This is a genomic window from Candidatus Bathyarchaeia archaeon, from assembly GCA_038882715.1.
GTDB lineage: Archaea > Thermoproteota > Bathyarchaeia > Bathyarchaeales > DTEX01 > DTEX01.
On the sequence record JAVZNR010000003.1, the window covers coordinates 1 to 55,246 of the forward strand.

69 protein-coding genes and 1 pseudogene (1 of these 70 cut by a window edge) are annotated in these 55,246 nt (G+C 48.0%); 25 read left to right on the forward strand and 45 right to left on the reverse strand.

The genetic code is table 11. The features are described from left to right. Nucleotides 1-149: 149 nt before the first annotated feature. Nucleotides 150-767 carry a hypothetical protein gene (locus QXR61_02375; protein MEM3756796.1) on the forward strand — a complete coding sequence of 206 codons (618 nt, stop codon included), beginning with the start codon at nt 150-152 and terminating at the stop codon, nt 765-767. Between the two features lie 4 nt (nt 768-771). Here QXR61_02375 and QXR61_02380 read toward each other — a convergent pair whose 3' ends face one another. After that, nucleotides 772-1,452 carry a hypothetical protein gene (locus tag QXR61_02380; GenBank protein ID MEM3756797.1) on the reverse strand — a complete coding sequence of 227 codons (681 nt, stop codon included), beginning with the start codon at nt 1,450-1,452 and terminating at the stop codon, nt 772-774. 203 nt (nt 1,453-1,655) lie between these two features. On the opposite strand from QXR61_02380, the gene QXR61_02385 reads away from it, so the two are divergent. Next, nucleotides 1,656-2,288 carry a cobalamin-dependent protein gene (locus tag QXR61_02385; GenBank protein MEM3756798.1) on the forward strand — a complete coding sequence of 211 codons (633 nt, stop codon included), beginning with the start codon at nt 1,656-1,658 and terminating at the stop codon, nt 2,286-2,288. A gap of 413 nt (nt 2,289-2,701) precedes the next feature. Further along, a pseudogene (locus QXR61_02390) lies at nt 2,702-3,531 on the forward strand (uroporphyrinogen decarboxylase family protein). A 112-nt stretch (nt 3,532-3,643) separates the two neighbouring features. Here QXR61_02390 and QXR61_02395 read toward each other — a convergent pair. From QXR61_02395 to QXR61_02415, 5 genes are all read right to left on the reverse strand, one after another. Next, nucleotides 3,644-6,160, reverse strand: coding sequence for a glycoside hydrolase family 2 protein (locus QXR61_02395; protein MEM3756799.1), 2,517 nt, complete (start codon nt 6,158-6,160; stop codon nt 3,644-3,646). A 157-nt stretch (nt 6,161-6,317) separates the two neighbouring features. After that, nucleotides 6,318-6,926, reverse strand: coding sequence for a type 1 glutamine amidotransferase domain-containing protein (locus QXR61_02400; protein ID MEM3756800.1), 609 nt, complete (start codon nt 6,924-6,926; stop codon nt 6,318-6,320). Nucleotides 6,927-7,042: 116 nt separating this feature from the next. Beyond that, nucleotides 7,043-7,510 carry a DNA-binding protein gene (locus tag QXR61_02405; GenBank protein ID MEM3756801.1) on the reverse strand — a complete coding sequence of 156 codons (468 nt, stop codon included), beginning with the start codon at nt 7,508-7,510 and terminating at the stop codon, nt 7,043-7,045. Then, the gene (locus QXR61_02410; protein ID MEM3756802.1) at nt 7,507-7,953 is read right to left on the reverse strand and encodes a VOC family protein; all 447 of its coding nucleotides are present in this window, start codon (nt 7,951-7,953) and stop codon (nt 7,507-7,509) included. Before QXR61_02410 ends, QXR61_02405 begins: the two co-directional genes overlap by 4 nt. An 18-nt stretch (nt 7,954-7,971) precedes the next feature. After that, nucleotides 7,972-8,652, reverse strand: a complete 681-nt coding sequence (locus QXR61_02415) for an RraA family protein (GenBank protein MEM3756803.1) — start codon at nt 8,650-8,652, stop codon at nt 7,972-7,974. A gap of 71 nt (nt 8,653-8,723) precedes the next feature. Between QXR61_02415 and QXR61_02420 the strand changes: the two genes are divergently transcribed. Beyond that, nucleotides 8,724-9,632, forward strand: a complete 909-nt coding sequence (locus tag QXR61_02420; GenBank protein ID MEM3756804.1) for a hypothetical protein — start codon at nt 8,724-8,726, stop codon at nt 9,630-9,632. Between the two features lie 76 nt (nt 9,633-9,708). After that, the gene (locus QXR61_02425; protein ID MEM3756805.1) at nt 9,709-10,044 is read left to right on the forward strand and encodes a cupin domain-containing protein; all 336 of its coding nucleotides are present in this window, start codon (nt 9,709-9,711) and stop codon (nt 10,042-10,044) included. 20 nt (nt 10,045-10,064) lie between these two features. Here QXR61_02425 and QXR61_02430 read toward each other — a convergent pair whose 3' ends face one another. From QXR61_02430 to QXR61_02530, 21 genes are all read right to left on the reverse strand, one after another. Next, on the reverse strand, nt 10,065-10,286 hold the full coding sequence (locus QXR61_02430; GenBank protein ID MEM3756806.1) for a 50S ribosomal protein L24e: 222 nt from the start codon (nt 10,284-10,286) through the stop codon (nt 10,065-10,067). Nucleotides 10,287-10,317: 31 nt separating this feature from the next. After that, complete coding sequence (locus QXR61_02435) at nt 10,318-10,563, reverse strand: 30S ribosomal protein S28e (protein ID MEM3756807.1); 246 nt, start codon at nt 10,561-10,563, stop codon at nt 10,318-10,320. Between the two features lie 5 nt (nt 10,564-10,568). Further along, a complete protein-coding gene (rpl7ae, locus tag QXR61_02440) occupies nt 10,569-10,943 on the reverse strand; it encodes a 50S ribosomal protein L7Ae (GenBank protein MEM3756808.1) in 375 nt (124 codons plus the stop codon). A 145-nt stretch (nt 10,944-11,088) separates the two neighbouring features. Next, nucleotides 11,089-12,369, reverse strand: a complete 1,281-nt coding sequence (gene larA / locus QXR61_02445; protein MEM3756809.1) for a nickel-dependent lactate racemase — start codon at nt 12,367-12,369, stop codon at nt 11,089-11,091. Between the two features lie 47 nt (nt 12,370-12,416). Beyond that, on the reverse strand, nt 12,417-12,938 hold the full coding sequence (locus tag QXR61_02450; protein MEM3756810.1) for a cytidylate kinase family protein: 522 nt from the start codon (nt 12,936-12,938) through the stop codon (nt 12,417-12,419). 80 nt (nt 12,939-13,018) lie between these two features. Then, complete coding sequence (locus tag QXR61_02455) at nt 13,019-14,782, reverse strand: glutamate--tRNA ligase (GenBank protein MEM3756811.1); 1,764 nt, start codon at nt 14,780-14,782, stop codon at nt 13,019-13,021. Nucleotides 14,783-14,815: 33 nt separating this feature from the next. Then, a complete protein-coding gene (locus QXR61_02460) occupies nt 14,816-15,898 on the reverse strand; it encodes a polyprenyl synthetase family protein (protein ID MEM3756812.1) in 1,083 nt (360 codons plus the stop codon). A 6-nt stretch (nt 15,899-15,904) separates the two neighbouring features. After that, nucleotides 15,905-17,041 carry a type 2 isopentenyl-diphosphate Delta-isomerase gene (fni, locus tag QXR61_02465; protein MEM3756813.1) on the reverse strand — a complete coding sequence of 379 codons (1,137 nt, stop codon included), beginning with the start codon at nt 17,039-17,041 and terminating at the stop codon, nt 15,905-15,907. Continuing rightward, a complete protein-coding gene (locus QXR61_02470; GenBank protein MEM3756814.1) occupies nt 17,016-17,822 on the reverse strand; it encodes an isopentenyl phosphate kinase in 807 nt (268 codons plus the stop codon). Before QXR61_02470 ends, fni begins: the two co-directional genes overlap by 26 nt. Then, nucleotides 17,812-18,801: a mevalonate kinase gene (gene mvk, locus QXR61_02475; GenBank protein MEM3756815.1), complete on the reverse strand. Its 990-nt coding sequence runs from the start codon at nt 18,799-18,801 to the stop codon at nt 17,812-17,814. The genes QXR61_02470 and mvk overlap by 11 nt, the downstream gene beginning before the upstream one ends. 17 nt (nt 18,802-18,818) lie before the next feature. Beyond that, complete coding sequence (gene amrB, locus QXR61_02480) at nt 18,819-19,703, reverse strand: AmmeMemoRadiSam system protein B (GenBank protein ID MEM3756816.1); 885 nt, start codon at nt 19,701-19,703, stop codon at nt 18,819-18,821. A gap of 56 nt (nt 19,704-19,759) precedes the next feature. Beyond that, nucleotides 19,760-20,431 (reverse strand): 30S ribosomal protein S2, encoded by a 672-nt coding sequence (gene rpsB, locus QXR61_02485; GenBank protein ID MEM3756817.1) that lies wholly within the window; start codon nt 20,429-20,431, stop codon nt 19,760-19,762. Nucleotides 20,432-20,454: 23 nt separating this feature from the next. Continuing rightward, the gene (gene eno / locus QXR61_02490) at nt 20,455-21,705 is read right to left on the reverse strand and encodes a phosphopyruvate hydratase (GenBank protein ID MEM3756818.1); all 1,251 of its coding nucleotides are present in this window, start codon (nt 21,703-21,705) and stop codon (nt 20,455-20,457) included. Between the two features lie 5 nt (nt 21,706-21,710). Next, on the reverse strand, nt 21,711-21,929 hold the full coding sequence (locus QXR61_02495; protein MEM3756819.1) for a DNA-directed RNA polymerase subunit N: 219 nt from the start codon (nt 21,927-21,929) through the stop codon (nt 21,711-21,713). 32 nt (nt 21,930-21,961) lie between these two features. Then, a complete protein-coding gene (locus QXR61_02500; GenBank protein MEM3756820.1) occupies nt 21,962-22,381 on the reverse strand; it encodes a 30S ribosomal protein S9 in 420 nt (139 codons plus the stop codon). Nucleotides 22,382-22,397: 16 nt separating this feature from the next. Further along, nucleotides 22,398-22,832 carry a 50S ribosomal protein L13 gene (locus QXR61_02505; GenBank protein MEM3756821.1) on the reverse strand — a complete coding sequence of 145 codons (435 nt, stop codon included), beginning with the start codon at nt 22,830-22,832 and terminating at the stop codon, nt 22,398-22,400. A gap of 8 nt (nt 22,833-22,840) precedes the next feature. After that, the gene (locus tag QXR61_02510; protein ID MEM3756822.1) at nt 22,841-23,203 is read right to left on the reverse strand and encodes a 50S ribosomal protein L18e; all 363 of its coding nucleotides are present in this window, start codon (nt 23,201-23,203) and stop codon (nt 22,841-22,843) included. Further along, on the reverse strand, nt 23,200-24,015 hold the full coding sequence (locus QXR61_02515) for a DNA-directed RNA polymerase subunit D (protein ID MEM3756823.1): 816 nt from the start codon (nt 24,013-24,015) through the stop codon (nt 23,200-23,202). The genes QXR61_02510 and QXR61_02515 overlap by 4 nt, the downstream gene beginning before the upstream one ends. A 115-nt stretch (nt 24,016-24,130) precedes the next feature. Beyond that, nucleotides 24,131-24,535 (reverse strand): 30S ribosomal protein S11, encoded by a 405-nt coding sequence (locus tag QXR61_02520; protein MEM3756824.1) that lies wholly within the window; start codon nt 24,533-24,535, stop codon nt 24,131-24,133. Next, a complete protein-coding gene (locus QXR61_02525; GenBank protein ID MEM3756825.1) occupies nt 24,532-25,086 on the reverse strand; it encodes a 30S ribosomal protein S4 in 555 nt (184 codons plus the stop codon). The genes QXR61_02520 and QXR61_02525 overlap by 4 nt, the downstream gene beginning before the upstream one ends. Nucleotides 25,087-25,091: 5 nt before the next feature. After that, the gene (locus QXR61_02530; GenBank protein ID MEM3756826.1) at nt 25,092-25,544 is read right to left on the reverse strand and encodes a 30S ribosomal protein S13; all 453 of its coding nucleotides are present in this window, start codon (nt 25,542-25,544) and stop codon (nt 25,092-25,094) included. Between the two features lie 212 nt (nt 25,545-25,756). Between QXR61_02530 and QXR61_02535 the strand changes: the two genes are divergently transcribed. From QXR61_02535 to QXR61_02545, 3 genes are read left to right on the forward strand one after another with little or no spacing between them, the layout of a single operon-like run. After that, a complete protein-coding gene (locus QXR61_02535) occupies nt 25,757-25,987 on the forward strand; it encodes an Lrp/AsnC ligand binding domain-containing protein (protein MEM3756827.1) in 231 nt (76 codons plus the stop codon). Nucleotides 25,988-26,005: 18 nt separating this feature from the next. Further along, the gene (locus QXR61_02540) at nt 26,006-26,230 is read left to right on the forward strand and encodes an Lrp/AsnC ligand binding domain-containing protein (GenBank protein ID MEM3756828.1); all 225 of its coding nucleotides are present in this window, start codon (nt 26,006-26,008) and stop codon (nt 26,228-26,230) included. A 45-nt stretch (nt 26,231-26,275) separates the two neighbouring features. Next, nucleotides 26,276-27,094: a D-aminoacyl-tRNA deacylase gene (locus tag QXR61_02545; GenBank protein MEM3756829.1), complete on the forward strand. Its 819-nt coding sequence runs from the start codon at nt 26,276-26,278 to the stop codon at nt 27,092-27,094. Here the strand turns inward: QXR61_02545 and QXR61_02550 are convergent. Genes QXR61_02550 through QXR61_02570 form a run of 5 tightly spaced genes read right to left on the reverse strand, consistent with a single transcriptional unit; the run spans nt 27,091 to nt 29,858 of the window. Next, complete coding sequence (locus QXR61_02550; GenBank protein MEM3756830.1) at nt 27,091-27,960, reverse strand: 50S ribosomal protein L10; 870 nt, start codon at nt 27,958-27,960, stop codon at nt 27,091-27,093. The two genes, QXR61_02545 and QXR61_02550, sit on opposite strands and share 4 nt — an antisense overlap. Continuing rightward, entirely contained in the window at nt 27,960-28,619 is a 660-nt protein-coding gene (locus QXR61_02555; protein MEM3756831.1) for a 50S ribosomal protein L1, read from the reverse strand. The genes QXR61_02550 and QXR61_02555 overlap by 1 nt, the downstream gene beginning before the upstream one ends. Before the next feature lie 57 nt (nt 28,620-28,676). Then, complete coding sequence (locus tag QXR61_02560) at nt 28,677-29,183, reverse strand: 50S ribosomal protein L11 (protein MEM3756832.1); 507 nt, start codon at nt 29,181-29,183, stop codon at nt 28,677-28,679. A gap of 5 nt (nt 29,184-29,188) precedes the next feature. After that, entirely contained in the window at nt 29,189-29,647 is a 459-nt protein-coding gene (locus QXR61_02565) for a transcription elongation factor Spt5 (protein ID MEM3756833.1), read from the reverse strand. Between the two features lies 1 nt (nt 29,648). Further along, a complete protein-coding gene (locus QXR61_02570; protein MEM3756834.1) occupies nt 29,649-29,858 on the reverse strand; it encodes a protein translocase SEC61 complex subunit gamma in 210 nt (69 codons plus the stop codon). 131 nt (nt 29,859-29,989) lie between these two features. Between QXR61_02570 and QXR61_02575 the strand changes: the two genes are divergently transcribed. Both QXR61_02575 and QXR61_02580 read left to right on the forward strand, forming a co-directional pair. Beyond that, nucleotides 29,990-31,150 (forward strand): TIM barrel protein, encoded by a 1,161-nt coding sequence (locus QXR61_02575; protein MEM3756835.1) that lies wholly within the window; start codon nt 29,990-29,992, stop codon nt 31,148-31,150. 37 nt (nt 31,151-31,187) lie between these two features. Further along, nucleotides 31,188-32,519, forward strand: coding sequence for a hypothetical protein (locus tag QXR61_02580; protein ID MEM3756836.1), 1,332 nt, complete (start codon nt 31,188-31,190; stop codon nt 32,517-32,519). 53 nt (nt 32,520-32,572) lie between these two features. On the opposite strand, the gene QXR61_02585 is transcribed toward QXR61_02580, so the two are convergent. The 4 genes from QXR61_02585 to QXR61_02600 all read right to left on the reverse strand — a co-directional run bounded on the left by QXR61_02585 (nt 32,573) and on the right by QXR61_02600 (nt 35,913). After that, a complete protein-coding gene (locus QXR61_02585) occupies nt 32,573-33,115 on the reverse strand; it encodes a molybdopterin-dependent oxidoreductase (GenBank protein MEM3756837.1) in 543 nt (180 codons plus the stop codon). A gap of 84 nt (nt 33,116-33,199) precedes the next feature. Further along, nucleotides 33,200-34,270 (reverse strand): hypothetical protein, encoded by a 1,071-nt coding sequence (locus tag QXR61_02590; protein ID MEM3756838.1) that lies wholly within the window; start codon nt 34,268-34,270, stop codon nt 33,200-33,202. Nucleotides 34,271-34,296: 26 nt separating this feature from the next. Beyond that, nucleotides 34,297-35,370, reverse strand: a complete 1,074-nt coding sequence (locus QXR61_02595; GenBank protein ID MEM3756839.1) for a uroporphyrinogen decarboxylase family protein — start codon at nt 35,368-35,370, stop codon at nt 34,297-34,299. Nucleotides 35,371-35,523: 153 nt separating this feature from the next. Further along, on the reverse strand, nt 35,524-35,913 hold the full coding sequence (locus QXR61_02600; protein ID MEM3756840.1) for a PRC-barrel domain-containing protein: 390 nt from the start codon (nt 35,911-35,913) through the stop codon (nt 35,524-35,526). A gap of 108 nt (nt 35,914-36,021) precedes the next feature. Here QXR61_02600 and QXR61_02605 point away from each other — a divergent pair, with 108 nt between their 5' ends. Together QXR61_02605 and QXR61_02610 are read left to right on the forward strand one after the other, a co-directional pair. Continuing rightward, on the forward strand, nt 36,022-36,705 hold the full coding sequence (locus QXR61_02605) for a hypothetical protein (GenBank protein ID MEM3756841.1): 684 nt from the start codon (nt 36,022-36,024) through the stop codon (nt 36,703-36,705). 191 nt (nt 36,706-36,896) lie between these two features. Beyond that, nucleotides 36,897-37,493 (forward strand): hypothetical protein, encoded by a 597-nt coding sequence (locus tag QXR61_02610; GenBank protein ID MEM3756842.1) that lies wholly within the window; start codon nt 36,897-36,899, stop codon nt 37,491-37,493. Nucleotides 37,494-37,590: 97 nt separating this feature from the next. Here QXR61_02610 and QXR61_02615 read toward each other — a convergent pair whose 3' ends face one another. The 3 genes from QXR61_02615 to QXR61_02625 are packed head-to-tail and all read right to left on the reverse strand — an operon-like array spanning nt 37,591 to nt 39,524. Next, nucleotides 37,591-38,634: an SPFH domain-containing protein gene (locus QXR61_02615; GenBank protein MEM3756843.1), complete on the reverse strand. Its 1,044-nt coding sequence runs from the start codon at nt 38,632-38,634 to the stop codon at nt 37,591-37,593. Next, complete coding sequence (locus QXR61_02620) at nt 38,635-39,180, reverse strand: hypothetical protein (protein ID MEM3756844.1); 546 nt, start codon at nt 39,178-39,180, stop codon at nt 38,635-38,637. It abuts the gene before it with no gap. Next, nucleotides 39,177-39,524, reverse strand: a complete 348-nt coding sequence (locus QXR61_02625; protein MEM3756845.1) for a hypothetical protein — start codon at nt 39,522-39,524, stop codon at nt 39,177-39,179. Before QXR61_02625 ends, QXR61_02620 begins: the two co-directional genes overlap by 4 nt. Before the next feature lie 226 nt (nt 39,525-39,750). Here QXR61_02625 and QXR61_02630 point away from each other — a divergent pair, with 226 nt between their 5' ends. The 5 genes from QXR61_02630 to QXR61_02650 all read left to right on the forward strand — a co-directional run bounded on the left by QXR61_02630 (nt 39,751) and on the right by QXR61_02650 (nt 43,451). Beyond that, nucleotides 39,751-40,296 (forward strand): hypothetical protein, encoded by a 546-nt coding sequence (locus QXR61_02630; protein MEM3756846.1) that lies wholly within the window; start codon nt 39,751-39,753, stop codon nt 40,294-40,296. Nucleotides 40,297-40,366: 70 nt separating this feature from the next. Continuing rightward, nucleotides 40,367-40,816, forward strand: a complete 450-nt coding sequence (locus tag QXR61_02635; protein MEM3756847.1) for a hypothetical protein — start codon at nt 40,367-40,369, stop codon at nt 40,814-40,816. Nucleotides 40,817-40,903: 87 nt separating this feature from the next. Then, complete coding sequence (locus tag QXR61_02640; protein MEM3756848.1) at nt 40,904-41,791, forward strand: serine/threonine-protein kinase RIO2; 888 nt, start codon at nt 40,904-40,906, stop codon at nt 41,789-41,791. Nucleotides 41,792-41,838: 47 nt separating this feature from the next. Beyond that, nucleotides 41,839-43,128 carry a DUF460 domain-containing protein gene (locus QXR61_02645; protein MEM3756849.1) on the forward strand — a complete coding sequence of 430 codons (1,290 nt, stop codon included), beginning with the start codon at nt 41,839-41,841 and terminating at the stop codon, nt 43,126-43,128. A gap of 53 nt (nt 43,129-43,181) precedes the next feature. Beyond that, complete coding sequence (locus QXR61_02650) at nt 43,182-43,451, forward strand: hypothetical protein (GenBank protein MEM3756850.1); 270 nt, start codon at nt 43,182-43,184, stop codon at nt 43,449-43,451. A 13-nt stretch (nt 43,452-43,464) separates the two neighbouring features. Here QXR61_02650 and QXR61_02655 read toward each other — a convergent pair whose 3' ends face one another. Further along, entirely contained in the window at nt 43,465-43,863 is a 399-nt protein-coding gene (locus QXR61_02655) for a nucleoside 2-deoxyribosyltransferase (GenBank protein MEM3756851.1), read from the reverse strand. An 83-nt stretch (nt 43,864-43,946) separates the two neighbouring features. Between QXR61_02655 and gcvH the strand changes: the two genes are divergently transcribed. Next, nucleotides 43,947-44,363: a glycine cleavage system protein GcvH gene (gene gcvH, locus QXR61_02660; GenBank protein ID MEM3756852.1), complete on the forward strand. Its 417-nt coding sequence runs from the start codon at nt 43,947-43,949 to the stop codon at nt 44,361-44,363. Beyond that, the gene (locus QXR61_02665; GenBank protein MEM3756853.1) at nt 44,317-45,714 is read left to right on the forward strand and encodes an FAD-dependent oxidoreductase; all 1,398 of its coding nucleotides are present in this window, start codon (nt 44,317-44,319) and stop codon (nt 45,712-45,714) included. The genes gcvH and QXR61_02665 overlap by 47 nt, the downstream gene beginning before the upstream one ends. 45 nt (nt 45,715-45,759) lie before the next feature. Here QXR61_02665 and QXR61_02670 read toward each other — a convergent pair whose 3' ends face one another. After that, nucleotides 45,760-47,106, reverse strand: coding sequence for an endonuclease Q family protein (locus QXR61_02670; GenBank protein ID MEM3756854.1), 1,347 nt, complete (start codon nt 47,104-47,106; stop codon nt 45,760-45,762). A 212-nt stretch (nt 47,107-47,318) separates the two neighbouring features. Here QXR61_02670 and QXR61_02675 point away from each other — a divergent pair, with 212 nt between their 5' ends. Continuing rightward, nucleotides 47,319-47,576 carry a hypothetical protein gene (locus QXR61_02675; protein MEM3756855.1) on the forward strand — a complete coding sequence of 86 codons (258 nt, stop codon included), beginning with the start codon at nt 47,319-47,321 and terminating at the stop codon, nt 47,574-47,576. Between the two features lie 45 nt (nt 47,577-47,621). Here the strand turns inward: QXR61_02675 and QXR61_02680 are convergent, their stop codons facing one another. The 4 genes from QXR61_02680 to QXR61_02695 form a co-directional block, all read right to left on the reverse strand. Beyond that, entirely contained in the window at nt 47,622-48,791 is a 1,170-nt protein-coding gene (locus QXR61_02680) for an MFS transporter (protein ID MEM3756856.1), read from the reverse strand. Between the two features lie 170 nt (nt 48,792-48,961). Then, the gene (locus tag QXR61_02685; GenBank protein ID MEM3756857.1) at nt 48,962-49,309 is read right to left on the reverse strand and encodes a hypothetical protein; all 348 of its coding nucleotides are present in this window, start codon (nt 49,307-49,309) and stop codon (nt 48,962-48,964) included. 86 nt (nt 49,310-49,395) lie between these two features. After that, entirely contained in the window at nt 49,396-49,716 is a 321-nt protein-coding gene (locus QXR61_02690; protein MEM3756858.1) for a hypothetical protein, read from the reverse strand. A 54-nt stretch (nt 49,717-49,770) separates the two neighbouring features. Then, on the reverse strand, nt 49,771-50,370 hold the full coding sequence (locus QXR61_02695) for a VTT domain-containing protein (protein MEM3756859.1): 600 nt from the start codon (nt 50,368-50,370) through the stop codon (nt 49,771-49,773). Nucleotides 50,371-50,528: 158 nt separating this feature from the next. Between QXR61_02695 and QXR61_02700 the strand changes: the two genes are divergently transcribed. From QXR61_02700 to QXR61_02720, 5 genes are all read left to right on the forward strand, one after another. Next, nucleotides 50,529-53,231: a DNA-directed DNA polymerase I gene (locus QXR61_02700; GenBank protein MEM3756860.1), complete on the forward strand. Its 2,703-nt coding sequence runs from the start codon at nt 50,529-50,531 to the stop codon at nt 53,229-53,231. 70 nt (nt 53,232-53,301) lie between these two features. After that, entirely contained in the window at nt 53,302-53,460 is a 159-nt protein-coding gene (locus QXR61_02705; GenBank protein ID MEM3756861.1) for a hypothetical protein, read from the forward strand. Between the two features lie 158 nt (nt 53,461-53,618). Further along, complete coding sequence (locus tag QXR61_02710; GenBank protein MEM3756862.1) at nt 53,619-53,984, forward strand: hypothetical protein; 366 nt, start codon at nt 53,619-53,621, stop codon at nt 53,982-53,984. Between the two features lie 110 nt (nt 53,985-54,094). Then, nucleotides 54,095-54,796 carry a triose-phosphate isomerase gene (gene tpiA, locus QXR61_02715; protein MEM3756863.1) on the forward strand — a complete coding sequence of 234 codons (702 nt, stop codon included), beginning with the start codon at nt 54,095-54,097 and terminating at the stop codon, nt 54,794-54,796. A 45-nt stretch (nt 54,797-54,841) separates the two neighbouring features. Beyond that, nucleotides 54,842-55,246, forward strand: the beginning of a protein-coding gene (locus tag QXR61_02720; GenBank protein ID MEM3756864.1) for an ARMT1-like domain-containing protein. Its footprint extends 486 nt past the window's final position; the window shows 405 of its 891 coding nt (coding positions 1-405); the start codon lies at nt 54,842-54,844; its stop codon lies beyond the right edge, outside the window.

Here is a 55,246-nt window from a genome sequence, read left to right on the forward strand (position 1 = left end):
ACGTTAATGTTACTGGCTATGGCCCTCTACACGGCTCTCTTCGCAGCCATACTAATACATGTTTTCTTAAACAGGAACAAGTTTCTATAACGTCCCTACACCAAAACCAATTTATTTTTGAAAAGATAAGATATTTGGGCGAAACATAGTTGTATTCTCTTGGGCTTCCCTCTAAATTTCGCAAAACCGTTAAGGTGCCAGCGGATTGGCTTCATGAGGCTTTACCGCAGTTTCTTACGGAAAGATCTATGGAAGAAGATAGCGAAGGAAGGATGTTTAAGTCTGCTGTCGGCTGGCGGGTCGGCGCCACGCTTAAAATGCGGGTGATCCCTGAAGGAGACGTTAGCTCGCTTGAATTCGAGTTTAGCTATCGTAGGCTTATGCTCACCATCTTGATTGCTCTTATAATTCTCATAGCATTAAGCATAACCCTATCGTCGTTAATCCCGCTTCTTCTACTGTTGGCGGCAATACCCCTACTCGTCTATAAGACGAGCCTAGATATAAATGAATTTTTAAGGAGGGTTGGCGACACTCTTCTAGGCTTAGAGATCGAGTATCAGCGGAGAAGACTCATGGAGGATAGAGCCAGATGGCGGAGCGACAAGAGGAATGTTGAAGACCTTTACAGAAGATTACGCGAAAAACACATTAAGACATGGGGAAGCACCTTCACCCTAGAGTATAAGATAAGGGAGTATGAAAGGCAGGGATTAACTAGGGACGAAGCCATAAGAAAGATTGCTGAAGAGGAAGGAATCTTCTAAACGCTTATCTTTTAGAGGCTTTAGAACAGTATCTGACGTATGCCAGCGCCACGATTGAAGTTAACCATGCAGCGATATTCTGGCATAGCAGATACTTCCACGCGACATTAATGCCCGTTAACGCTTCAACCAGAGGCTGGGAGGCTCTTCTAAACGAGGCGGCTGATGAGCCTATAAAACCTTTCAAGAGCAAATTCATCTGCCCAAACTGTGTAACTAGGCTTCTAAGTAGGCTGCCGCTTAAATATAGGCTTACTGCAAAGTTATAGAGGGCTGAAGGACACAACAGTGTGAACGTTATGATCAGCGAGATGAGGAATAAGGATACTGCGATAAATGCGCCCTCGAAATCTCTGCGGGAAAAAAGGGTGGAAGCTCGGCTTATTAATGATTGCGGTCTGCCATGAGGCTTCGCTGACGCTGTTCTAGGCGATGCTGGCAGATTCCTCATCAAGTAAACTAGGTCAAGCAAAAGTATGAGTATGACGTTTAGTGGAAGCAGGTGGAATAAAATGCTTATACGTAGTTCCGGAAACCCGCTGAAAAGTGTTAAATGTGTTGGGTCAACCAGCCCCTCGGAGATGAAATAGGTTACTAAAAGGTATTGAGATAAGATAGCGGCTACTGTACATAGAATGTAGACGCTGAAACTCTTCAAGCTTAAATTTAGGGGCTTGTGTAGCAAAACGCTTCACTCTTTCTTGCCTTAACAAATCCTTCTCTATATCTAAAGGCGAGGGCCGATAAGCTTTTCGGTGCGCTGGGAACCACTCAATATAAATTATCGTTAATTCGCCAGATTACACGTGCCCAGCCTAGTTTAAGCATGGGGTGAAAAAGTAAGGTTTTAATATGCGGCTTACACTTCTTATTGATGAGTGAGGTCTTTTGTCTTTAGAGGATCTTGTCAACTCATTTGTTAATCTCGACGAGGAGGGGGTTCTCAAGATCGTTGAGATTCTTCTCAGGGAGGGTAAAGATCCATCCGAGATTCTTGAGGCGTGTAGGAGGGCGACAACGCTTATTGGTGAGAGGTTTGAGAGGGGCGAGTACTTTCTCTCGGAGCTTGTTTTCGCAAGCGAAATATTTAATGGCGTTATGAGGCTAATTCTCCCGGAGCTTAAGAGGGAGGTTAAGCCGGCTGGCACGATAGTTTTAGGCACGGTTCAAGGCGACATTCATGACATAGGTAAAAATATTTTTAAGGCTTTTGCGGAGACCGCTGGTTTTAGGGTTATAGATTTAGGAGTTGATATTCCCCCAGAAAGATTTGTTGAGGCTGTTAGGGTTCATAATCCTGATATAGTTGGCATGAGCGGGCTGCTAACTATAAGCTACGAGTCCATGAAGAAGACTGTTGAAGCCCTAAAGGAGGCCGGGTTAAGGGATAGGGTTAAGATTATAATTGGTGGTGGAAGGGTGGACGAGCACGTAAAGCGGTATGCTGGCGCAGATGAATGGGCTGATAACGCTATGCTAGGCGTAAAGAAATGTAGGGAGATGTTAGGTTTAGGGGGTTGAACATTATGGTGAGGGCGGAATTAAAGCCTCCGGAAGAGCTTTTGAAAGAGAGATTCGGAAGAGTCGAGAAGGCTGTAGAGCTAAGTGAGCCTGACAGAGTACCGTTAATAATATTTACTTGCGGAGACATTCTGCGCAAATACGCTACAGGCTACGAATTGTATTTCAACTACGATAAGGCCCGAGAAGTATCGGTTAAATTTGTAACCGAGTACCCGGCAGACGTATTCCTTGCAGCCCTAGCGGCTGAAGGCTTCGTATTCGCCCTAGCCTTCTCAGACTATCCGGATATAGCGCCCTCCATCAGGTTCTGGACTGGACCAATGCATGACACTCTAGGAGACAAGTACACTAAGTGGCCTGGTAGAGAGCTCCCTGAAGACAGCATATTCCAGTTTATCGGCGGACAATTCATGGATGCCAAGGAATACTGTAGGCTGTCCGAGGACCCCGTGGCTTTTGTAAACGAGATTATTTTTCCAAGAGCATGCGTTAATCTTGAGAAGGCCGGGTCTTCTAAGGCTAACGCTGCCTTAATAAGGCTTGGGTTTGAAGCCTCCAGATACCTTAGGTTCCTAGGCGAGTCGGCTGCGGATCTGGCTAAGGTTGGGATACCCTCACTCCCATTAACGTTCGCTTATGCCCCACTAGATTTCATAGGCGACTTCCTCAGGTACCCAACCGGAGCTCTGCTAGACGTCCGCAGGCATCCGGATGAGGTTAAGCGGGCATGCGAGGCATTAGTTGAACCGATAATTAAGGTTGCGTTATCCCTTAAGCCCGCCGGAGCCAAATACGCGTTTATACCATTACATCTCAATGAGTACCTTTCACCTAAATTATACAACGAGTTTTATTGGCCTACGCTCAAAAAGATTATAGTGGAGCTTTATGGGCAGGGGATAAGGTCACTTGTGTTCTTTGAGGGATGGCATGACCCGCACCTAGAAACGATACTGGAGCTGCCTAAAGGTTGGGGCATAGCCTACTTCGAGAAGACCGACGTCAGGAAAGCGAAGAAAATCTTAGGCGGGCACACGTGTATAATGGGGGGATTCCACCATCACTACTGCTAGAAGCCACACCAGACAAAATTAAGGAGTACGTGAAAAGTCTTTTGGGCGAAATGAAGCCCAACGGAGGCTTCATACTATCGCCCGGCGTAGCAGATATCCCGAGGGCGGTTCCACCTGAGAATTTACGGGCGCTGATAGAGGCCGTAGAGGAATATGGAAGATACTGAAGTCTCTCTTAAAATCCCTCATTATTTTTTCTTTTCAGTCCTATGTTGCTCTCTTGTACTCTAAGCGAGCTTCTCTAGGCTTATATCTCCTCAGCTAATAGATCTAAGAACTCTAATTACATAATTTCACCTTCAGAGTGGTTTGCTTGGCATTTAATGCTGACACCGTTAAAGTTAGCTCCTTTTCCCTATCCCTCATATTCTTCACTTTTATCTCCACCCTCCTAGTTTCATTGGGTAGCAGGTCAAAGTAGTTGTCGCTAGCATTTGTAACATAATCTTCCTTCACATCTAGGTTTACGAGCCTTGCGTATCCGTCAGTTCCCACGTCAGCCACTACTATCAGATCATTATCCTCCCTTCTGGCATCTAAAACCTTTAATTTAAGGAGCGTCTCTGAAAACGAGATATCTCTATGTTTTGTTAATAATAGAGTGTTTCTTCGAGTTTTCCCATCGACTTTTAGGTCAAATACTATAATTGTTCTAGACGGGTCGGTTACGCCTAGATCTTCAGGCCTATACTTCGCTAAAACAATGGATGAGTTGGCTGGCGCCGTAAATTCCTTCTTTAAACTTTTAGTTACGACCCCCTCTCTCAAATCGACAACATTAATCTCAAGTATCCCCCTAATCTCGTTTAATTCATCGTTTATAACCCATACCTCAATCACCCCAGCCCTATATAACGGTGAAACCATGACCGGCTCAAATGCTCTTTTAGCGAAGTAAAAGCCCATCTTAGGCCTACCATAGTAATCCACGGTCTCCCAGCATATGTTTGGCCATGGCGCATTAAAACTCCAGTATAAAACGCCGCCGCACCCAAACTTTCTTCGCCTACAATGTTCGATCGCCGTCTTAAGGGCGTCGGCTTGAACAAGCATTGAGAGAAATACATATTCGTGTAGAAACCTCGGTTCGCCGTAATCCTTCATGTAGGGTATAACTTTCTCCGGTACATGATAATGATATAGCCAGTAATCGTTCATCGGCCACAGATTATTAGTTGGAATGAACTTTAGCAGAGTTTTAATGTCAGGGGCCGCCTGCATACCGAACTCGCTCATAAATCGGGTTTCATCGTTCAAGTACCCCTCTATTGGAATTAGGCCGTGATAGACGTCCCAATTATGCCTGTCACCCTCCATCATATCATTCGGGTTACTGCCGCCCCATGGGCTTGAAGGCCAATATGGCCTAGATTCGTCAAGCCTTGACACAACTTTAGGTATTACTTCAAAATCTATTTTTGGCCTTGTTAGTCCGAAACCGCTAAGGTAATCGAACATTTCATTCTCATTGTTGCCGCACCACAATATTATTGAGGGATGGTTCCTAAGCCTTCGAACTGTCGCCTCAACCTCCTTTTCAATGGTTCTTAAGAATTTTTCGTCGTCTGGGTAATGTCCACATGCGAACTGGAAATCATGCCATAACATTATTCCGAGCTCATCGCATAAATCGTAAAAGTCGTCGTGCTCTACTAGGCCGCCTCCCCAAACTCTAAGCATATTATGGTTTCCGTCAACAGCTAATTTGAGCAGGTCTAAGTAGCGTTCCCTATTTATCCTTGAGATTAAAAGGTCTGCTGGTATCCAGTTAGCCCCTTTACAGAAGACCTTAACGCCGTTAATTTTGAAGTAGAAAACTTTACCATTACTGGTCTCGTTGGATTCTGTAACGAGCTCAACCGTTCTAATTCCGAAACGGGTGCAATACTCGTCTTCAACGGCCCCATCAATTAAAAGTTCGGAGCGAAGAGTATAGAGATTCTGCTCACCATATCCTATGGGCCACCAGATCTTCGGGTTGTTAATGTCTAGGGTGAACCTATAAGAGTTTATTTCCTCCTTAAGATCCAGCGTGGTCTCCACGTTAAACCTCGATTCTCCGCATTCCCCACACAGCTTTAGGAGGGCTTTAACCTCGCTTCTCGAATCGATCTCTACACAGATTTCCACTTTAGCCTTATTCTCATCTATACTTAGGCTTAGGGTTCTAGCATATAGGTCTCTAATCAAAGCCTTATCGAAAGAGATTAGTTTTACGCTCCGCCATATGCCAACCGTTAAAAGTTTAACGGCCCAATCCCATCCATACTGATACTGCGCCTTTCGAGCATAGAGTCGAACGTAGCTTCCGTTCCATAGGAGGTTCTTCTCGCTGAAGCCTCCAGCCCGCCTTATGGTCTCATACCATGGTGCGCCAAGCCTAACCGCCAAAACATTATATTCCCCATACTTAAGATGCTCCGATACATCTATCGATAACGGCGTGAACATGTCCTCGCTATCAGCCAAACGCTTCCCATTAAGCCAAATATTCGCGAAGGTATCTAAACCATCAAAAACCAAAAGGTTTCTTCCGCCCCTAAATTCTTCCGGCACATAAAATCTGCATCGATACCACCAATCTACCCTTTCAACCCACTCCCTTCCATCACAATTTTTGCCATAGAAAGGATCCTCAATTAAATTATAGTTTAGCAGTGTTTCGTGAACCTCGCCTGGAACCCTAGCATCAAGCCACCATGAATCATCGTAGTCCTCCCTAAACTGTCCATTACTGACACCGAAATCAAAATGCTGAAGTTTCCATAAGCCGTCTAGATTTATGACTCTCTTCAAGATTTCACCTCAAAATAAATTTAGTTTAATGAGCATTTAAAGCGTGAGCATAACAAATATTCTATTGATGCTTTAGCATCCTTAGGGCTTAAAGGATACGGATGATTTATCCTGATCGCTGTGGTTAACGAGGCGATCAGCTTTAAGATTCTTTCGATTAAGATAAGGCCTCAATTATGAGTTGACAGAATTCCGGTAGGTCGTCCGGCACCCTACCGGTTATTATGTTTCCATCTCTGATGGCAGGCTCGTCCACAAATATGGCTCCAGCGTTCACCAAATCATCCTTAACCGCCGCGTAGCTTGTCACCCTTTTACCCTTCACTAGCCCAGCGGATATTAAAATTTGGGGGCCGTGGCATATTGCGGCTAAGATTTTTCCCCGCTCATATGCTTTCCTAACAAGTTCTAGGACTTCAGGCGTTATTCTCAGGGAGTCGGGGGAGAATCCTCCGGGGAAGATTAGTGCATCGAAATCATCTAGGTTAATTTCGTTTATTCCCTTTATGGCGTAGCGTCCGCCCTCCTCGAAAACCTCAAGTGGTATTGGTGTTCCATATCGTCCGGTCACGGGTTTACCTTTAACGGATGGTCTGGGATGAAGCCCCCTCTCAACTGGAACTATGACCACCTCTGCCCCTTCCTCGCTGAGCCTTAAAAACGGATAAAGGAGCTCTACATCCTCGAATTCATGGGCAACTATTATAGCCACTCTGCGGTTTTCAAGCCTATGCTTTGGGCCAACCCGCTTAACATACTTTAACATAATTTAAGATTAACCAACATAAAATATAAAGTTGTCCTTAAGCGATTTTTAGTGGAAATGAATGGGATGGAGAAATCTGGAATTATGCGCGTTTAAGGCTTATTGTACGCTGGGCTTCAGGACTGACTTTTTAGCCTTAAGATGCCTTTTTCATCGCGTTTTCTTGTTAGGTTTGCGCCAACTATCTCTATTATCGCTATCTCAGCTAAATATAGTGTCCGGCAACCTTCTTCCAAGTGTCCAGCATACGCGTAATCCTTATCTGACACTACGGCGTGAAGATGCGGTTTCCCATCGGTTACTATGCCCATCACCGACGCTAGCTCTAATGGTGTATCCTTCCAACGCTTAAAGAACTCTTTCGGCGGATAGCCCGTTGTCGTAACCATGTGTAGTACGCACTCGCTCAGTGTTCCAATGGCTGAAAAGACTACTGCATCCTTTATCCCCTCCCTCTTCACGAGCTCGTTGATGCTCTCTAAAACATAGTCCCCCGGATCAAGCCTTAAGAGGAATATTCTACCAGTTCTTTCAGCCGTAAAATACTCCATTGAGCCGCGCCTCCTATAAGACTTATCTTTCATCCCTCCCTCATATAGTACAGGAGCTCCAGAATCGCTCCAAGGCTTCTTCTAGCGTCTAGGTAAATGTATCCGCCGCCCTTAAACATCCCTTTCTGCTCCTCAACCGCACCTAGGCTCAGAATCCTCCTAGCAGGCTCATCAGCATTATCGGTTGTGAACGCTATGTGATGGATGCCGCAGCCGTGCTTCTCGAGGAAATCGCTCCAAGTGCTTGGGCCGTCTAGAGGCTGGATCAGCTCTATAACGATGTTCTCTAGCCTGAAGAAGGTTAGCTTAGCTCTTCCACGTGAGGGTTTACCTCTAAAAGTCATCCGTGTATGCTCCCAGTCCTCAGTCTCAATTATCGGCTGCGGTTCTAATCCAAGCAGTTTAGCCCACGTTTCCCTAGCCTTCTCAATATCGCTCACGACTATACCTATCTGCACAGCGCTCTTAAACTCCATAGATGCTCACCATCATGCTTAAAGAGTTAAGCCGAGCATATCTAGATAAGGCTTCTGCGAGGCTCTATCCATAGCCATCTGCCTCTCCGCCCTCTCAACCACTTGGAGAGCTATTTTCCTCGGAACCACCACAACGCCATCGTCGTCGCCGACAACTATGTCTCCGGGATTAACCGTTACGCCGCCTATAGAAACGGGGATATTGATGAATTCCGGCTTTATCTCAAGTCTGCCAACAACCTCAGTCCTGCCTATCGCCCTACAGAAAACCGGAAACCTTATGCGCTGGATCTCCCAAGTATCCCTGCAGCCGCCGTCCAGAACGACGCCTTCAACACCTTTAGCCTTAGCGACCAGAGCTATCATTGAACCCCAGAAGCCAACGTCTAAACATCCATCGCAATTAATGGCTATGATTGTTCCGGGACCAGCGCTCCTCATGAAGAGATCGTAGTTGGCTCTAACCCTATACCACTCTTCAGCATACTTATCGTACTCTTCTGGACTCATTGACGGGATCTCCTCCTGAACCTTTCTGGCCTGAACAGTTAAAGCTAAGCCAGCGATTCTTATACCCGAGTAGATCGGGCGTATATCCCGTGAAACCAGCGTCTTCTCATGGAAACCGAATCTATCTAGAGCGTCTACGACGTCGGCAACCCTAATGCTTCTAAACCTACTAATTAAATCGTGGCTCACGGCGTTTCAACCCCCGGCATAATGTAGAGTGAGGGGAAGAGTTATTAATAATTGACTGTTATCTCGATTTTATGCCGAACGTGGACATGATCGCGGTGGCGTGCTCCGAGGGCGTAAACATTTATTGTCCTAAAAGCGGTAGATTTTCATTCTTTAACAGCCCATACTTTCCGCACCGCAACTGTACTGGCGTAGATATTTACCCAAACCTTGAATTCGGGGAAAACGCGCCGTCACCGGTCTCCGGCGAGGTTGTAGCCATAAAGGAGGTTGACTACTTTGAGGATAGAGGTTTCGGGTGCTCCAAAGTAGACTACTTAGTCATACTGAGAAGCCTAGAGAATAAAGAACGATTCATAAAGATACTTCACGTTAAGCCCTCAGTTGACATTGGCGATGAAGTGGCTGTAGGCGGGCGGATAGGAGCCCTAATAAGGTCGGGGTTCTTTGATTTCTGGACAGATCCACACATTCACGTGGAGGTTAGGCAGCCAAACGACCCTATCCGTGCGAGGGGCGGATATAGGGTTAAAAGGCTAATTGAGATAAGCGAAGAGTGCGGAGATGCGCTAAGCCAGAGTCAAATAGAGGGCGTCGTTATAGAGTCTAGGCGCGAGTACTCTTTAATCGCCTTGGGCAGCGATGTTGAACGCGGCGTACCGGTTAGCGTAGGCGAAAAAATTGGACTCGTAGATGGAGGCATACCGCACTATGGTTTCTTTGGGGTTCATGTGGACTTTACCCCGAAGCTCGGGGAGGAGGTGAAATTTTTAGGTGTGACTTTGGGTTCAGTAAAATCGGTTTTCAACGGCATGTGTTTAGCCGAGTGCTCCAACGTGTCATTCAGCCTTAACGGTAGACCGGTTAGATTATCGCTTTACCTGTTCCCGTCATCAAAACCGGTGATGAAAATTGTTCCGCAGAAGCCCGGCGACTTGTCCCTCAAGAGATTTGAGAGGGTTGAGCTGAGCGTGGGATAAACGGTTTAAGAACGAAACCCTTTTAAGAGTTAAGTAGGAACCATTATTGAGGTTAAAGTTTCTGCGGGGGTTCGCGTTGAAGCCGGTAATTAGGCGTGAGAGCGAGGTGCCTTTCAGCTCCGGCACACCTTTCCCAACAAAAATACTCTTATCTAAACTTGATACGGCTACAGCCAGCGTTAGGCTGAGCATGCTGGGTAGAGGCGATAAAATCGGCATACACAGCCACGAGGAGAATGATCAGATAGAGTATTGCATTAAGGGTAAAGCCATAATGTTCATTGAGGGTTTAGGTGAAAAAGAAATAAGCGAGGGAACATTCACATACGTGCCTAAAGGCGTAAAGCACAGTTTAATTGAAGTCATTGAGCCTATAACGATCCTAACGGTCTTCGTACCACCGCTCTTCTAACAACGCCTACTAAAGAAAACTTAGGATTTGGCGGTTGAGGCTTTTTCTCTACCGGCTCTCTCTTCCTGCCCATAGTAGGCTGTCCACTTCAGTTTACGGGGGTCGCGGCCCAAATATAGATGGTTCTTTCTACATTTGCTTGAGCAGAACCATAGTATGGTGCCATCATTATTAACGTACATTATTCCTGTTCCGGGGCTGAACTCGTGTCCGCAGAACGAGCATCTTCTGGGTCTAGGCATCGCTCCTTCAACCTTCCCTAAAGGTGGAAGATCACTTTATTTTTCTAGCCTCCCTCTCGGTCTCCCTCAGCATTAATATGTCGCCTAACCTAACAGGCCCCTTAACGTTCCTCGTAATTATCCTGCCTTTATCGGGCCCATCAAGTATGCGGACTCTAACCTGCTCTATTTCGCCGGTTACGCCGGTGCGGCCAATTATCTGTATTACTTCAGCTGGCGTCGGGGCTTCTTCTCCGGCTTCCTCGGCTTCTTCCCGCCTTGCCGCCTTACGACTCAATAGGTTTAGCCTCCCCTAATCTTTTGGACTCGGCTCACAATCTCTTTAATGAGATCGCTTGCCTCGCCGGGCTCAATCACGCATACTGATGCTGCCGCAACCTCTATTCCGGCGGCTGAACCGAGCTTAGCTTTGCTTGGAACGTACACGTAGGGTATCTTTCGCTCATCGCATAGCAGCGGCAGGTGGGCTACGACCTCAGGTGGATCAACGTCTTCAGCTATGACGACGAGCTTCGCCAATCCCCTTTCAACGGCCTTCGTTGTCTCGTTTGTCCCCCTCTTAACTTTACCGGTCCTGCTGGATATTTGCACGGCTTCGTAAACCGCGTTCACTAGCTCGCTTGGAACATCAAACTTAACGTAGAATGGTTTCGGCATATATATTCAACCTCATCAACTTAACTTTCGGTTTCATATATTTTAAACCTAAAAACTATAAGTTTCTCCCTATATATGTTGCGGTTAAACTTTAATAGGAGAATGCTTATAACAGCGTTTTTCCGCGCTGAAGAAGCGGAGAAAACTAATCTTCAACAGACGGTATAATGTATGGCCCCTCAGGTATAGCGATTATCTTCGCATCGCTTCCAGCAATCCTATACGCCTCCTCAATAGCCTCTTCAGGGCTTGAGGAGGGGATCATATGCATCTCCTCAATCACGCTATGCTTAATGTTCCTTGTTACAAGGATGATCCTCGCATTCTTCAGTATTTTCGCCAGTATCTGCGCCTCCCACTGATCCTTGATCGGCTCCTCGCGCCTTATCCTCTCTAAAACCTCGTCCGGCGTTTTAGATTCAGCCATAAGCCTATAGAACTCTTCGTGCCCTCTACCTACGCCATCAACACATTCAGCGAACATCACTATGACTCCGCCCCTCCTAACAACCAGCTCCCCGGTCGCCATACCCTTAACAGCCTGATATAAATCTCTGTCAAGAGGATAGCCTCCATTACTAGTCACAACAATATCCGCTTTCAGGGGCGCCTTTACTCTAACATATTTGTCTAGGAAACGTACGCCCTCCCTATGAGCCTTAAACACGTCGCCTGCAAAAGCCCCCACAACCCTATGCCTCTTATCAATAACAACATTGACAACATACATTTGTCTCCGAGTTATCTTCACAGCTTCAACCATATCCTCATGTATAGGGTTGCCTTCAAGAACGCCGTAGCGTGCAAGCGGATGCATTATCATCTTAAAACCATGGTTGTTGAAGATTGCTTCCTTGCTGGCCACGCCGGGCAGTATCGCTTTTCTCCCGCCACTATAGCCGGCGAAAAAGTGGGGTTCGATGAGCCCCGTGAGTATTATGAGGTCTGAGTCAATTAAGTGGCGGTTAACAGACAGCCTTGTTCCGAAAGATGTTTCACCAACATAAACAAGCTCGCTTTCGCTCTCGGCGTCATGGTCTATAACGTCTATATCCCCAATAATGTTTCCGCCGAGAAATTCTAGAGTTAGATCTCTCGGAGCCGGCTTATGAAGCCCATAAGCCACCAGAACCTTCATCTCCCTGTCTTTCACACCGGCGCTTTTAAGGGCTTCAATTATCGGTGGGAGAAGAACCCTGTTCGGCGTAGCCCTCGTGTAATCGCTTACGACAATGCATACGCTACGCTTACCTAGAGATAATTCTGCTAATCGGCCGCATCCTATGGGATTACTTAACGCGTCTTGGACAACTTTGACCTCATCGATCTTGCGGTCGAAATCCCTAGACCATAAAATAGATATGACCCTCTCATCCGGCAGATCTAGATCAACTAGGGTTTTCCCATATGGTATAGAAACTATCATTGTGGGGAACTACCTGCGTCAATTAGATTGTTTGGGCGCATATGCTTTTAAGATGATCGCATCGCCGACAAGCTCTTAATGACGTCGGCGATAATGTCAGCTACTTTAGCAAAAGTCTTCGCGTTTGTCCTTATCGAGAAGTCGAAGTCCTCTGAGGAGACCTCATCCTTATTAAAGAACCTTTTAACAATGACGTTTCGATCCCTATCGCTTCTCTCAACGTCTTCACGCGCCTCATCTAAGGGTATCCCGCGTCTGCTGGCTACGTGTCTAATTCTCTCCTCTAAGGAGGCGTTTAAGAAGATTTTTATTATATCTTTTCTGTCAAGTAGGAAGAAGGCGGATCTCCCCTCAATTATTATGTTGTCTCTCTGCTGCAATATCTCCTCAAGCTTATTTTTTATTATGAGATCTATGTCAACCTCTCCGGATCTGCTCAACGTTTCAAAATCTTTTATCATTGTAAGTATCCTGCTCGTGTTTAAAACATCGAGCCCAAACTTTCCGGCAAGTATCTCAGCAACCTCAGTACACCCTGAACCTAAATAACCGCATATAGCTATCTTCATCGCTTAAACCCTCTCATGAAAGGTTGAGATACGTCAAAAATATACTGGTGAGAAAGCGTTAATAAGCTTTAATCTTGAGTCTATTTGTGGGCGAAGAAGACTGTTATCTTTTCACCCACGCTGTCAACTCTAACAAAGCCGAAACGCTCAAATTGAACAATCTTATCCACTGAAACAGCCCTAAAAGACTCCTCAACAAGACCGCTCACTATGGAGTTGTCGGGCATGAAAACATGGCATGGTATTCCGCTCCCCTCCGGAAGCCAATGGATTAGCGGTGCGCCAACCTTCTTAGCGTCGTAATACGACTCGCTGTGAAACGACGCATCTATGCGGTCTTTGCCAACATGCTCTATCTTCACGTTAAAGAGCTCCATTAAGCGCACAACATCGCCAGCCTTCATCTTCTCAGCGTCTTGGCCGGACACCAGAAAGCTGAAGGCTCCTTCAAAAGGCTTTATGCTGAAGGCCCTATAGCCTCTCTCGGGGCGATCTGGATGTAATAGTATATGCGCCGTAAACTCTTTCGTGACACCTTTAACCAGCAGCTTAACCGGATCCCATACGAAGAAATATCTGTCAGCTATCGGATCAATTATCTTCCTGTTGTAGGCGTATAAATTGTCCCAGCTTATAGTTATGTCAGCCGGCCTAGGCCCTATATCAATTATGAGTCTCTTTATGGCTTCAGGCGTTATCCCCCTGCGCTTAAGCGCCAGAAAAGTCGCCAGCCTCGGATCATCCCAACCCGTATAAAGCCCCTCCTTAACGCCCTTAACTATCTTTGACTTGCTTAGTGAGGCGCCCTCAATTTTAAGTCTCCCGTAATGTATTGCCTCAGGGTAAGCCCAGCCGAAATACTTGTACAGATATTTCTGCCTCTCCTGGTTTGTTAAATGCTCTTTCCCGCGTATAATGTGGGTTATCCCCATTAAGTGGTCGTCTATCCCGCACGCAAAATTGTATAGGGGCCAGACGCGGTACTTTGATCCAACCCTCGGATGGGGATGCTTCCTCGTATCTATTATCCTGAAGGCCGGCCAATCCCTGACAGCGGGGTTTGGGTGGCTTAAATCAGTTTTTATGCGCATAACCGCTTCGCCCTCAGCGTACGCTCCGCTCAACATGCGCTCCCATCGGCGCAGGTTCTCCTCCGGTGTTAGGCCTCTGCATGCGCAGGGTTTGCCGGCCACAACCATGCTGTGGAAATCCTCCGGCTTACATGTGCATATGTACGCGTAGCCGTCTCTAAGCAGCTTTTCCGCGTGCTCGTAGTAGATCTCTATCCTATCGCTTTGAATATACTCCTCGTCTGGAACGCAGCCCAGCCACTCTAAATCCTTCCTGATCAGATCCATGAACTGCAGCGAGGATCTCTTAAGCCTCGGATCGGTGTCCTCGAATCTCAGTATGAAGCGCCCATTATACATGCGCGCGTACTCGTGGCAAAGTACTATCGCTCTAGCTGAACCAAGATGGAGAACGCAGTCTGGGTTAGGCGCAAACCGCGTTACAACACGCCCATACTTCTCAACGTTCGGCAGTGGCGGAAGAGTTTTCTCCGCGGTTTTCTCACGCATACGCTCTGCCGCTAAGGCTTCAGGCCATAGAGCCTCCAGCGTTCTCTTCTGTTCTTCAAGGGACATGCTGTTAACTTCCTGAACTACGCTGTCCACTATGGCCAGAATCTCCTTAGCCATGCTTCTGAGCTCGGGCTTTTCACCGAGCAGCTTGCCCACAACAGGTTTGCTCTGCGCTTTTCCGCCATAAGAGACAGCGTTCAGTAAGGCTAGTTTCCTTATAGTTTCCTTAATAGAGCTTAGATCTATCCTCTGGGCGCTCAAGGCAGACAGCTCCCCGATAGGGCTTCATCTGAACTAAATTTTTCTTTGGATAAGATACTCTGCGAGCATCTTAATCTTTTTCTTTGCTTCAGACTCGGGTAGAAGATTCTCTACGGCTTTCCAGCTGTCCTCAACTATCTTTGACGCAACCTGCTTAGCGTATTCGACTGCACCATACTTCTTGATTATCTCGATGGCTTTCTTCTTTAAGGCTTCGTCCCGCGTGTGCATGCCAAGTATTCTCAGCAGCTCCTCCCTATCATTTTTGTCGGCTTTCCTTAGGGCGTGAAGCACCATCAGCGTTATTTTCCCCTCAGTTATATCCATGCCTAAGCCGCCTTTCCCCTTAGCGAACTCTTCACCGACAATGTCTAAGATGTCGTCTTGGATCTGGAATGATACTCCTATGGACTCTGCGAAAAACCCGATCTTCTCTGCGGTCTCTTCGCTTGCACCGGCTAAAACAGCGGCCATCTTAGCGGCCATCCTAGCTAGGGTGCCAGTCTTATAGGCGCACATCTGCAGATAATGCTCTTCAGTCAGGTTCTCCGCCTGAACTAAACCCCTATGCCAAGCTATGTCGATCGCCTGACCAAGGCTTAGGTTAGCCATCTCATGCACATATATCTGATATAGTTTTCTAGCCTTTTCAGCCGGTATTTTATCGCCCTTCTCGCTTAGAACTATTAGGGGCAGGAAGTACATGGCTTGCGAGAGGTTTATGGCGACGTCTAATCCGAAAATCCTGTATGTGCATGGCTTACCCCTCCTCATTTCAGACGAGTCCTCGATGTCGTCCGCTATAAGCGTGCCGTTATGGATAACCTCCGGTATTATTGCGAAGTCTAAAGCATCCTCCATGTCGCTTCCGCCTAAAGCCTCATATATCAGCAGGAAGAGGGCGGGGCGCCAGCGTTTACCGCCCCTGTCAAGGAAATCCCATAGGGGCGCGCTCACAGCCTTATTTAACGCTTCGAAGTCCAGCCGATATCTTGGCGGAATAACCTTAAAGATCAACGTTTCCCCGGAGAGCGTTCGCGGCAGATATTTTTCAATACGCTCGTTTATGATCTTGGCTTTCTCTTCAAGTAAAGCCTCTACGTCTATTTGAGCCATATTCTTCTAAATCCTCCTCCTAGCGTAAACATCGGGGTCAAATCCTCTCGCCTTAAGCCATTCGGCTGTCCTCCCCAATATTATTAGGGGCGTCCTCTTCAACTTTTCTATTGAGTCCGCGCCCACCAGAAACATTATGCTCCTCAACTGGATGATCAGCGTGTTTAAGGCGCTTCTCGTCTCCTCGTATCCTCTGTAAGCGGGAGCAAGGATTGGCTTAGCGATCCCTGCCAGCGAAGCCCCTAGGGCTATGGATTTAGCCACATCCATCCCGGATCTTATTCCGCCGGACGCTATAACCGGCAGTTTTACGGTCTGCGTAACTTCAACTAGGCTTACGACCGTCGGTATGCCCCAGTCCCAAAGCATCAATCCGAGATCGCGGCTAAGTGGAGAACCCTGCTCAACAGCCCTATAATATTCGACGGCAGCCCAGCTTGTTCCACCAGCCCCAGCGACATCTATGCAGGCTACGCCAGCCTCCTCAAGCATCTTAGCGACCTCGGCCGATATGCCTCCGCCAGTCTCCTTAACTATTACGGGCACATCTAGGCTACCGGCGAGCACCCTTATCCTATCTATTATTCCAGCGTAAACTTTCTCGCCCTCCGGCTGAACAACCTCTTGGAGGGGGTTCAAGTGCACTGCTAGGGCGTCAGCCTCAATCATCTCGACGGCGCGCCTTATCTTGGAAATATTGTTCTCGGCTGCGAGCTGGGGGGCGCCTATGTTGGAGACTATGAAGGCTGTGGGAGCCTTCTCCCTAACAATCCTATATGTTCGCTCTAGGCTGGGGTCTTCAAGCGCCGCCCTCTGGCTTCCAACGCCCATGCCTAAACCCAGATCCTCAACAGCCCTAGCTATTGCAGCGTTTATCTCTATGGATCTCTCTGTTCCACCGGTCATACCCTCAACTATTATTGGGGCTGAAAAATTATGGTTTAGGAAAACTGTTTCGGTTCTCACGTCGTCTAGGTTTACCTCTGGAAGAGCCCTATGTATTAGGAAAACGTCCTCAAACCCAGCCGTTATGCTTTTTGCCTCAACATCCCGTTCAAGGCATATCCTTAAGTGATCCTCCTTCCTACTCGTTATCTTGTTTACGCCCCTCTTTCCTTCATCTCTTAATGATCCTTGTTCCAATAACCTCTTCACCCTTCAAGGCTCTATAAACGTTACTAGGCTTTAAAGCATTTATAATGAGCACCTCGACGCCGACAGATGCCGGAGCCATCAATTCAGAGAGCTTCCCCATCATTCCACCCGTCACATCAATGAATCTTGAGCCGCCAACCCTGCCCACTAAGCTCTCTAAGTCGTCGACGGTTATCTCCGCGATCAGCCGCGCGTTGGAATCCGCCTTCGGATCAGCCGTATATAGGCCGTCAACGTCGACACCGACAATTATTCTCTTCGCGCTCAACTCAACGGCCAGCCTAGATACTATTTGGTCGCCTGAGAGTATTGCGAAGCCAGCGTCACGGTCGAAGACAGCGTCGCCGTATAGGACTGGGATGAAGCCTAGCTTAACAGCGTTTTCCAGCGCATCCATGTAAAGGCTATGGATTCTGCCGCTCCTAGTAACTATGAATGATGATGGCGCTAAGCTGAACGCTGGAAGCCCTTTATTGAGCAGGGCTTCGACAACCAGAGCGTTCAGCGAGATCATAGCGTTATGCGTTTTAGAGAAACCTATCATTTGGATCGGCTCCTTAAGGCCGCTGGGAATCTTGTATTCGGCTGCCAGCGGATGCCCGAAGCTGCCTCCCCCATGAACTACTATCAGCCGTGAAGGCTGCGCCTCCAGCGCCTCAGATATCTCCTCGGCAAGCCGCTCTATCGCGTTCATGTTTGGGGTTAACGCTTTATCCTTAAACGTTATAACCGACCCGCCCAGCTTAAGTATCGTCAGATTACTGCTCAACCCTAACGCCCTCCCGGCTCATACATGTTATGAACGCTCTTCCACCTGCGCTCCTAATAGCCTCAACGATTTGATCAGTTTTCCCTGGAGGGGACAACGCTATGATGCAGCCTCCTCCGCCAGCTCCGGTTAGCTTCGCGCCGAGCGCCCCAGCCCTCCTAGCGGCGTAAATAAGCCTGTCGAGCATTTCGTTGGATACGCCTAAGGCGCATAGGAGCGCGTGGTTGATGTTCATTAGGTCACCTATGGTCTCAAGGTCGCCGTTTTGGAGGGCTTTAACGCCTAGGTCAACTATGGCTTCGCCTGAATCCATTATCCTATCCACCACATTTGGATAGCGCTTCCTTACCTCGCTGACACGTAGAACCATTTCTCCGGTTATCCGCTTAACACATGTGTCACCGATGATCAGCGGTAGATCTAGCTTGGCGTCAAGGCGCCTTATGCCCTCGCCTTTACGGTAAACTATGAGCCCGCCGTAGGTTGATATTGCCGGGTCAACGCCGGACGGGTTCTCGTGGACTGTTCTCTCGGCTTCAAACGCGGCTCTAAAAATATCGTCTTCACCAACATTTAGTTCGAGAAGGCTGCTCACAGCGGCTGCAGAAGCCACGGAGACAGCGGCCGATGAGCCCAGCCCAGCTGCAACCGGGATTAAGGAGTCAACCTCTATTCTGACCCCCAAATTACCTTCCCCTGCAAGCGACAGAATTTTTCTGGCTGCGACGTATATTGGCAGAAGTCTCTCCCCGCCCTCTAGGCCCCCCATGATCGGCTGATAGGCTCCGTCGATTGTGAATAATCCTGAGACGCGCATAGATTTAGATTCAACAATTATTCTTCCGCTGTTCTCTGGCCTCGCGGTGGCGTAAGCCCTCAGGTTTATCGCCATAACTACCGATGGCTTACCGTAGACGACGAAGTGTTCGCCGAATAAAATAACCTTCGCCGGAGCTGAAGCCTTAGATAGGCTCTTCAAATGGGGCCCCTTTTCTTCTACCTGCTTATCATGATGGCGGCGTAACCTACGACTGCGGATTTGTCTCCCGTTATGTCTCCGCTAGTCTTATAGCTGAGCAGCTCAGCGCTCTTGGCGCCAACCTCCTTCGCGGCGGATACTAAGGCTACCACTGGGCCGTAGCCGCAGGCGGTTATATTACACGACTCTAAAATTGAGTAGAAGAGCTCCTCGTTAAGCTGTATGACCGCTTTTATGGCCTCCATGTCCTTCTCATATGCCTGCCTATGCGGCTCATAGTGGGTCCAATCCGTTGAAGCTATTATGGCAGCGTTCCTGTTCTGTATGGCTTTAGCCAGCGCTCTGCCAACTTCTCGCCCAGTCTCCAGATCCTGCATTAGAAAGCATATTGGAACAAACTTGAACGATAAGCCAGCTAGACCATAAATGTACTGTAGGAAAGGCAGCTGAACCTCTATTGAATGCTCGTAGGCGTGCGCTGAATCATCCACATCAATTATGTCTGATTGGCGGAGAACCTCTTTGGCCAGATCGCTGTCAACCTCAACGTCTCCGAGGGGTGTGCGCCACACACCCTGATCCATTATGGCAACGCCGCTTCCAATACCTTGATGGTTCGGCCCCAAAATAACGAAGACGTCAACTTTTCCGTCTAGGGCTAGGCGGTAATACGCGTTAGCGGCCACCGGGCCGGAATACATGTAGCCCGCGTGGGGGCATATGAGGCCAACTATGTTTCTGGGGCCTTTTTCAGCCACGGCCGGAACCTTGCCCGGGCCGAACCTATGTGTGAAGCACTCCTCTATCTGCCTACTTAAGGAGGTTTTTGAGCCAGCGTAAAAGCTCCCAGCATACTTTGCATACCTGATTTTAGGTGACAGAGTATTCTCCTCCGTAATCAATCTAGAATAAGGGTTCTCCGAAAATATAAAGTGTTAGCTTAAAAAAATAGGGTTTTTCAGATGTTCTCCTGCTGAGCCTGAGTTTTCTCGACGAGCTTAACCTCAAACTCGTCTATTGGCACTGGAAGGTCTCCGTCGGGCGGGATCTCACCCCTCTCGCGTAAAATCTGCCTGGCCAGCAGCCAGTATATTACTGCGAGGGCTCTTCTACCCTTATTATTTGTCGGTATAATCAGATCTATGTTTGTGAAATCGTTATCCGTACTGCATAAAGCCACAACCGGTATGCCTATTTTAACGGCTTCCCTAATGGCTTGAGCATCCGCGCGTGGATCTGAAACCAGAACAACGTCCGGCTCAATCCTGCCGGGGTAAAGCGGGTTCAAGAACAATCCCGGAATGAATCTTCCAAGAATAGGTGTCGCCTTAGTGTACTCGCAGAACTTTGCGACGGGCTCTCTGGCATAGAGCCTAACGGCTGTTGCAGCGACCTTCGGCGGATCAAATCTGCTGAGGAACTTTGCCGCGATCCTTATTCGCTCATCAATCTTCTTTATATCCAGGACAAATAAGCCGTCGCCCCTAACCTTATAGATGAAGGGCTCCATATCCCTAGTCTTAATCTTTGTTCCAATGTGTACTCCAGCCGAGAGGAGGACGTCTTGCGGCAGAAGAAGGGCTTCAGCGGCCACGGCATCTGTCTCATCTTTAGTTTTATCTTCAGGCATCAATATCTTCATCCCCAGTAAACCTAAACTTTTAACCTAGCCATTTTAGCTTTCTCGCCCAAGATCTCTTCAATGTATATTAGCTCATTGATTTTAGCTATTCTCTCGCCGCCTACAACGCCCGTCTTTATTATGGGGCAGCCGAAACCTACGGCTAGATGCGCGATGTGGAAGGCTGTTGTCTCACCAGACCTGTGGGAGACTATGGGCACGTAGCCGCTCTCCTTAGCGAGCCTAACCGCCTTCCAAGCACCCGTTAAGGTTCCGACCTGATTCACCTTTATTATTATGGCGTTTCCAGACCTCTTCTCCACGCCTATCTTTAGGCGATCCTCGTTTGTAACGAATAGGTCGTCCCCGCAGATCAAGCAGCCCTTAACCTTAGATGTGAGCTCGCTGAAACCTTCGAAATCTTCCTCGTGGAATGGGTCCTCAACGTAAATAAGCCTGTATTTTCCTATTAAGTCTAAGATGTAATCTAGCTGCTCGCCCGGATCCCTTTCAACGCCCTCATTCACATATATGTACCGCTGTTTATCCGGATCCCACAATGATGATGAAGCCACATCCAGCCCAACCCTACATTCAAACCCGACTTCGCTGGATACTTCCTCACACGCCTTTGAGACAACCTCAAGCGCCTTCTCGTTAGGTATGGTTGGAGCCCAAGCCCCCTCGTCGCCCTTCCCACCAGTAAAATACGGATCCACCTTAACGAGCAAGTCTCTAACCTTCCTATGAACCCGAACGTTTGCCTCAGCCGCCGCCATGAAGTTTGGGGCGCCTACCGGTAGGACAAGGAACTCCTGTATGTCGGGAGCTTTACCCAGAGCATGCCTCCCGCCGCCGAGGACGTTTCCAAGAGGGTATGGCAGCTGACACGCCAGATATCCGCCCAGATATTGGAAAAGCGGCATATTATATGAGTTGGCTGCGGCGTCGGCGGCCGCCAAGGAAACCGCGTAGGCGGTGTTTCCGCCAATATTCATAAAGTTCTTTGTTCCATCCACATCATGTAGGAGTGCGTCTATCTCCTCCTGTTCGTCGGCGTTCATGCCTATGAGCTCGGGCGCGATGATCTCCTCAACCTTTCTTATGGCTTCATCAACCCCTCCCTGCGGATACGCTACGGCTTCAGCTTTCCCCTTGCTTGCGCCGCTGGGCGCCGATGCAACGCCGAACCCATCCACAGTGGTTATCTCAACCTCAATTGTTGCTTCCCCTCTACTATTAAAGATTTTTCTGGCTTTGACATCCTCAATTAAAGTTGACATATTTATCACTGCTCCTCAACCTCAGCCATCTTCTCATAAAACCTTATTATATCATCTATTATTTCAATATGCGAGAGAAGCATGCGCCTACAACAGTAGCGCGTTAAACCCAAACTATCTAAAACTTTACCCGGATGCTCTCCGCTCTTAACTCTCCTAGCGAACTCCTCCCATTTATCTCCAATAAGCTTACCGCATGTGAAACATCTAACCGGGATTATCATATCACTCATCCTTCCTAAAAGTAAGCAATATTTCACCTATAACTCTTCTGGTCCCTGGCCCTAGCGCCTGGGCCGCCAAACTTTTTAGGTTCCTTTCTCCTCGGGTCCCCAGCTATCAGCGTCCTATCGAACTTTAGGAAGGCGGATTTCAGGGATGCGCTCTTAGTCCATTTTACAAGCGCCCTTGCGATAGCCATCCTAGCCGCTTCAGCCTGCCCCATGAAGCCGCCTCCCGCAACGTCGACGTTTATATCCAAGTCCTTCCAGACATCTTCGCCGGCTTCCATAAGCACCTCTAGAATCTTTAAACGTGCAACTTCAGGCTCGTATATTTCTAAAGGTATATTGTTGATGCGGATCCTACCCATACCGGGCTTAACTACAGCCCTCGCTATGGCCGTTTTCCGTTTTCCGCTCACAACTAAAACTTTCTTCGCGGGTAAAGCTGGCATCACATCCACCTCCCACTCAACCGATAATGTACTTAGATAGCTCGGAGACCGTTATACGCGGCCCCCTCAACCTGCTGGCGTCGGCTTCTGGTATGGTTTCCATAGGCTTACCCTTAAGATCCTCCGGCACACTCATATAGACTCTCAGCCTTTTTAAGGCTTCTCTTCCACGAGGCTGCTTGTAAGGCAACATTCCACGTATAGCCCTCTTAACTATGCGGTCTGGTCTCCTGGGGTGTAGAGGCCCCCTTCCAGGGTGCCCTATCTGAAGGTAATCGTGATACTGCTGAATTATCCTATATTTATCGCCAGATATAACCGCGCCCTCAGCGTTCACAACTATAATCTTCTCTCCGTTGAGAAGCCTCTTAGCGATCACGCTAGCCATCCTTCCGAGCACAAGACCCTTCGCATCAATTATAGTTATTTTACCGCTGTCTTGACCGCTCAACTGCCCTTTCACCCAATTATCTTAACATTTGAGCCTTTAGGATTCAATTCTATAAGCTCAGGTATGGATAAACATTTCCCTTTAGCGTCAACTATTTTTTGGCGCGCCTGCCTCGAGAAGTCGAATGCGGCAACCGTAACCGAATGTGTAAGTAAACCAGACCCTAAAACCTTTCCTGGAACAACAACCACGTCGCCATCCTGCGTGTAGCGGTTTATCCGGCTTAAGTTGACCGCCACTCGTCTTCTGCGCGGCTTAGAGAGATGTTCGGCCACGGTTCTCCATATTCTGGCATTATTCTTCCTAGCAGCCTTCCTCAACGTGTACAGTAATCTTATCAGGTTAGGGTTTGTAGTCTTCACGCTCCTCATTCCCTCAACCCCTCAAGCAGCTTCATAAATTCAGTAAACTTCTCCTCATAGATTTTTAACGCCTCAAAAATTATGCGCTCCACGGGTAAGGAACCTGTTGACTCAACATAAAATATGAATGTGGTGTCATCCCAGCTTACCTGTATCGGTGGGGGCTTAATCCTGCAGACCCTGACGCAGTCCGTGCATAGCGTGCACTCCATCTCCCTTACGACGACAACCTTATCTCCCTCTTTGGCGAAAACCTTTCTCGGGCAGATTTCAACGCATTTCCCGCATCCATCGCACCGGGCATAATCTATATTCACTATCGGCTTATACCTGTAGGTGCAGGCTGAAACAGGCTGCCACTTAGCGTGATCCTTCCCTCTGCCAAGCTTAGCATATGCCTCAAGCATTATTTTTTGCCCAGGCGCGAGCTTAACCACCGGGATCTTGTCGCTTACCGGAACTATGTTTGGGTTTTCTGAAACAAGGTCTCCGGAGTAAACTGTGCGCACACTGCCCTTAGCCTCAACGTTAAGCGTTAATACCGCTCTACAAAGAGGGCAACCCAACTCGCTTTTACAGGTACATTTTTCAGGAAGATTGTAGGAGTCTAAATCCGTCTTTAGGGGTATTAAACCAAGCCTTAAAGCGAGAACCTCATCATGTAGAACCGACGAGTTCTCATATATTACAATATCGTCTATGGCCATCGTCGGGACTTCAGATAGAATTATTCTTCTAAGCGTGTTGGCCAGTGAAGGGTTTATACCCTCAATTATGAAATGTGCTGTTAAATCGCTCCTCTCAAGCACTGTTACGCGCATAGTCTAGTTCCTCTACGCTGACGGAACATTAAGCAATACTATATTGCTCCTCACATAAGAGCGCAGAGAAATATTTCAACCTTTCCCCTGAAAACACCCTCTGTAGGCTTAAGGCTTATACTCTTCTACCCCTACGCCCACCAGGACGCCTACATCCATCATGAGGAAGCGGCGTAACCTCTTCTATGCGCCCAATCATTTTGAAGCCAGCTCTGGCAAGAGCCCTTATAGCCGCCTGAGCCCCTGGGCCAGGCGTCCTAGGCCCGGTTCCTCCGGGCGCGCGAACCTTTATGTGTATGGCGTTTATACCTTTATCTTTAGCCACCTGCGCCGCGTATGCGGCTGCCCTCATAGCCGCGTATGGCGTGGACTCCTGCCTATCGGCTTTAACAAACATTCCTCCGGAGGCCCTTGCAATTGTCTCTGCGCCGGATAGGTCAGTTATATGAACTATCGTATTGTTATATGAGCTATATACGTGGGCTACACCCCACCTTAAATCGGACTTCCTGCTGCTCATCCTGCCCTCACACCTCCCTCAGCTTTAGGCGCGGCCTCTATAGATATTCTTAATGGATGATCCGGATTGCTGAGCGGGCTTGCAGGCGCATAAGTTACGCTTTCCTCCTCATCTTTAGGCACCAGGTATCCCGGCGAGTAAACAACCCTGCCATTAACAGCTATGTGGCCGTGAACTATTAGCTGGCGGGCTTGGTAGGGCGTTTTAGCCAACCCCTTCCTAAACACTATCGTCTGCAGCCTCCTCTCAAGGATATTTTCAACAGTCATGTCTAAAACATCGTCCAGCACAGCGTTCTCGGGAAGCATCCCCAGACGCTTCAGCTTACCGAGAAGCTGAGCCTCAAGTTTAACCCGGCGCTCAGCGCTCATCCCTAGCAGGGATCTGGCGACCCCTCTAAACTTTGACAGCATTGTTTTCGCACGCCAGAGTTCACGCTTATTCCTTAAGCCATACTGGCCTAGAAGCACGAGCTCATTCTGTAGGACATCGCTTCTCCAAGGGAATCTCGGCGACTCATACTTCTTTTTCGGCTTCTTTGGGTCGCCCATGCGATCTATCCCCTCTTCTTCTTGGCTACACCGACAGTCTTACCGGTTCTACCGGTAGTCCTAGTTCTCTGCCCGCGAACCTTAAGCCCATATGCGTGGCGGTAGCCGCGCCAAGACCACAAGGCTTTCTCGCGCTCTATGTCGGCTTTAACCTGTAGATCTATGTCTGAGGAAATTATGTGTCTGTCCTCACCTGTCTCGACGTCCTTGCGGCGGTTGAGGAGCCATGCTGGGAGACCGCTCTTATCTAAATTCTTTATGAGTTTCTCAATCTCCTCAATCTTTTCGCTAGGAAGATAACCTATACGCGTCCAGGGTGAGAGCCCCACCTTTTCAGCTATGATGCCGGCCAGCCTTAACCCTACGCCTTTAACATCACTTAGAGCGTCCACTAGGGTTTTCGACCCATCTAAATCTCTATCTATTATGCGAACTATATGCCTGTATTCGGTCGCCATTCCGTTGACCTTCCACGCTTTCAGCAATTATCAAGGAAAGTGCGACTTTTTATTTAAATATATCGCTTAACTCTACCCTTTAAAGCCGAGTTTTCCAGCATAGGCTATGTGCATGTAGGAAATAAACTTGTTTTGATGGAGGGTAAAACGTTGACCAAAAAGCATTAATCTTTTGTCAGCTAAAACATATATTAAGGTATGGGGGGCGGCTTTTGGTTTCAGCATGCGTGTTGATAAGGACTGAGCATGGAAGATTTGAGGATGTTGTTAAAGCGATGAAACAGTTAAGAGGCGTTAAAAGAGTTTTTCCAGTTTTAGGAAGATACGATGTTGTAGCGGACATTGAGGCTGCAGACATGAAGGAGCTGGGCTCAACGGTTCTTAGGATCGGTAGGTTGAGCGGCGTCGTCTTCACCGAGACCCTTGTGGAGATAGAGGCTTAGCAATTTGGGGTGGAAGCCATGTTAAACGCGTGTATATTAGTGAAGGTTGTTCCAACTAAAGCTGAAGCGGTTTTAGAAGCCATTAGGAAAGTTAGCGGCGTAAGAAAAGCGTACTTCACATATGGAAGGTTCGATATAGTGGTTTTTCTTGAGGCAGGGGACTACGCTGACCTTAGGAAGGCGACGACTATAGTGAATGGGATAAACGGTGTGAGGAGCACCGAAACCCTAGTGGAAGCATAAACCGATATAACAACATACCCTTTTTTATTTTAAGGATGGAGAGAGATGATATTTTTCATAGCTTCTAAAATGGATGTCGCTGGATTAAATATAGCTAGGAAGCTCATAGAGCTGTTTGAGTTTAAAGAGGGCGATGAGCTTTTCCTCGGAAACCCGGTTTACGTGAAGAGGGTTAGGGGGTCGGAGACGGCTAAGCTCGTTTTCGTCAACGATGAGCCTGTTAAGACGCAAGACATCCCGTATCCCAGCGACCTGAAGATAGCAATATTCATATCGAGGCACAGCAGTAGAAGCGGAACACCGACGCTGTCAGTCCACACTCCGGGAAACATCGGCGAAGCATCCCTAGGCGGAATAGCTGGAAAAGTGTCCATTTCGCCGGCAAGCGCCATGAAAGCCGCCTTGCTTGAGATGAAGAAGGCTCAGGAGGAGATGAGCCTCCCCTACGAAGTCTCCTACGAATGCACGCATCACGGCCCCTCGCTGGATTTCCCAGCAATGTTTGTTGAGCTCGGCAGCTCAATCGACCAGTGGCGTGACCCTAAGGCTGCTGAAGCGGTTGCTAGGGGAGCTATGGCGGCGGCTGAAAACGAAAATGTTTATCCAGCGGCTTTAGGCGTCGGCGGGCAGCACTATAACGATAAGTTTACCCGAATAGCTTTAACGAGCGATATAGCCTTCGGCCACATGATTCCAAAATACGCTTTAAGCCACCTCGATGAGCCTATGCTCAGACAGTGTATAGAGCGCACAGTTGAGAAGGTTGAAAAGATTATTTTAGACTGGAAGGGTATGAAAGGCGATGATAAAGGCAGATTAATGGAGATTATAGGGAGAATAGGCCTAAATACAGAGAAGGTTTAGGAGCCCTGCCTCTTTTTAATCTCGGCCTCTAGGGCTAGAGCCTCCATATGCGCTCTTAAGAGTAGTTCTGGCAGGGTCTCCGGTAGGAAGACCCCTGCGTTTAGGGCTAGGTTCCTAGCTTCAAAGACGGCTCTATGCAGCAGAAAAGTTATTGTTTCCGGCATAGGATATACGGCATTGAGTGCTAGGTTTATAGCGTATGCGTGGGCTTCCCCAATGCTCTTTTTGTAATCCTCAAAGTTGAGCTTTAAATCGTTCTCTGAGAGCACAAATCCCTCATCATATATGGCTTTAAGCGATAGGCCGAGCTCTATCGGTTTGAGGCCGAGCTTCGAGAGGGCTGCCGCAAGGCTCTCGTTTATAACCTCACCCTTCCTAGCCACAACAGTGTCCTTGCTGACCCATACGCTCCCGCTCTCGATGCGCGTCGGTATGCCGACGGCGTTCAGCTGGCTGATTATCGGCCCGGGCGGTAGACCGGTGTTGCCCGCCGGAACAACTATGTCTTCGGTCGCTATGTCTCCGGCCTTAGCTGGCACCTTAACCTTGCTTCTCTCTAGGAGTAGCGCCAGCTTAAATGGGTTATGGTTCGTGAATATGTAGACGTTTGAACCCTGCATATATTTCTTTAGCTCATCTACGTTGGCGTACCCCAGTTCTCTAAATGCGCGTTCAACCAGAGTGTTCTTGTAAACCTTTAGTTTAGCTATGCCCTCAAGCTTACGCCTTATCTCCTGCAGCTGCTGAGCCCTGACCTTATGTAGGCCTGCGATACCTATAGTGCGGTAGCTTGCCGCTAAATCTTTTATCTCCCTAATCTTCTCAGACTTGTCTAGTAGCGTCCTGCGGGCTTGAACCAGCAACATTAATCCTCCTCGATCTTAACCTTAATCGGGGGGCCCATAGTCGCTTTAACGTAGATTGAGGCTATATTCTTGATTCCCCTTTTAAGTTTTCCCTCAATCCTACTTAAAACCGCCTCAATATTATCGATTAACTCATCATCGCTCATATCCTCTGTTCCAACCCTGCAGCTCAAGACAGGTTGACCCCTAGTTCTAACCATAACCAATCTCCTGTGCCGCTCAACCTCGCGCTCTATGTCCACCGTTGGGGGCACGGGCGTAGGCATTTTACCCCTAGGGCCGAGTATCGCGCCGAAAACTCTGCCGACTAGAGGCATTAACGGCGCCGTCGCAATGAAGGAGTCGGATTGTTTGGCTATCTGCCTCTGCCTCTTCTTATCGCCCATGAGGCTTTCAATCTCCTCCCTCTCCAGAACCATGTCTGCGCCGGCTCTCCTAGCCCTTAAAGCAGCGTCGCCGGAGGCGAAGACGCATACGTTAACTTTTTTCCCTATTTGGTGTGGCAGCTCGATAGTCTCCTGTATCCTGTTCTCGGCTTTACTTACGTCGACATCCCGGAGATTTATGATGAGCTCTATGGATTGCTTAAAGTTTTTCTTCGGAGTTTTAGCCCTCAGCTCCCTTATTGCTTCAACCAGACTGCTTCTTTCCACGGGCATTTTCAGGCTCAACCCCAATAATGTAAGAATTACGTGGATGTTTGAAGGATAAAAATGTTATTGTTTTGTCTCCTCAGCGCTTTTAATTGCATCATCATATTTTCCTTCATCGATCTCTCTCAGAACCGTTTTAGGATCCTTACCATCAACTGTAACACCCATGCTAACACAGCTGCCGATAATCTCTTTAACAGCCGCCTTTAAAGTCTTAGCCAAGAGATTGCTCCGCTTTATCTTAGCGATCTTTATGACCTGCTCCATTGATAGGTTGCCAACTTTCTCGGCGTTAGGTTTCCCAGAGCCCTTCGCTATGCTAGCCTCCTTAATAATTAGGGCTGAGGTGGTCGGTATGCCAACCTCAACCTCAAAGGTCTTCGTCTCCGGGTCAACGATCACTTTGACCGGAACCTTCATCCCAGAGTATTCCTTAGTCAATTCGTTAATCTTGTTCACCACGGCGACAACGTTTACGCCTAGAGGCCCGATGGCCGGGCCTATAGGTGGGCCTGCTGTCGCCTGCCCGCCGCTCACAACTAGCTCAACAATTCTTTTCTCAGCCGGCATTCTTCTCACTTCCCCTTTGAAACTAGTCTCACATAGTCTGCGTGAACAGTAACTGGCAACGTGAATGTTGCCTCCAATAACTCTATGGTTATCTCACCCTTACTTTTATCTATGTCAGTTATCTTAGCTCTCATGCCCCTAAACGGCCCGCTTATAACCTCAACGATATCGTCAACATCGAGCTCATCGATAACTGATTTTACCACAACATATTTCTCAATTTCCGAGAAGGGCAGGGCGCCTGAAACCCTTGATTTAACATGCTTTATGTTGGCTGTGGCCCTCTCAACCCAGTGGGGACCGTCAGCCTCAATAAATACGTAACCCTTAAGGTTTTCAGGTACAAGTATGGCCTTAACTGGAATATTGTTTGTTTCAACGCGGCCCATTATGATCATGGCGACGTTCCTCTCTTGGCCGACAGTCGTGCTTACGGCAAAGAATCTTGATTCCTCAGCACCCATTTCAGCCACCCACCAGATACCAGTATAGGCTGAGTAGCTGGACGCTTGCCCTAATGAAGGAGGCGAGCATGTATACTGCGAAGCCTATTGATCCAACTATGGCTACTCCTAGAAAACACAGTTTTATGGAGAGCCAAAGCTCATCCCTATCAGGTTTCCTAGCGAGCTTGAGCAGTCTTGCGCTAGCCTTTATAAATGACGTTAGCCCCAAATTAAATTCCACCGTCATTTACTCAAAGAGGTAAGCTTATATAAAAGTGTAGCGCCGCAACATTTAGCCGCCTAGCTTATTAACGAAAACGTTTTACGCTATGCGCCCATAATTATTTTCTGGTGTCATTTATGGTTTTCATGGATCTACGCAAACAGAAGATTAGAAGAAGTAAAGAGGAGATGCTTAAGCATCTAAAGAGCTTCCGTTTAGAACCCAAGTTTTCAATCGGCGTCTGGTACTTCTATCCGGGCGGCGGAAGGTTTCATGAACCCTACGTAGAGAGGGGTTCAATCCACGATGTGCTTAGGAAAGTCGCCGTAATGTACGATAAAGGGGTTATCGACTCAACATTCGGTTTAGAGGCCCATTACCCAAATGAGGTCAACTACGATCTGCTGGACGAATATAGGAGCCTCCAGAAGGAGACCGGTGTGAGGCTGATAACCGTTGTTCCGGGATTATTCTATGATAGGGTCTTCGAGTTTGGGTCTCTATCGAACCCTGATCCGAAAGTTAGGAGGATAGCATTACAGCGGACAATAGAGACCTTGAGGCTGGCCAAAGAGATAGACGCGGATTTCGTTGTTGTTTGGCCCGGTATAGACGGCTATGAGAACCCCATAGGAACAGAGTTTTACTCAATGTGGGATAACTTTGAGACCGGTCTCGCCGAAGCCATGGACGCTGTTCCGGGCGTTAGGGTTGCTATAGAGCCTAAACCCTACGAGCCTCGCGGAAACAATATTTATAGGAACACCGCTAACGGCATTTTAATGGCTAGAAATGTTGAGTCTCTGCTGAAATCCGAGGAGAATAGGAGGCTTCTATCTGAAGGCCACGCGCTTGTGGGATTGAATCCAGAGGTTGGCCATGTCTTGATGGGGCATGAGGAGCTAGCCTACGCTTTTGCCTCAATTATGCGTGAGGGGAGGCTTGCGCACACTCACTGGAACAGTCAGCCTCTAGGAAACTATGATCAAGACTTAAACGTCGGTGTGCTCGGCTTGGATCAAATGTACGCGGCGCTGCTAGTGCTGAAAATGTATGGCTATGAGGGGCGCTTCGGGATAGACATAAACCCTGAGAGGATGCCTGTCGAAGTCGCCATAGCATTAAACGTTAACGCTTTGAGGGCTGCATGCGAGAGAATAAACAGTTTAGATTTCGATAGGCTTGTGGAGGCGATGTATGATCCGGCGAACAATAGGGGTGTAGCCGAAGACGTTATGACGAGATCCTTAGCGCCAGCCTTAACCCGCCTAATAGATATAACGCGCCTATTCAAGTGATCAAGCGACTTATAGGGCGGCGGTGGAGAGTGGAGGATTGAAGCTCGTCGTTATTGGCGCCGGCAGTTTGGCTTTCACGCCGGAGCTTTTAGCTGAGATGGCCACTTCAGATGTGTTTAAGGGTATAGAGATAGGGCTTGTGGATATAGATGAAGAGAAGCTCAGGGTGATGGAGAAGATAGCTTCGAGGGTTATCGATGAGACGCGCGCCGAAATCAGTGTTGAAGCCAGCGCTGATAGAAGAGAGCTCCTGAGAAACGCCGACTTCGTCGTTATAACTATCGCTGTCGGCGGGGTTAAGGGCATAGAGACCGATGTTAAGGTTGCTGAGAAATACGGCGTATATCACACTGTAGCGGACACAGTTGGCCCGGCCGGCTTCTCGAGGGCCCTTAGACATATACCGCCTATCGTGGAGATATGCAGGGACATTGAAAAAATATGCCCCAAGGCAATAGTTTTCAACGAGTCGAACCCCTTAACCACTATATGTAGGGCTGTTAGAAAAACGACTAAAGTTGATATTGTGGGCTTATGTACGGGTGTTAGGGGGCCGCGCCACATCCTATCGAGGGTTTTAGGATGCAGGCCTGAAGACGTCAGATTCATTTCGGCTGGGGTCAACCATTTGACGTGGATTCTAGAGGCGTATGTGGATGGGAAGAATGTTTACCCGGAGTTTAAGCAGAAGATGAGGATTATGAGGGACGAAGCCCTTAAACATGGTAAGCCCTTCAACGCGCATGTTTCCGTCGAGCTCATGGAGACCTTCGGCCTATATCCGGTTCAAGGCGACGCTCACGTGGCTGAGTTCTTCCCATACTTCCTGCGCCCAGAAACAGATTATGGAGCGAAATACGGGCTTAAGCTCTTTCCGGGAGACACGATTTACAGCGAAGAGTGGCGGAGCAGGGTTTGGGACATGGTTTTAGGCTGGGCTGAGGGGAAATACCCCATAAAGGAGCTGGTTGAGAAAAGGATGGGTGTAACCGAGCACTCATTCGTATATGAACTCATGGAGATAATTTTAAGCGGCAGAGTTCAGTTCTTTGAGGGCGTTAATATACCTAATGACGGATGCATAGATGGGCTGCCGGATGAAGCCATAGTTGAGATCCCAGCCGTAGTTGGCCCATTCGGTTTCAGGGGCCTAAAAGTTGGAAGGTTGCCGAAAAGCATAGAGGCGATACTGCAGCACAGAGTGGCGCAGCAGGAGCTCACGGTTGAAGCGGCCTTAACCGGAGACAGGGAGATTGCGCTGCAGGCATTGTCCCTAGACCCCATGGTTCCGACGCTGAGCGTGGCTAAAAGGATGCTGGACGACTACATTGAGGCGCATAAGGATTTCCTTCCACAATTCCAGAGGTGAGAGCGGCTGAACCCCCTTTAATCACCAAGCATTTTTTCTTAATGGCCTCCCAGCTATTCTTGTAAACCCCTAAAGGGCTCAGAGGGATAGCCCCTCCTCTCCCAGTATCCGAGCTTCTCGTCCTTTAAAACCTCCACTCTGTAAACCCATTTAGCCCACTTGTAACCATACATTCCGGGGGCGACGAGCCTAGCCGGATAGCCGTGTTCGATCAGTAGGGTTGCGCCGTTCATTTTTAGGGCGAGCATAACGCACATCTTCCTAACATAATCCATCTTGTGGTTAGTGGAGTAGCCGTCTAGGGAGTGGAAGAGTAGGGTTGAGGCGCCGTCTTTAGGCCGAGCTATATCGAGCAGCCGCCTCACGAGGACGCCTTCCCATTCGGCGACCCCTATCAGGGAGCCGCCGGGCATGTTGTCGTAGCATTCCAGAACCTCAATTAATCTGGTCTGCGGCAAAGCCCTTATCTCGTCGTATGAGAGGGAGAGCGGCTTCTCAACGTATCCGTCCACTGTAAGGCGCCATTCCTCAATATTTACGTTTGGGATCTCACCCTTCTGGATAATGAAGAACTTCTCGTTAGGGGTTAATGACACGCCCAACCTTAACGCAGCCACACTTAACTCTTTAGCAAATAATATTCAGGTCAACTCAGCATAAAAGGGTTTTGTGAACCCTTCTTACCTAGCGCCATACTTCTCCACCAGCCTCAGAACCCTATACGCTTCCTCCACATCGCTACACCATGTTTGCAGGAATAATCCCCCATGCTTAAGCTCCTCTAATAGGATTCTTACTTCCCATGGCTCGCAGCTTATATGGAGGCACTTCCCCGAATCCAGTATCTTCCGGCATACATGTATCCACTTGGATGCCGGCGGCGAGCCTGCCCCCGGAACCCACTGTATCCCATCTATCGAGTCCACCTCTAGAAGTATGTCCAAGTTGCCCAGAGCCATAGGTCCATCCAAATGGAATATCGAGTTGTCAAGATGCCTAGACAAGGCTACCTGCTCCTCTAGGAAAAACTCTCTAAACATTTTTGGGGAGACCAGCCCAGAAAAATCGTCTTGTAGAGGGAAGAATTTTCCTCTGGAGTAGGCTGGTATCCAGCTTATTGAACCCTTCTGGACGCGTGAAATCTTCCGGTAAAAGGCTTCAAACACCTCGATGCATATTTCAGTCAGCCTCCCAATAACTCTTTTAACCTCTTCCGGATGGGTGTAAAGCGCCCTCACAAGGTTCCGCGTACCCATCATGGCTGCTAAAGAGTCTCCGCCATAATGAAGGTCCGGTATGCCTACGAGAAAGTTTCCTTCAGCGGCCTCGCAGACAGCATCCATTATATTATTCATTGCCCTCCACCACCTGTTAGATTCGTTCAGGGAGGGCTCGAAGCCCTCCAAACTATTTAGGAAGGGCTTAACCCATGAAGTATGCTCATCTAGGAATATGAGGTCGCCGCCGAGGAAAGCCGTGAGCTGATTGGGGCCTAGGTTCGGCCAGTAGGCTGGTATAGCGTCGCCTAGAAAAGCTGTGCTCTCAAAGTAGAGTTCAACCTTCTTCAACACGTAATCTATGTTCGTCCACTTCTCCTCAACTGTTTTAACAGCCGGCAGCGTTACGCTCCGCTCAGGTTTTCTAGGGGCGGTTATGTGGATTAAAGGCCGATCCAGAATCTCCCTGTCCCAGAAGGCGTCGAAGCGCTGTTTTATGGCTTCAAAATCTACCTCGCTTAAATAGGATCTCAAAACGCTGCCTCCCATAGCCTCACAGCTTAATATCCGCCGGTTTCAGAATATATTTTAACCGGGTATCTGCCATGTTTCCTCCAAACGCTTGTGGCCGCCAGCAGCCCCTTCTCCCTATATCCCGCCGGTATATCCTCTGTGATCGATAGCATGAAGCGGTCGCCGGGAGCAGCCTCCCTCAAGAGACTTAAAACGTATTCTTTGACTCTGCTGGGGCTCTCCAGGAAGATTGATTCAGGAATGTTGAGGCTTACGATTTTCCCATCCCATGCCTCTCTAGCCTCCTTCAGCGGCAGGTCGCCCATGGGTGGAGGCGTAAACGCTTCAACAGCGTCTAGATCCGTTTTCGCAACCAAGTCTTTTAGAGCCTTAAGCTTCCCATCCATGTGATCCTCTAAGATCTTGTCATGCTTGCGTAGAAGCCTATGCTGCCTACTGTAGAATGGCATAACGTATTTCTCATAGAGTTTCGGGCTCACTATCACGCTATTTATGTTATCTGTTCCATTCACAACTTCAGCCGGGGACTCCGCTATTATCTTATAGCGCTCGTCAGCCCTCTTCTCTAAAGCCCTCAGAAGCCTCTCAAACTCTTTAGGATACCTGTGGAGCGCAACAGCGAACATCTCATACCCCATAAGCTCGATTTGAAGCTCTTGAATCGGCGAGCGCCCAGCCCAAACGAACACTATTCCATCATCGCCTAGATTACGCTCAGCGTCTAGGAAAGGCTTATAGTCGGGAACATACCGCGTATCCTCAGCTATAAACTCAACAACCTCAAAGTCCGCCAAGCCCTTAATCGGATGCTCTACGATCCAAGATGAGCCTGCGCCCTCCTGTAAACCGATTCTCTGCTTCATCGAAACGCTGCCAACAGGGGTATGGAAGCTCGTATATACGATGTTGCCTAGACTCCTCGTCTCAACGCGGACATGAGGCATCTCAGCCCTCCAAACCGGAGCTGAGACCTTTAAGCCTAAACCCATATTCCTAAGCCTGCGCTCAAAGTAGCCCCTAGGAAGCAACCCATCATAAATTAACCATGGTATTCTATCGGGTTCCCCGCCGCGGTAAACGGTCATCACCCTCCTCCTCACATTCAAATCGACACCTCCATAAACCTCAAGAAAAACTTAGTTTGGGAGAGCATTTAGCAGGTAGCCTAATCTTAAAGCCTTCATGTTAGGTTTGCGGGCGAGTTTAAAGTCTAGCAGCAGATATACGCATTATATCTTTTATCTTTTGATCGATTAAGCGTACTTCCTGCATTTATAGCAGTACCATCTCTGATATTGGGGTATCCACGTAAGCGGGCCTTTGCAGGTTGGGCAGACCGGCGCCTGCGCCTGTTGTGGCTGTACCTGCTGCACTTGCTGAACCTGTTGTTGCTGGGGCTGCTGCGCCTCTAAAACCTGCGCTGGCCGCGGTTTCAAGAGGACGAAGTCTCCTACGGATTGCACTTCCTCCCAAGGCACCTCTCTTGTTGAGCCGTCTTTCCCCTCCACGTATAGCGATATGCCCATTCTTCCGATAGTGAAGCTTATATCCCTAACAGTCCCCACTAGATAGCCGTCCCCATCTATGACCTGCATGCCGATTAAACGCTCTCTCGTCACGCTTCTCTCTCTCGCCTGCGCCATATGGATCTCTCCAATCAGCCTCAAGATCTATTATTTTGAAGCATAGTTAATTTAAGCTTTGTTGGGCAGCGATAAATTAATAAGGTTGGAAGACCATAAAAGTAGAGCATGTCGAAATCAATAGAATCCATTTCTAAAGGCTTAGATATCTCAATGAAGAACCCTATGCTGCTGGCCCCCTTCGCCGCCCCAATTATCGTGCAATGGTTTTTCTCCGCGCTCGCCCAATTGTTCCCCATAAGATACTATTTTATCGAGGCGCCGAACCCATTCATACTCATGTTCGGCTCATTCGTCGCCGCGATTTTAGGCTTCGTGGCCGCCTGCATGCTCATAGATATGGTTAACGACGTCCTTAACGGTCGGCCGATAGATTTACGCAAGAGCCTGAACCTTGTAGTTAGCAGAATCGGCACGTTGATCGTCACTGCTGTGATTGCGGCTTTATTCAGCATAACCGTGATATTGCTTCCAATAGCCATGTTCATAGTCGTCATAGCTATAATTGAGGAATTAGACGCTGTTGAAAGCGTGAAGAGAGCCTTTAATTTCGTGTTAAGTAATGTGGGTGAAGTCGTGGTCTTCATTATCCTCGTAATAATTGTAGGCGCAGCGTTCTCGTATGTTTTCTCGCTAATCCCAATAGTCGGATCATATATAGGGGCAATAGTAAGCTGGCTGTTAAACGCCATCTTCACCGTTTCAGCAGCATACTTCTACATCTCGTTAAGACCTCCTCCACCTCCACCGCCACCGCCGCCTCCTCCACCTCCGCCCCCTCCGCCAGAATAATCGCCCTCACATAAAAAGGATATTTTTCGTAGGAAATCAACGTGTACCGCCCAAAAAAAGGTTTGAACGCCGCCTCAATCAGAACAAAGATTTAAACTATCAAAAAAGAGAAAAGCGCTCATCAACCCCTAGGGCGCAAATATTTTAAGTTTTAACATTTTACAGTTTTAGAGAGTGTTGGAGGATCACTATTGTCGTTCCTGAAGAAGATGGCTGAGAAGGTTACGCCCCCAAAAGTCAATTTAAAATTAAATCTTAGCGGGGACGTCTTCTCTCTTGGCGGCGATCTTAAAGGAGAATTGATAGTGTCTTCTGACGAGGATTTTGACGCCGAAGACATTAGATGCGAGATACAGTGTGTTGAGTCGGCTAAGGTTCAGAAACGGTTCTACGACCAAGCCCTGAAGAGGGAGGTTATTAGGGAGGTTTGGGAGTCCGCCACGCTATACTCCGCAAAACCAAGCCTCAGCGGGCCCATACATATTTCAAAGGGTTTTTCAGGCAGCTTTCCCTTCAGCATCCCGATCCCGATCACAATGAAGCCAACCTCTAAGGGGATAGATAGAAGGGTTATGTGGACAATTAAGGGCGTCGTGGCGGTTAAAGGCAGGCCGGATGCCGTTAGCCCAACTCTTGAGGTTCAAGTCGCCCAGCCGACAGCCGCCCCAGTTATAAAGGAGAGGGAAGTTATCCGCGAAGTAGTTATGGTTCCATGCAAATACTGCGGGACGCTCTTCCCGCAAACGGATACAGTATGCCCCCACTGCGGCGCTAGAAGAACAGCGTAGTCTAACTTCCCTAGACCTTACAGAATAAAAAGATCTAGGGAATTGGCGCTGCGCCCGAATCGTCCGTCAGGTTACTCGTTATCATTGCTTAGATCTATTAAGCCAGCTTCTCCCCACAATTTTGGCAGAACTTTGCCCCCGGCTGAACCTCGCTTCCACACTTCGGGCATTTAACTGAAGATTGCAGCAGTGAGCCGCAATTTATGCAGAATTTCGCACCCGCCGGGTTCGCTGTTCCGCATTTCGGGCATGTTAAACCGGCTGCAGCCGCCTGTAGGGGTGCGCCGCAATTGCTGCAGAACTTCGCTGTTGACGGGTTCTGGAAGCCGCATTTTGGACATAATATGAATTGCTGTGCTGGTGCAGCTGGGGCTGCTGGCGGCTGGAATAACGGCGGAATCACCACCACGCCTGCGCCTACGGCTGCGCCGGGGCTTTTCGATAGACTTTCAGCTGTCTTCTGAACCGTCTGCATCCTTAGGACCTCGTTGGCTGAAACCCCAGTTCTAAGGAAGAATATTCTGTCCCTCCACTCAGGTGTAGTGTCGATTCCCTCAAACTTCACGTCGATTAGCTCCAGCCCAATCCTCTTAAAGGCGTCGTAGAGGGCGTTCTTCGCCAAGAAGCTGGTTTCGTCGAGTTTTCCGTAGACTTCGGTTAGCGAGTATTGGCTTAATGTGTCGATTAATCTCTCATTGAAGTATCCTCTAAGAAAATCTTGGAGGCTGCTTGTGGTGTATGCTCCCTGCCCGCCAACAACCTCGTTCACGAAGAGGTTGGGCTCCTCAATCCTAAACCAGAAGCTGCCATAAAACTTTAGGGGAGCCAGCTCCTTAGTTTGGCCCTGGGCGCCGAATCTCCCCTGAAACTGCTTCAGCGAGACAAATATTACTGTTGCTCTGAATGGAACTTTATCGAACCCAGATATAACTGATAACACTTTTGTGAGCAACGGTAAGTTCGCTGTTGTCAGGACATGTCTACCAGCCCTAAAGACATCGTACGCTTTACCATCTCTGAGGAAGACGGCTGCCTCGTACTCGTGAACAATCAGGTTGTCTCCCCAAGCGATCTCCTCACTAGGATACCTCCAGACTATGTCGCTTTCTCTCGCGCCAACCCACTCAATAACCTTAGGCATTTAACCCACCATCCCCCTGAGAATTTGAACTCTTCTATCAATTAATGCGTCCAGCTCCTCGGCTCTCGATATTAATTCATTCATAAGTCTCCTCCACTCTTCTCTTCCGGGCTCGGCTCTAACTAGGGATTCAGCGCCCGCCTTAACTGCCTCAGCCTTTTCTATTAAACTTAAATCATGTTGAATAACCATGTCAAGCTTATCCTCCCTAACTTTAACAGCGTCAAACATCCCAGCGTATCCGGCAACAGCCCTATCTATACGCTGTATTACCCTGTCGAGGCGGGACATAAGTGCATCAAACCTCCAGGCATCTTCGCTGGAAATTTTCTGCGCTATAATGGGGTTAGCTAGGCTTCTTCTCACAGTATCCTTAGCCATCTTAAGCCTATTAACGATCTCCATCCTAACGAGTCTGTCGCTTTCCCTACGCAGCTCTTTCTCCTTATATCCCCGATACCCGGGAATGTAGCCGGCTATTCTCTCCAGCAGCCCCATCTCTCCACGAACCTTCTCCAATTTTTCCGGCTTCTTCTCTTCGCTCATCCTTTTCTCCTCCAATATTCAAGCAAACCTATTGATGCGAGAAGAATAAGCAGTAAGCCAAACAACACTATCACATTTATAAGCCTGTAAAGGGCGAAGGATAAGCCTACGATAAACATTATCAGCCCCCAACTCAAATAATATAAGTAGTCTCCCCGCGCCTTTAAAGCGTAGATAAGCGTATAGGCCCCAAGGGGGCTGATGATAAATGCAATTAAATTTAATGGGTCAAATGCGAGAAGGCCTCCACCATAAATTATCGCCGCCACGCCCAGAGATATGGCGAAAACGAAGAGCGCGCCTAAACCATAACCCATCTTCTCGGATCTCGCAGACTTTTTCATCCAACTACCTTCAGCATTGAAGACTCATTAATAGCTATATTTTTACAGATATAAATCTTCTTAAAGAACAGTATCCTATATTTCTTAGATAGAGGTTTTGTGAAACCTCTCTTAACCTCATCTTTATTGGCTGAAAGCCATACTTCTTAGAATTAAGGCAGGGCGGCAGTAGGCGTTAAAGGCTTATTAAGTTAATCCTAAACAAATATTTCTGTGGCGTTAAAAGATGAAACATAGATTTAAAGAGGCCATAATATTTCTAATATTGCTCATCGCCTTTGGGCTAGCGCCCAGAGAATCTTTATCGGTTAACGCTGCTAACGTGAACGAAGATTTTTCAGCGGTTTTCGTAGAGAGGATCAGTGTATCTCTTAACTGCACAACCGCCGAGCTCCAGGTTTTAAGCATGGTGGTCTCTAACGATATATCGTTAGTGCATTTCCCACCCAAAGTAGATATGGGTAAAAGTGAGCTCGCCAGCGTGGTTAGCATAATAGTCGTCTTTACCAGAACTTTCTCGAGACTAGTGTTCGCCTTCAACAACACTGATACTGAAGCGTCGAGATTACTCGCGGACTCCGTGAAAGGAACCATGGAAGAGGCTTTTGAAGAGGCTTTCACATGGAGCTCCACCGAAATAATTGAAGGGCACTGCGTTGTAACTTATGCTGGTCTAGGTAAGGGCGACTTAACAGGATACCTAAGCTGGCTTATGGATAGATGCTTAGCCCAAGATTTAGGGGGGATTCTCACTCACATTCATCCCAATTAGCGGTGAGGAGAACGCCTTCATCGAGATTATTGCCGATAGGAGCGAGGAGACGGGTGAACTGGTATATCTCATGGCCGTAGGATACTATACCAGCGTGCCGGTTGGGGCTGGACCGCATAAAATAGACTTTCTGAGGCTACTAAATGTTGAGTCGCTTGCCCCCTCAAAGTACGTGTCACCCTTATACTGGGGTACTTCTTCAATCGTGGACTTCGTAATACTCTCTAATGAAACGGTTTCTTATGTAACCTCTGAGCCAGGCGCGGCTGTCCTCTTCTCCAGCGAAAGCCTTGCCTACCCCATGTCTAGGGGCTGGTATATGGTTCCATCGGACTGGCTGGAGCCGCCTCAGCGGTTGCATGTTTTCTTCTCTTTTGGAGATAGCCTCTCACCTGTAGAGAAACTTACCTTAACTTTCAGCGGCCTAATAATACCTGAAATCGACAGCGCAACCCCATTGATCGCCCTAATGCTGGCGGCATCCGCGATCATGGTTATTAAAAGGAGGACCGCTAGATAAAGGATTGCTGCCCATAAATGTCAATATTATTTTCTTTTTAGTCTATGTTAAAGGTTAAATGCCTGAGCTAAGTCTATTCCATTGTCTATGTCTTCAATCGATATCGCCGTGGGGGCGTTACGCCAGCTTGAGGCTGAGGACATAAAGATTCTAGCGAAGATAGAGGTTGACATGAGCCGCCATAAATATGTGCCTGAAAAAGATATTTTGAGGATGAGCGGTTTAGCCGAGAAGGAGATCAAGTATAGGCTTGAGAAGCTAAATGGTTTAGGTCTGATTCACCGTTGGGTCGGCCCCTACATTGGCTACGCTCTGAGCACGGCTGGATACGACTGCTTGGCTTTAAACGCGCTGGTGAAGGCGGGCGTCATAGAGTCTATCGGTAAACCTTTAGGCGTGGGTAAAGAGTCAGACGTCTACGATGCTTTAACTGGGGGCGGTGAGAGGGTAGCCGTGAAATTCCACCGCTTAGGCAGGGTGAGCTTCCGGCAAACTAGAAGGTTTAGGGACTACCTGCTAGATAGAAGGCATGTTTCATGGCTCTATCAGTCGCGTTTGGCTGCTGAGAGGGAGATTGAAGCCCTGAGGCTTGTTTACCCATGCGGCGTATCTGTCCCAAAGCCGATTGGGCATAATAGGCATGTTGTCGTCATGGGTATGATAGAGGGCGAATGCCTATTCAGGCTTAAGGATATACCTAACCCCGAAGCCGTTTTAGATGAAATCCTAGAGAACGTGAGGTTAGCTTACCTTAAATCAGGGGTTATACATGGAGACCTAAGCGAGTTCAACGTGATCTTAACCCCGCTAAACCGCGTGCTGATAATTGATTGGCCCCAATTCGTCAGGGCGAGCCACCCGAACGCCGAGGTCCTACTGAAAAGAGACGTCTGGAACATTATTAAATTTTTTAGGAGAAAATTCGGTGTGATTAAAGGGCTGCAGGAAGCCCTAGACTACGTGAAGACCCTTTGAACCCACCTTCTGTCTTCCCGGTCGGCTTAAACGTTTAAGTATAATTTATGTTTAAGGTATTAATTAGTATGCCAGTCTCTGAAAGGAAGCTTATTGTTGGGGTTGACCCGGGGTTAAATTGCGGGCTAGCTATTCTATCGCTTAACGGTGAGCCGATCCTAATAGAGAGCCATAGAGGCTGGTCCATGTCTAAAATAATTGAGAGGATAATAGGTTTCGGCGAGCCCACAATTATTTCGAGCGATGTTTCCCCGGCCCCAAGCCTTCTTGAGAATCTCGCTAGAAAGCTTAACGCCGTGTTGTTTGAGCCCGCGTTTTCAATGAGCATCGAGGAGAAGCATCGGTTAACGCGGCTTTACGCTGAGCGATATAATGTTAAGGCGGAGAACGCCCATGAGGTTGACGCTTTAGCCGCAGCGATAAAGGCTTATCAGCATTATAAGAGCAAGTTTGATCAGGTTGACGCTAAGCTGAAGGATGCTGGCGGAGAAGTCTCCCCGAACGATGTTAAGGATCTTGTCGCTAGAGGCTACAGCATTTCTAGGGCGATAAAGTTTCTTAGGGAGCGAAGGGTTGAGAAGAGCCCTGTGATCGGAGCCGCCTTAACAAGCGAGGAGAAGATGAAGGAGATCATAGAGAACCTCACGCAGAGGCTTATGCTGGAGAGGGAGAGGAATAGGATTCTGAGGGAGGCGAACAGGGAGCTTCAGCTTAAAGTGAAGGCTTTAGAGGCTGAGATCGAGAGCTTAAGGGAGGCTTTAGAGAAAACTCGTAGCGAGCAGATTCTCCAGATAAGGCGGGAGCGCGAGTTCAGGAAGCTCCATGAGGAGATAAGGGTTCTCAGGGATAAGGTTTCAGAGCAGGAAGCCCAGATAGAAGCGTATAGGCAGATGCTTAGTAGGCTACAATCTTTAAGCGGCTCAGAATCTAGGGAGGGGCTAATCCTGCTAAAGCCGATTGAATCGTTCACTAGAGAGGGACTTGATAAAGCCTTCAAGATATATAATGTCAGGGCGGGAGACGTGGTCTTCATAATGGATCCGAGCGGTGGGGGTTCATCAACCGCTGAAAACCTAGCTAAGAGGGGGGTTAAAGCGGTCATTATTAACGGGGCCATGTCTCATCAGGCTCTAGAGATCTTTGAGAAACATTATATACCGGTAATCCCAGCCGGCGAGCTAAACGTTAAGTGGATTGACGGTTTACCCTACGCTGACCCCAAGGATGTAAAGCGCGTAATTAAGGATGGAAGAACGCTGAGCTCCGTGAACAGCGTTGAATCATTAAAGGAGATTGTAAGGGACTATTTGAGGGAGATCATGGATCAGGAAGCCTAGGCAAAACATTATTATCTTGTTCGGCTCAGTAGATTTATCTTGGGTGCCGGAGAATGGTTCAGGAGTTTATCGAGGTTGAGGATGCCGGAACTTTCAGGCTTGTCGCCGAGCAAGCACCGTTCGTGATACGTAGGGATCCATATTTATTTGCACAGTACTTTTCATCAATGATCTTCATAAATGTCGCTAAGCTGGAGGATAGGGAGGTTAAAAGGCTATTTGACATGTTACGCGGTAAGACGATCGTCGTGAAGAGCCTCGTTAAAGCCTCTTCAATATCAGATTTTCTTGAGAAGGCTGAGGGGGTAAGAAAGCAAACATAGCGCTCTGCGGGATCTAGGGGAAACATCCCTCCCTTAAAAGTCTCTCGAGATCTCTAAAGTTTCTGACGATTACGTCAGAGTGCTCTATTATCCATGGGCTTGGATTTTTAAGCCTGCAGACAACAATGGTCTTCTTACCTTTAAGCTTGGCGTAAAACAGCTCCATGCATGTTCCAGCGGAGAGCCTAGGCATATAGGCGACTAAGACATCGCATCTATCAATATCTTCAAGATCCCTTTTAATGAAGTCCCTTGGAAGAGCCTGACCAGCCCGATAAACTATTTTTTCGCGGAGCCACGGGTCTATAACCTCGTAGCCATGCTTCGCTAGAATGCTTCTTATCCTATCCCTATAGTTCTGCCTGCCCTCCATCCCCTGAATGGGCCCCGAAATAAAAGCTACTTTAGCCATTCTTCGCCCGCGCCCTCTTCAATTATATTAACGTTAATTTTAAATTAAGAGAGCCCGTAGATATTCGTTTAAGGTGAAGGAGTATGGTTAATGTTGAAGGATACGAGGTTCTTGAGGGGCTCTACTATTCTAGAGAGTGGATGTGGGTTAAGATTGAGGATCGTAGGGCTAGGATAGGCGTAACCGACTATGCGCAGAAGCAGATGCGTGAAATAGTATTCGCTGAGCTACCGGGCGTCGGGGCAGACGTTAGGCGCGGGGAACCCTTCGGGACAATTGAATCCGTTAAAGCCGTCTCCGACCTAGTCTCCCCATTAAGCGGAAGAGTTGTCGAAGTGAACGATAGGGTGAGCGAGAGGCCGGAGCTAATCAATGAAGACCCATACGGCGAAGGCTGGCTTATAATTATTGAGCCAGCAAACCTTGAAGAAGACCTTAAGGCGCTAATGACCTTTGAGCAGGCTGTTGAATGGTATAGGGAAATCGCCAAGAAGAGTTGAAGGCAAGATGGCTAGGAAAATAATTATTATCGGGGCTCACGCAGCCGGCTGCGACGCCGCTGCAGCCGCGAGGCTTACCGATAGAGAGGCTGAGATAATTCTGCTTACAAATGAGCGCTACGCCGGATACTCTCGATGCGGGCTGCCCTTCGTCATAGGCGGACACATAAGGAGCTTCCAGGACCTAATTGTTTTCCCGCAATCCTACTTTAAGATGAATAGGTTGGACCTGAGGCTTGAATCAAACGTCACAAACATCGACGTTAACGCTAAAACCGTTGAAGTCCAATATAAGGATGGTAGCATAGAAAAACTCCAATACGACAGCCTTATAATCGCTACTGGCGCGAGGCCCGCTATGCCGCCTATTAAGGGCAGGGAGAAGCAGGGCGTCTACGTGCTGAGAACAATCGACGACGGAGAAAGGATTGATCAGGCGGTTAAGGAGGCTAAGTCGGCGGTCGTTATCGGGGCGGGCTTAATTGGCCTAGAGCTAGGCGTCGCGTTCGTTGAGCGGGGTTTAAAGACAACTGTCGTGGAGCTTCTGCCCCAGATTCTCCCAGCGATGCTTGACAAGGACGTAGCCGACTTCGTTCAGAGGGAGCTGGAGAAGAATAATTTGAGGATAGTTACTGGGAAGTCCGTTGAAGAAATATTAGGCGGCGAGAAGGTTACCGGCGTAGCTGTAGCCGGCGAACAGATTCAAGCCGACATAGTGGTTGTGGCGACCGGCGTTAGAGGAAACGTTGAGTTAGCCCAGAAAGCCGGCATAGAGCTCGGAGAAACAAAGCTGATTAAAGTTAACATGCGCATGGAGACTAATGTTAAAGACGTTTACGCATGCGGGGACTGCGTTGAATCAATAAACCTCATCACTAAACGCCCAACAGTATGCCAGCTGGGGACAACAGCCGTCCGCCAAGCGAGGGTCGCTGGGATAAACGCCGCTGGCGGATACGCCATATTTCCAGGCGTCTTGGGGGCAGCCGTCACAAAACTATTTGATTTAGAGATAGGCGCCGTGGGTTTAACGGAGGCCTTCGCTAAGAGGGCCGGTATAGAGACTGTTTCCATGACGCTTAGCGGTAAGACTAGGGCATCGTATTATCCGGGCGCCATGCCGCTGAGGATAAAGCTCATCGCCGACAAGGAGACCGAGAAGATTGTTGGAGCCCAGATAGTCGGCGGGGAAGGCGTGGCTCAGAGGATAAACGCCTTATCCTTCGCAATACTTAAAGAGATGAGCGTTAAAGAGCTTGCGAAGGCTGAGACATGCTATGCGCCGCCCCTCTCTGAAACATGGGATCCCATGATATTGACGGCTCAAGCGCTTCTCCGAAGAATTAAGTAGTTTTCTACTCCCCTCACTTTTTTCTAATCGCCCTAAACATATTTTTCAGAAGAAGTCTGAGAGAGACCTCTGCCTAGCGCCCTCGACACCTCTCTTCTTCGGCTCTTCTCTATCCGCCTTATCTGATTCAGCGTCGCCTTCAGCTTCCCTCGCTACACCTAAACCCTTCTCGGGGAAAATTATTATCTGCCCATAAACGCCGTCATACCCCGGGATAACTTTAACCCTCCCCTCCCTAACCCTCACTACGGCTTCAGCTATTAGCGGGTTCGCTGCCCTCGCTATCTCATCGAAGCCAGCGTCCATTAGAACAGCGTACTCGTTGCCGAACCTAGATATTAAAGCATTATATATGCTCCAAACCCTCTGGGAGCTTGGGGAGTTTGCGCCTATAACCGCCGATATAACCTCCGATAATGGAAGGAGATGCATGTATCCGGGTGAGTTGGGGGGCCTAAAGCCATACGGCCTATCGGCCAGCTCCTCCACGCGTTGCTCAACCCCCTTCGTAAGCCTCTTATGGCATACCGGACACTTATTCCCAGCTTTTATCGCTTCTTCAGGTGGAAGGGAGACGCCGCAGGCCCTGTGCCCGCTCCAATGGTATTTACCGTACGCGGGGTCGGTTTCGATCGTAAGCTTAAGGATGTTAGCGTCCTTCCTCCTTATGGAGTCTACTATGTCTAGGTATGTTAAGCGTTTAACATCGAAGAGGTTTGCTTCACGGCCGATCCTCCAAGGCCAGCTGGAGTGCGAGTCGCTGTTCGATAGAAGCGTGAACCTGTCTAGGGCGCTTAGGCGCCAGTTCATCGGCGGATTGGACGATAGGCCGGTCTCTAGGGCATATATGTGCTTCACCATGTCTTGGTAGCAGTCCTCCATCCTATCGAATCCGCTGAACGCCCCGAAGACGCTGAACCATGGCGTCCAAGCGTGCGCTGGAAAGACTATGTTGTCGCCTGAGACCTCGATGACCTCCTCGACGAGCTGGGCTGCAGACATGTTTAAAGTTGGTCTGCCGTCGGCTTCTAGGTCGCCGTACTTGGATAAGCGGTCGTTTATCTGCTCGGCGACCTCTATGCTCGGCGTTAAAATTACGTGGTGAACCTTTTTGCTCTCGCCGTTGAAGGAGAAGACCGTTGAAACCTCCCCTGTGATCATGAACCATACTTGGGCTCCCGGCATGCTTACGGGCTCGTAGAGACCTATCCCATAAGCGTCCTCCAGGTTCTCTTTAAGCTCGCGGAGCCATTTCGGATGCGTGAAGTCTCCTGTTCCAACGAGCGTTAAGCCCTTAATCTGAGAGAAGCGAACTATCTTAGGAATATTCATGTTTGTGCTTGTGGCTCGACTATACCTGCTATGTATATGTAGGTCAGCTATAACCCTCATGCTTGTCGGCAACCAGATATTATTCAATTAAATATGCATATAACTTCCTTAAGAACATTTTAGGCGCATAAGCGGCTGAAAACCGGGTGTAAGAGCCCGCCTTATACGGCGATATTATTCTGGAAATGCTCTGAATAATAGATCATCTAATATACTTTGGAACCCATCCTTTTATTTGGAGGGTTTAAGGGGCGCGGGGCGCAGCCTAGGAAATGTTTGAAGAGTGGATTGAGAAAAACATGGCTAAGATAAGCCTCTATTTTAGGAGCGGATCCGGCAGCTTAAAGTTTAGGTGTCCGCTATGCGGTAAGCCTTTACGTAAGCGTAGCCTCGCCGGAAAGTTCGAGTGTAGGAACCCTAAATGCAAGCTTATATACGTTGAGCTTAGAGAGGGCGAAGTTAGGTTTCACGTGGAGCCAATAATGAACATAAAATATGATATCAGCCGCCTCATCCGGGTTGAAATATAGGTTGCAGGGGGCCTTTCGCACTTCCGCAGTTCAGCATCCGGCTGTTTAAGCGGCTACTATAAGGGCTGAGGTTGCGAGCACCAGTATGGCGGCTGAGACGAATGGTGCGGTCGGCCCGAAAGCCTCGTAAATCACCATGAAGAATATTGGTCCGGTGAGTCCTCCGGCGTCCATGAATGTTCGGTATACTCCCATGGCGCTTCCCCTGAGGGATTGCGGAGCTAGGTCGGATAGGAGAACCATTAGGGATGTTAGAACCATGCCGCGCCCGAAACCCTCCACGAAAGATATTGTGGAGATTATGAGGCTTGAAGCTGGCGCATTTGTGTAGGTGTAGAGGCTTAGGGCTTCTATCAGCATTCCGGCGGCGATTACCGGTTTTCTCCCTATCCTGTCTGAGAGCCTGCCCGATATGGCTGTGGAGGCTATTATGCCGAGCGTTCTCATGCTGGTGATTACGCCTATAATCTCGACAGGCACGTTTAGGTGGAGGTTTAGGAAGAGCGGGAAAACGGTGCCTGCTATGCCTGTCCAGACAAACATTCTTGAGAAGGAGCCTATGTAGACTGATGTGAGCCCCATGTTCCTTAATCCGGGGAGAACTTTTCTGATGGATAGCAGTTTTCCTCTGCTTTCAAATCTTTTTGCGCCCACCTGCCGTAAGCCCTCGGAGAGGTAGGCTATGGTGAACGATGCGGCGCCCAGTATGGCGGATACTGCGAAAACTTGCCTGTAACCCGTTATGCTCGCCATGAAGCTGCCTATCGGGGCTCCAATGAAGCTGCCTATGAACTCTATTGATTGGAAGGTTCCTAGGGCGGTGCCCCTGCCCGAGTGGAATATGTCGAATATTATGGCTGAGCTGCTCATGAAGAATAGGCCTGTCCCTAAGCCCCATAGGGTTCTCCCAGCTATTAAAATATATATGTTGTTGGCTAGTGAGCAGAGCGCTGCCCCGATAGTGGATGCGGCTAAACCCAGTATTAGGAGGATGCGCCTGCCCACAATGTCGGATAAAACTCCCGACGGGATCTCTAGGAAAACCCGGAAGAAGAACCATACGGAGGATACTAGGCCAACCATGACGCCTGAAGGGTCTAGTTCGTAGGCGAATATGGGGAGGAAAGCCGAAACAAGGCTCATGTTTATCATGAGCATGAAGGAGGCGGCTAAAATCTCAAAGTATGCTCTTGGGTAGTTTTTCAGGAACCCCATTACAGTCATCGGGCCGCCGAGTTATTAACGAAACTAGTGTTTTTGCATCAACTTGCTTTTATATGTTACCTGAATCTCGCGTTAGCCTATCGGGCCCTTAAGCCGGGTTTCTAGGCCTAATGGGCTTAAGACGGTGGATAAAAAAGGGTTGTTGATGGTTTTTCGGTTTTCTAGGTTTCAGCGGCCTTTGAAGGGGCCGGCGGCCTAGTTCTGTACATCTGTATTCCCTGCGCGGCTATCTTTGAGGCGATGTAGCCGAGCACGAGTATTAGCAGTATTGGGATAATGTAGGCGACTACGCGTGTGATTATTATTGCTAGGCCGCTCATAAGTTCCCCCGCTCCTTGACCGTTGATCCTAGGCGCCGGGATCAGCTCCGCGAACGCCGCCAGCCTTTCCGGGTAGAGCAGTAGGATTAGGCCGCTGTAAAATGTGAAGGCGAGTAAAGCTACCCCGACGAAGAACACTATTATGCCGGATATGGATCCAACCTTGCTAAGTGAGTCAGAATTGCTCAATTTAAGCTATCACCCTAATTCTTTTCTGAACAGTTCTTAATTGAAGTTAAAGTGGAGCCGTATCTTATAAGACTTATCGCCGCTATCTATTTTATAATTGTTTCCCACCTACTCCCGCATCCCTCATATATTTCCTTAACCTTCGCAATGTGTTCTCTTAGGGCGTCTAGGATGAAGGCTTCGAGGGAATAGTGCCGCTTCGACTTGAGCTTCATCGTCCACTCTATATCTCTAACCAGATAGTCGGGTATCCCGATCTCAACAAAGTTCTCTTTTAGCCATCTTCTCACGGCTGCTTTTACGGTGACGTAGCGGCCTCCGGGTAGGCCTACAATCTTACCCTCGTCTTCGAGCTGCTGGAGGGCTTCGTAGACCCGATATATGTCGATTAGCTGGATTTGCGGCATTTTAGCGCAGACAAAAGTATATCTTTTCTGGCAGAGACCCGATTCTTCAACGCTTTAGTCTCCGTTCAATGGAAAAAGCTTCTCCCAGTCTATCTTAAACATGGCGACGATTATCAGCGCTAGAAGAACAGTTGTCACCAGCATCGTTAATAGAATGTTTTCCCCTCCGCCGAAAACCATCTCTATGAAGGTTATTGAGAGGCGGCCGCCTAAAGCCAATATAAAGCTCATTAATATTTTTCCGGCTAAGCATGGTATAAGAGCCTTAACGAAGCTATAACGCATTATCCCTAGAGGTATAAAGAGCAGGTCGTCTGGAAGCGGTGTGAGGGAAAAGGCGAAGATCGCTAAGGGACCATATCGATTAAAAACCTTCAGCATATACTCCATCTTCCTCTTCCTCTCATCACTTATGACTGCTCTGCCGAGGTAACCCATAACGTAGCCTGAGAACTCACCTAAGGCCGCTCCAATCCCGGCGGAAAAAGCCAATAGAACCGGATCCAACCATTTGCCAAGCGTAAATATTATTATCGTGTAGGGTATTGGGACAACGATTGATAATGTCCCTATAAAGCATACAAAAAATATTCCTAGATAACCATATTGAAGCGCGATTTCTCTTAACCAAGCGTTGATTTGGTCGGAAGACAATAAATCCTGCATAACACTAATCCAATTCAACATTTGGTCATCAGCCAGTAAACCAGCACCTAAATATCTAAGGCATTATATTGCTTAAAAATGTTTTTAGCAGCGCTCAGAAATTTTAAATTCTCTAAAACACACATATATTTTTGGATAGGTTAAGGATGCAGCAGCAAAAAAGTTTGGACGAGTTTTACCGCGTGTTTAAGACTGAAAAACGGGAGGATAACGGAGAGCTAGCGTCAAATTTAGATGAAGAAGCGGAATTTGAGGAAGAGGTTATTCAAGAGCTACCGAAGTATGCTGAAGAAGAAAGGTTCGCGCCGAAAAATCTGCCGCCCTCATACTTGGTCTCAGCCGGCTATGATGGTTCTAGGAGGGTTGCCTACCTAAAGCTCTATGAGCCGGCTTCACAGCGAATATACTTTTGGTACGATAATACGGGCCATAAACCCTATCTGCTAACCAACATTCCAGTAGAGGAGCTTGAGAAGCTTGAGAGGGTTGTTAATCATCCGGGCTTTGATCACTTAGAAAGGGTTGAAAAATATGATGCTTTGTTTGACCGGAAAATCACTGTGACCAGAGTTGTCGCAAAAGACCCGCTTGCTATCGGCGGCAAACCGAAGGGCTGCTTAAGAGAAATAATCCCGGAAGACTACGCGGCCACTTTCGGAAGGTTGAGGGAGGCTAAGGTTTGGGAGGCCACGATTAAATATTATCAATGCTACATTTACGATAGGGGTCTTCAGCCGGGCATGCTCTATAAAATTGAAAACGGTGAACTACATCCATATAGGCATGAGGAGGCTGAAGAAAACATTAAGAAGATAGCTGAGGGTCTGTTAAGGGAGGCTGAAGGCGACCTTATACCGTACATAGAAGATTGGGCTAGGCTTCTTGAGTATCCTGCTACAAAGATGCGTCGCGTGGCCCTTGACATAGAGGTTTATTCGCCTATTGCGACGCGTGTTCCAGATCCGGAAGAGGCTTCTCAGCCGGTAATATGTGCTTCGCTAGTTGATTCAGATGGGCGTAAAAGGGTTTTACTTCTTAAACGCGCTGGCATCGAAGAAGGTGATATGAATCTTCCAAGTGATGTCTCAATAGAATTTTACGCTTCGGAGAGGGATCTAATACAGTCGATCTTTAATGCATTAAACGATTATCCTTTCGTGATAACCTTTAATGGAGACGACTTCGACCTCAATTACCTTTATCATAGAGCGAAGAATCTAGGGTTCTCGAAGAGTGACGTCCCAATAGATAGGAGCCAGAAGACCTGCCTATTGAAGTACGGCGTCCACATTGATCTTTACAGGTTCTTCTTAAACAGGTCGATTCAAATATATGCTTTCGGACAGAAATATCGCAACGCAACCCTAGACGAGATTGCACGAGCTCTGCTAGGTAAATCTAAAATTGAGTTGACGAAGCCCCTATCCGAAATCTCCTACGGCGAGCTCGCAAGGTACTGTCTTAACGATGCTGAAATAACTCTGGAGCTCACTTCCTACAACGATGATCTTGTGATGAAGCTTCTAATGGCATTAACTAGGATAAGCCGAATGCCCATGGAGGACGTGAGCAGGCAGGGCGTTTCAAAGTGGATTCGCAGCTTCATATACTATGAGCACCGTAGGAGAAACATCCTTATCCCAAACAGCGACGACATAGTTAGCGCCAGGGGGACAACGGTGACGAAAGCTATCATTAAAGGTAAGAAGTATATGGGCGCTATAGTTGTTAAGCCGACTCCCGGAGTGCACTTCAACGTAGCCGTAATGGACTTTCAAAGCCTGTATCCATCCATAATTAAGGTTTACAATTTAGGCTATCAAACTGTGAGATGCCCGCATGAGGAATGCAGAGACAATATTGTTCCTGAAACACCCCACTGGATATGTAGAAAACATAGGGCGCTTGAAAGCGCGCTTATAGGCTCACTGAGAGACTTAAGGGTTAAATGGTATAAGCCTAAAGCCAAGGACAAATCCCTTCCAAGCGAGCAGCGAAACTGGTACAATGTGATACAGAGCGCGTTAAAGGTTATTTTAAATGCTTCTTACGGCGTCTTTGGAGCTGAAATATTCGATCTTTATTGTCCACCCGCTGCTGAGGCGACAGCAGCCATAGGGAGAAGCATAATCACTCAAACGATAAATAAGGCTCGTGAACTAGGGATCGAGGTAATATATGGCGACACCGATAGCCTCTTCCTTAAGAACCCGATCTCCGAGCAAATTAAAACTCTGTCCGAGTGGGCTGAAAAGTCTCTGGGAATGGAACTAGATGTCGACAAATATTATCGATATGCTGTTTTAAGCTCGAGGAAAAAGAATTATTTAGGGGTTTTAGAGGACGGGAGCGTGGATGTTAAGGGGCTCACTGGAAAGAAGCGGCATATACCATTATTCATAAAAAGATATTTTGACAAGATTGAGGACATATTAAGCCGCGTTAAAACACCGGCTGAATTCGATGTGGCGAAAAAGGAAATCGAGAAGACGATACGCGAATGCTACATGAAGCTCAAGAACCGCGAGTGGGAAGACATAAACGATTTAGCCTTCGAGGTCGTTTTGGGGAAAGTGCCGGGAGCGTACGATAAAACCACACCTCAGCACGTGAAAGCCGCGCTCATACTTATGGCTAAAGGCGTCGAGATAAAGGCAGGAGACACAATAAGGTTCGTGAAGGTCACTAGGGAACCGTTTGTTAAACCAGTCCAGCTGGCAACGTCGAAGGAGATAGATGTCGACAAATACGTCAGCTACTTGAGGTCAACGTTCGACCAGATTCTAGATGCATTAAACTTGGAGTTCGATGAAATAATAGGGTTAACGAGGCTCGAACAATTTATGTGATGGAGCGAAACCCAGAACGGCGTTTTGCCCTACAATAATGTCTTTTAAATGAGAACGGGGTTGAGGGTTTATGGGTAAGCGTTTAAGGGCTGGAGGATTCGGCATAAAGATAGGAACGACGAAGTCTAGAAAGACCATAAAGTTTTTCTCGCTGGAAAATCATCTAGCTAATGGTGTTTTCAGCCTATCTACTTTTAGATTTATTCCTTTAAAGTCGCATGGCGCTTAATGTGCTCTCTCAATATAGAAAGTATTTACGTTAAGAAACTCTTGAGCCCAATGTAATTATGTGTAGATCTTTCAGAGATACATGAGGCTATTAACAAATATTAATAGCGCGACCCTCGCATAGATCTTTAAATTCCCCTAAAATGGAAGGGGTCTAATGTGGCGGAGCCCATAGGGAGGAAATCTATAAGGAAGACTTTGGAGAGCTTGAAGACCTACGTAAACCTTAAATCTGACCTCTTTAAAGTCGAGGAGAAATGCTTCTACAAGATGCTCGAGGACATTAAGAGAGAGATTGATGAGGAAGATAAGAGTAAAAAGGAGATAGATTTCATAAGCACAGTTCTAGACTACAGCAACAGTGTAAGCGACCTGATTAGAGCTCTACTATTATATATTGAGGCCCTCGAATCCTACATATCTGAACTCGACGAAACATTTGATAGCCTACTAGAGGACGCGAAGAAAACGGCTGAACAGCAGATACAGGAGATAAAACGCGACAAGCCACCATTCTATGGCTGATGCTGATATGGAAGGCGGCTAAAGTCGCGCCGTTTTTAAGCATCATTTTTATCCTTAAACTTTAAATCATTTAGACAGAATAATGTTGGCTAAGCTACGGGGAGAAAAGCATGTTGAAATACAGTAATGTTAAGACCCCGATAATAATAGTGAACTTTAAGACTTATGCAGAAGCCACAGGTGAAAAGGCTGTTAAGCTTTCCGAGATGGCTGAGAAAGCCAGTGTTGAGACAGGCGTATGTATAGGTGTGGCTCCGCAGTTCGTAGACATATCTATAGTTGCGAGAAGGGTTAGCATACCAGTCTTCTCCCAACATATCGATCCAATAGGCTATGGAAGCTTTACCGGACACGTTCTTCCAGAATCAGTAAAAGAAGCCGGCGCTATTGGAACATTGATCAACCATTCTGAAAGAAGGCTTAAACTAGCCGACATAGATGCCGCCATAACGAGGGCGCGTGAGGTTGGTTTAATCTCAGTTGTTTGCAGCAATAACACGCCTGTGAGCGCTTCAGCCGCAGCCCTAAAACCAGACATGATTGCCGTAGAGCCACCGGAGCTCATAGGCACAGGTATACCGGTTTCAAAGGCTAAACCAGAAGTCGTTACGAGCACCGTTAAGGCAGTCAAAAGGATCAACCCTGAAGTCGTAGTCCTATGTGGGGCCGGAATAACCAACGGTGACGACGTCGCCGCAGCGATAAGGCTTGGAACCGAAGGTATCCTCGTGGCCAGCGGCGTAGTGAAGGCTAAAGATCCATATAAGGTTATGATTGATTTTGCGGAGGCCGCGCTTAGAGCTCAGCACTAAAAACTCGAACAATTGTCTCGAGGAGACTTTGGGGCGGGGGATCAAGTGAAGGTTGGGGTCGACTGCGCATTATGCTTATTTCAGAGAGGCTACTTTGAGGTTCTCGAGGCAACAGAGGATCCAGAGTTAAGGTTTAGGGCATTAACCCAGATTTTCGACATGTTAGCTAAAGGTTTTCGACGGGATGCTGTACCAGCGGTTTTAGGCACGATGCGCGAAAGAATAATTAAACGTGTTACGGGCAACCCAGATCCATTTGCGGATAAGAAGCGAATGTGTAACATGGAGGCTATGAAGCTTCTTCCAATGGCTGAGAGAATAGTTTCTGAAGCTAGATCCGATGAGTTAAGGTTTAGGAAGGCTTGTCTATGCGCTATTGTGGGCAACGTCATGGAGTTTAATATTCCGGGGCACACGTTCAATTTCAGCGATCTACGTAAGCTCATTTTT

What these genes read in the sequence shown, in the direction of transcription:
- tpiA (MEM3756863.1), top strand. Translation starts at nt 54,095, where the DNA reads ATGTTGAAATACAGTAATGTTAAGACCCCGATAATAATAGTGAACTTT.
- rpl7ae (MEM3756808.1), bottom strand. Translation starts at nt 10,943, where the DNA reads ATGCCGAAACCATTCTACGTTAAGTTTGATGTTCCAAGCGAGCTAGTG.
- QXR61_02655 (MEM3756851.1), bottom strand. Translation starts at nt 43,863, where the DNA reads ATGGCTAAAGTAGCTTTTATTTCGGGGCCCATTCAGGGGATGGAGGGC.
- QXR61_02520 (MEM3756824.1), bottom strand. Translation starts at nt 24,535, where the DNA reads ATGAGCAGCAGGAAGTCCGATTTAAGGTGGGGTGTAGCCCACGTATAT.
- QXR61_02705 (MEM3756861.1), top strand. Translation starts at nt 53,302, where the DNA reads ATGGGTAAGCGTTTAAGGGCTGGAGGATTCGGCATAAAGATAGGAACG.
- QXR61_02645 (MEM3756849.1), top strand. Translation starts at nt 41,839, where the DNA reads ATGTTTAAGGTATTAATTAGTATGCCAGTCTCTGAAAGGAAGCTTATT.
- QXR61_02540 (MEM3756828.1), top strand. Translation starts at nt 26,006, where the DNA reads ATGTTAAACGCGTGTATATTAGTGAAGGTTGTTCCAACTAAAGCTGAA.
- QXR61_02690 (MEM3756858.1), bottom strand. Translation starts at nt 49,716, where the DNA reads ATGCCGCAAATCCAGCTAATCGACATATATCGGGTCTACGAAGCCCTC.
- QXR61_02400 (MEM3756800.1), bottom strand. Translation starts at nt 6,926, where the DNA reads ATGTTAAAGTATGTTAAGCGGGTTGGCCCAAAGCATAGGCTTGAAAAC.
- larA (MEM3756809.1), bottom strand. Translation starts at nt 12,369, where the DNA reads ATGATAGTTTCTATACCATATGGGAAAACCCTAGTTGATCTAGATCTG.
- gcvH (MEM3756852.1), top strand. Translation starts at nt 43,947, where the DNA reads ATGGTTAATGTTGAAGGATACGAGGTTCTTGAGGGGCTCTACTATTCT.
- QXR61_02650 (MEM3756850.1), top strand. Translation starts at nt 43,182, where the DNA reads ATGGTTCAGGAGTTTATCGAGGTTGAGGATGCCGGAACTTTCAGGCTT.
- QXR61_02550 (MEM3756830.1), bottom strand. Translation starts at nt 27,960, where the DNA reads ATGTTGCTGGTTCAAGCCCGCAGGACGCTACTAGACAAGTCTGAGAAG.
- QXR61_02515 (MEM3756823.1), bottom strand. Translation starts at nt 24,015, where the DNA reads ATGCGCGTAACAGTGCTTGAGAGGAGCGATTTAACAGCACATTTCATA.
- QXR61_02680 (MEM3756856.1), bottom strand. Translation starts at nt 48,791, where the DNA reads ATGGGGTTCCTGAAAAACTACCCAAGAGCATACTTTGAGATTTTAGCC.
- QXR61_02555 (MEM3756831.1), bottom strand. Translation starts at nt 28,619, where the DNA reads ATGCCCGTGGAAAGAAGCAGTCTGGTTGAAGCAATAAGGGAGCTGAGG.
- QXR61_02460 (MEM3756812.1), bottom strand. Translation starts at nt 15,898, where the DNA reads ATGGCTCAAATAGACGTAGAGGCTTTACTTGAAGAGAAAGCCAAGATC.
- QXR61_02430 (MEM3756806.1), bottom strand. Translation starts at nt 10,286, where the DNA reads ATGCCTAGACCCAGAAGATGCTCGTTCTGCGGACACGAGTTCAGCCCC.
- QXR61_02640 (MEM3756848.1), top strand. Translation starts at nt 40,904, where the DNA reads ATGTCTTCAATCGATATCGCCGTGGGGGCGTTACGCCAGCTTGAGGCT.
- QXR61_02620 (MEM3756844.1), bottom strand. Translation starts at nt 39,180, where the DNA reads ATGAGCGAAGAGAAGAAGCCGGAAAAATTGGAGAAGGTTCGTGGAGAG.
- QXR61_02420 (MEM3756804.1), top strand. Translation starts at nt 8,724, where the DNA reads ATGCCGAACGTGGACATGATCGCGGTGGCGTGCTCCGAGGGCGTAAAC.
- QXR61_02410 (MEM3756802.1), bottom strand. Translation starts at nt 7,953, where the DNA reads ATGGAGTTTAAGAGCGCTGTGCAGATAGGTATAGTCGTGAGCGATATT.
- QXR61_02565 (MEM3756833.1), bottom strand. Translation starts at nt 29,647, where the DNA reads ATGGGTGCTGAGGAATCAAGATTCTTTGCCGTAAGCACGACTGTCGGC.
- QXR61_02635 (MEM3756847.1), top strand. Translation starts at nt 40,367, where the DNA reads ATGGCCGTAGGATACTATACCAGCGTGCCGGTTGGGGCTGGACCGCAT.
- QXR61_02625 (MEM3756845.1), bottom strand. Translation starts at nt 39,524, where the DNA reads ATGAAAAAGTCTGCGAGATCCGAGAAGATGGGTTATGGTTTAGGCGCG.
- QXR61_02630 (MEM3756846.1), top strand. Translation starts at nt 39,751, where the DNA reads ATGAAACATAGATTTAAAGAGGCCATAATATTTCTAATATTGCTCATC.
- QXR61_02575 (MEM3756835.1), top strand. Translation starts at nt 29,990, where the DNA reads ATGGTTTTCATGGATCTACGCAAACAGAAGATTAGAAGAAGTAAAGAG.
- QXR61_02500 (MEM3756820.1), bottom strand. Translation starts at nt 22,381, where the DNA reads ATGCCAGCTTTACCCGCGAAGAAAGTTTTAGTTGTGAGCGGAAAACGG.
- QXR61_02700 (MEM3756860.1), top strand. Translation starts at nt 50,529, where the DNA reads ATGCAGCAGCAAAAAAGTTTGGACGAGTTTTACCGCGTGTTTAAGACT.
- QXR61_02530 (MEM3756826.1), bottom strand. Translation starts at nt 25,544, where the DNA reads ATGGCGACCGAATACAGGCATATAGTTCGCATAATAGATAGAGATTTA.
- QXR61_02600 (MEM3756840.1), bottom strand. Translation starts at nt 35,913, where the DNA reads ATGGCGCAGGCGAGAGAGAGAAGCGTGACGAGAGAGCGTTTAATCGGC.
- QXR61_02670 (MEM3756854.1), bottom strand. Translation starts at nt 47,106, where the DNA reads ATGAGGGTTATAGCTGACCTACATATACATAGCAGGTATAGTCGAGCC.
- QXR61_02605 (MEM3756841.1), top strand. Translation starts at nt 36,022, where the DNA reads ATGTCGAAATCAATAGAATCCATTTCTAAAGGCTTAGATATCTCAATG.
- QXR61_02675 (MEM3756855.1), top strand. Translation starts at nt 47,319, where the DNA reads ATGTTTGAAGAGTGGATTGAGAAAAACATGGCTAAGATAAGCCTCTAT.
- QXR61_02405 (MEM3756801.1), bottom strand. Translation starts at nt 7,510, where the DNA reads ATGAAAGATAAGTCTTATAGGAGGCGCGGCTCAATGGAGTATTTTACG.
- QXR61_02615 (MEM3756843.1), bottom strand. Translation starts at nt 38,634, where the DNA reads ATGCCTAAGGTTATTGAGTGGGTTGGCGCGAGAGAAAGCGACATAGTC.
- QXR61_02525 (MEM3756825.1), bottom strand. Translation starts at nt 25,086, where the DNA reads ATGGGCGACCCAAAGAAGCCGAAAAAGAAGTATGAGTCGCCGAGATTC.
- QXR61_02495 (MEM3756819.1), bottom strand. Translation starts at nt 21,929, where the DNA reads ATGATAATCCCGGTTAGATGTTTCACATGCGGTAAGCTTATTGGAGAT.
- QXR61_02545 (MEM3756829.1), top strand. Translation starts at nt 26,276, where the DNA reads ATGATATTTTTCATAGCTTCTAAAATGGATGTCGCTGGATTAAATATA.
- QXR61_02510 (MEM3756822.1), bottom strand. Translation starts at nt 23,203, where the DNA reads ATGAGGAGCGTGAAGACTACAAACCCTAACCTGATAAGATTACTGTAC.
- QXR61_02560 (MEM3756832.1), bottom strand. Translation starts at nt 29,183, where the DNA reads ATGCCGGCTGAGAAAAGAATTGTTGAGCTAGTTGTGAGCGGCGGGCAG.
- rpsB (MEM3756817.1), bottom strand. Translation starts at nt 20,431, where the DNA reads ATGCCTGAAGATAAAACTAAAGATGAGACAGATGCCGTGGCCGCTGAA.
- eno (MEM3756818.1), bottom strand. Translation starts at nt 21,705, where the DNA reads ATGTCAACTTTAATTGAGGATGTCAAAGCCAGAAAAATCTTTAATAGT.
- QXR61_02450 (MEM3756810.1), bottom strand. Translation starts at nt 12,938, where the DNA reads ATGAAGATAGCTATATGCGGTTATTTAGGTTCAGGGTGTACTGAGGTT.